This is a genomic window from Pseudosporangium ferrugineum (assembly GCF_003002065.1).
In the GTDB taxonomy this organism is placed as follows: Bacteria; Actinomycetota; Actinomycetes; order Mycobacteriales; family Micromonosporaceae; genus Actinoplanes; species Actinoplanes ferrugineus_A.
Genome location: NZ_PVZG01000003.1, coordinates 396,560 through 451,489, shown reverse-complemented (window position 1 = coordinate 451,489; position 54,930 = coordinate 396,560). Strand labels below are relative to the sequence as shown.

General features: G+C 72.7%; 55 protein-coding genes and 1 pseudogene (2 of these 56 only partly in view). 27 read left to right on the top strand and 29 right to left on the bottom strand.

Annotation, left to right across the window (positions count from 1 at the left end):
- Positions 1-407, bottom strand: partial view of a lamin tail domain-containing protein gene (locus tag CLV70_RS40345; RefSeq protein WP_245908125.1) — the beginning only. 709 nt of this gene lie to the left of the window's left edge; the window shows 407 of its 1,116 coding nt (coding positions 1-407); its start codon is at positions 405-407; its stop codon lies off the left edge, out of view.
- A 201-nt stretch (positions 408-608) separates the two neighbouring features.
- Between CLV70_RS40345 and CLV70_RS09410 the strand changes: the two genes are divergently transcribed.
- A complete protein-coding gene (locus CLV70_RS09410) occupies positions 609-1,400 on the top strand; it encodes a pentapeptide repeat-containing protein (RefSeq protein WP_106125992.1) in 792 nt (263 codons plus the stop codon).
- Here CLV70_RS09410 and CLV70_RS40940 read toward each other — a convergent pair.
- Positions 1,352-2,338: a ricin-type beta-trefoil lectin domain protein gene (locus CLV70_RS40940; RefSeq protein ID WP_106125991.1), complete on the bottom strand. Its 987-nt coding sequence runs from the start codon at positions 2,336-2,338 to the stop codon at positions 1,352-1,354. The genes CLV70_RS09410 and CLV70_RS40940 overlap by 49 nt on opposite strands.
- 116 nt (positions 2,339-2,454) lie before the next feature.
- On the opposite strand from CLV70_RS40940, the pseudogene CLV70_RS09400 reads away from it, so the two are divergent.
- Positions 2,455-3,435 (top strand): annotated as a pseudogene (locus CLV70_RS09400) (TerC/Alx family metal homeostasis membrane protein); the annotation flags it as partial.
- 208 nt (positions 3,436-3,643) lie between these two features.
- On the opposite strand, the gene CLV70_RS09395 reads toward CLV70_RS09400, so the two are convergent.
- The 3 genes from CLV70_RS09395 to CLV70_RS09385 all read right to left on the bottom strand — a co-directional run bounded on the left by CLV70_RS09395 (position 3,644) and on the right by CLV70_RS09385 (position 8,020).
- Positions 3,644-5,884: an MMPL family transporter gene (locus tag CLV70_RS09395; RefSeq protein ID WP_106125989.1), complete on the bottom strand. Its 2,241-nt coding sequence runs from the start codon at positions 5,882-5,884 to the stop codon at positions 3,644-3,646.
- Between the two features lie 124 nt (positions 5,885-6,008).
- Positions 6,009-7,094 (bottom strand): translation initiation factor 2, encoded by a 1,086-nt coding sequence (locus tag CLV70_RS09390; RefSeq protein ID WP_106125988.1) that lies wholly within the window; start codon positions 7,092-7,094, stop codon positions 6,009-6,011.
- 74 nt (positions 7,095-7,168) lie between these two features.
- On the bottom strand, positions 7,169-8,020 hold the full coding sequence (locus CLV70_RS09385) for a spermidine synthase (RefSeq protein ID WP_106125987.1): 852 nt from the start codon (positions 8,018-8,020) through the stop codon (positions 7,169-7,171).
- A 63-nt stretch (positions 8,021-8,083) separates the two neighbouring features.
- On the opposite strand from CLV70_RS09385, the gene CLV70_RS09380 reads away from it, so the two are divergent.
- Together CLV70_RS09380 and CLV70_RS09375 are read left to right on the top strand one after the other, a co-directional pair.
- Positions 8,084-9,550 (top strand): DUF1800 domain-containing protein, encoded by a 1,467-nt coding sequence (locus CLV70_RS09380; RefSeq protein WP_106125986.1) that lies wholly within the window; start codon positions 8,084-8,086, stop codon positions 9,548-9,550.
- A 2-nt stretch (positions 9,551-9,552) separates the two neighbouring features.
- Positions 9,553-10,803: a DUF1501 domain-containing protein gene (locus tag CLV70_RS09375; protein WP_106125985.1), complete on the top strand. Its 1,251-nt coding sequence runs from the start codon at positions 9,553-9,555 to the stop codon at positions 10,801-10,803.
- Between the two features lie 14 nt (positions 10,804-10,817).
- On the opposite strand, the gene CLV70_RS09370 is transcribed toward CLV70_RS09375, so the two are convergent.
- Positions 10,818-11,726: an anti-sigma factor RsbA family regulatory protein gene (locus CLV70_RS09370; RefSeq protein ID WP_158277732.1), complete on the bottom strand. Its 909-nt coding sequence runs from the start codon at positions 11,724-11,726 to the stop codon at positions 10,818-10,820.
- 179 nt (positions 11,727-11,905) lie between these two features.
- On the opposite strand from CLV70_RS09370, the gene CLV70_RS09365 reads away from it, so the two are divergent.
- A complete protein-coding gene (locus tag CLV70_RS09365) occupies positions 11,906-12,232 on the top strand; it encodes a hypothetical protein (protein ID WP_245908124.1) in 327 nt (108 codons plus the stop codon).
- Positions 12,233-12,259: 27 nt separating this feature from the next.
- On the opposite strand, the gene CLV70_RS09360 is transcribed toward CLV70_RS09365, so the two are convergent.
- Together CLV70_RS09360 and malQ are read right to left on the bottom strand one after the other, a co-directional pair.
- The gene (locus CLV70_RS09360; RefSeq protein ID WP_106125983.1) at positions 12,260-12,442 is read right to left on the bottom strand and encodes an antitoxin; all 183 of its coding nucleotides are present in this window, start codon (positions 12,440-12,442) and stop codon (positions 12,260-12,262) included.
- Complete coding sequence (gene malQ / locus CLV70_RS09355; protein WP_106125982.1) at positions 12,439-14,388, bottom strand: 4-alpha-glucanotransferase; 1,950 nt, start codon at positions 14,386-14,388, stop codon at positions 12,439-12,441. The genes CLV70_RS09360 and malQ overlap by 4 nt, the downstream gene beginning before the upstream one ends.
- 96 nt (positions 14,389-14,484) lie before the next feature.
- On the opposite strand from malQ, the gene CLV70_RS09350 reads away from it, so the two are divergent.
- Positions 14,485-14,739, top strand: coding sequence for a hypothetical protein (locus CLV70_RS09350; protein WP_106125981.1), 255 nt, complete (start codon positions 14,485-14,487; stop codon positions 14,737-14,739).
- Positions 14,740-14,768: 29 nt separating this feature from the next.
- Positions 14,769-16,007 carry a chitosanase gene (locus CLV70_RS41695; protein ID WP_106125980.1) on the top strand — a complete coding sequence of 413 codons (1,239 nt, stop codon included), beginning with the start codon at positions 14,769-14,771 and terminating at the stop codon, positions 16,005-16,007.
- Positions 16,008-16,056: 49 nt separating this feature from the next.
- Here CLV70_RS41695 and CLV70_RS09340 read toward each other — a convergent pair whose 3' ends face one another.
- The 3 genes from CLV70_RS09340 to CLV70_RS09330 form a co-directional block, all read right to left on the bottom strand.
- Positions 16,057-17,295 carry a glycoside hydrolase family 16 protein gene (locus CLV70_RS09340; protein ID WP_106125979.1) on the bottom strand — a complete coding sequence of 413 codons (1,239 nt, stop codon included), beginning with the start codon at positions 17,293-17,295 and terminating at the stop codon, positions 16,057-16,059.
- A 103-nt stretch (positions 17,296-17,398) separates the two neighbouring features.
- Complete coding sequence (locus CLV70_RS09335; protein ID WP_106125978.1) at positions 17,399-18,334, bottom strand: carbohydrate-binding protein; 936 nt, start codon at positions 18,332-18,334, stop codon at positions 17,399-17,401.
- 163 nt (positions 18,335-18,497) lie between these two features.
- Entirely contained in the window at positions 18,498-18,872 is a 375-nt protein-coding gene (locus tag CLV70_RS09330; RefSeq protein ID WP_245908123.1) for an ATP-binding protein, read from the bottom strand.
- A 62-nt stretch (positions 18,873-18,934) separates the two neighbouring features.
- Between CLV70_RS09330 and macS the strand changes: the two genes are divergently transcribed.
- Positions 18,935-20,056, top strand: coding sequence for a MacS family sensor histidine kinase (gene macS / locus CLV70_RS09325; protein WP_170148591.1), 1,122 nt, complete (start codon positions 18,935-18,937; stop codon positions 20,054-20,056).
- 25 nt (positions 20,057-20,081) lie between these two features.
- Complete coding sequence (locus CLV70_RS09320) at positions 20,082-20,711, top strand: response regulator (protein WP_211303705.1); 630 nt, start codon at positions 20,082-20,084, stop codon at positions 20,709-20,711.
- Positions 20,712-20,748: 37 nt separating this feature from the next.
- Here the strand turns inward: CLV70_RS09320 and CLV70_RS09315 are convergent, their stop codons facing one another.
- The 6 genes from CLV70_RS09315 to aroA all read right to left on the bottom strand — a co-directional run bounded on the left by CLV70_RS09315 (position 20,749) and on the right by aroA (position 26,344).
- The gene (locus tag CLV70_RS09315) at positions 20,749-21,306 is read right to left on the bottom strand and encodes a DUF5709 domain-containing protein (protein WP_106125975.1); all 558 of its coding nucleotides are present in this window, start codon (positions 21,304-21,306) and stop codon (positions 20,749-20,751) included.
- Positions 21,307-21,315: 9 nt separating this feature from the next.
- A complete protein-coding gene (locus CLV70_RS09310; RefSeq protein WP_170148590.1) occupies positions 21,316-22,086 on the bottom strand; it encodes an ATP-binding protein in 771 nt (256 codons plus the stop codon).
- Positions 22,087-22,223: 137 nt separating this feature from the next.
- Positions 22,224-23,123 carry a hypothetical protein gene (locus CLV70_RS09305; RefSeq protein ID WP_106125973.1) on the bottom strand — a complete coding sequence of 300 codons (900 nt, stop codon included), beginning with the start codon at positions 23,121-23,123 and terminating at the stop codon, positions 22,224-22,226.
- Positions 23,124-23,172: 49 nt separating this feature from the next.
- Entirely contained in the window at positions 23,173-23,976 is an 804-nt protein-coding gene (hisN, locus tag CLV70_RS09300; RefSeq protein ID WP_106125972.1) for a histidinol-phosphatase, read from the bottom strand.
- Between the two features lie 20 nt (positions 23,977-23,996).
- The gene (gene rsgA / locus CLV70_RS09295) at positions 23,997-25,049 is read right to left on the bottom strand and encodes a ribosome small subunit-dependent GTPase A (protein WP_211303703.1); all 1,053 of its coding nucleotides are present in this window, start codon (positions 25,047-25,049) and stop codon (positions 23,997-23,999) included.
- Positions 25,050-25,051: 2 nt separating this feature from the next.
- Positions 25,052-26,344 (bottom strand): 3-phosphoshikimate 1-carboxyvinyltransferase, encoded by a 1,293-nt coding sequence (gene aroA, locus CLV70_RS09290; protein ID WP_106125971.1) that lies wholly within the window; start codon positions 26,342-26,344, stop codon positions 25,052-25,054.
- A gap of 86 nt (positions 26,345-26,430) precedes the next feature.
- Here aroA and CLV70_RS09285 point away from each other — a divergent pair, with 86 nt between their 5' ends.
- From CLV70_RS09285 to rsrA, 5 genes are all read left to right on the top strand, one after another.
- A complete protein-coding gene (locus CLV70_RS09285) occupies positions 26,431-27,114 on the top strand; it encodes an SOS response-associated peptidase (protein WP_106125970.1) in 684 nt (227 codons plus the stop codon).
- A 235-nt stretch (positions 27,115-27,349) separates the two neighbouring features.
- Positions 27,350-27,745 carry a WhiB family transcriptional regulator gene (locus CLV70_RS09280; protein WP_106125969.1) on the top strand — a complete coding sequence of 132 codons (396 nt, stop codon included), beginning with the start codon at positions 27,350-27,352 and terminating at the stop codon, positions 27,743-27,745.
- Between the two features lie 62 nt (positions 27,746-27,807).
- Positions 27,808-28,359, top strand: a complete 552-nt coding sequence (locus tag CLV70_RS09275) for an alpha/beta hydrolase family protein (RefSeq protein WP_106126093.1) — start codon at positions 27,808-27,810, stop codon at positions 28,357-28,359.
- Positions 28,360-28,427: 68 nt separating this feature from the next.
- Complete coding sequence (locus CLV70_RS09270; protein ID WP_106125968.1) at positions 28,428-29,261, top strand: sigma-70 family RNA polymerase sigma factor; 834 nt, start codon at positions 28,428-28,430, stop codon at positions 29,259-29,261.
- A 5-nt stretch (positions 29,262-29,266) separates the two neighbouring features.
- Complete coding sequence (gene rsrA, locus CLV70_RS09265; RefSeq protein ID WP_106126092.1) at positions 29,267-29,545, top strand: mycothiol system anti-sigma-R factor; 279 nt, start codon at positions 29,267-29,269, stop codon at positions 29,543-29,545.
- 69 nt (positions 29,546-29,614) lie between these two features.
- Here the strand turns inward: rsrA and CLV70_RS42090 are convergent, their stop codons facing one another.
- Positions 29,615-29,689 carry a 50S ribosomal protein bL37 gene (locus CLV70_RS42090; protein ID WP_369752275.1) on the bottom strand — a complete coding sequence of 25 codons (75 nt, stop codon included), beginning with the start codon at positions 29,687-29,689 and terminating at the stop codon, positions 29,615-29,617.
- Positions 29,690-29,826: 137 nt separating this feature from the next.
- On the opposite strand from CLV70_RS42090, the gene CLV70_RS09260 reads away from it, so the two are divergent.
- The gene (locus CLV70_RS09260) at positions 29,827-30,042 is read left to right on the top strand and encodes a biotin/lipoyl-binding carrier protein (protein WP_281260435.1); all 216 of its coding nucleotides are present in this window, start codon (positions 29,827-29,829) and stop codon (positions 30,040-30,042) included.
- Positions 30,043-30,049: 7 nt separating this feature from the next.
- On the opposite strand, the gene CLV70_RS09255 is transcribed toward CLV70_RS09260, so the two are convergent.
- On the bottom strand, positions 30,050-31,675 hold the full coding sequence (locus tag CLV70_RS09255) for a tetratricopeptide repeat protein (protein WP_425440130.1): 1,626 nt from the start codon (positions 31,673-31,675) through the stop codon (positions 30,050-30,052).
- A gap of 238 nt (positions 31,676-31,913) precedes the next feature.
- On the opposite strand from CLV70_RS09255, the gene CLV70_RS09250 reads away from it, so the two are divergent.
- Positions 31,914-32,951: an SIS domain-containing protein gene (locus tag CLV70_RS09250; RefSeq protein WP_106125965.1), complete on the top strand. Its 1,038-nt coding sequence runs from the start codon at positions 31,914-31,916 to the stop codon at positions 32,949-32,951.
- Between the two features lie 38 nt (positions 32,952-32,989).
- Positions 32,990-34,537 carry a sensor histidine kinase gene (locus CLV70_RS09245; protein ID WP_106125964.1) on the top strand — a complete coding sequence of 516 codons (1,548 nt, stop codon included), beginning with the start codon at positions 32,990-32,992 and terminating at the stop codon, positions 34,535-34,537.
- A 4-nt stretch (positions 34,538-34,541) separates the two neighbouring features.
- Here the strand turns inward: CLV70_RS09245 and CLV70_RS09240 are convergent, their stop codons facing one another.
- Positions 34,542-36,008 (bottom strand): glycosyltransferase family 39 protein, encoded by a 1,467-nt coding sequence (locus CLV70_RS09240; protein ID WP_106125963.1) that lies wholly within the window; start codon positions 36,006-36,008, stop codon positions 34,542-34,544.
- Positions 36,009-36,349: 341 nt separating this feature from the next.
- Between CLV70_RS09240 and CLV70_RS09235 the strand changes: the two genes are divergently transcribed.
- The 4 genes from CLV70_RS09235 to CLV70_RS09225 are packed head-to-tail and all read left to right on the top strand — an operon-like array spanning position 36,350 to position 39,835.
- Positions 36,350-38,041, top strand: a complete 1,692-nt coding sequence (locus tag CLV70_RS09235; RefSeq protein ID WP_106125962.1) for a nitrite/sulfite reductase — start codon at positions 36,350-36,352, stop codon at positions 38,039-38,041.
- Positions 38,038-38,196, top strand: a complete 159-nt coding sequence (locus CLV70_RS40090) for an IS1 family transposase (RefSeq protein ID WP_146164000.1) — start codon at positions 38,038-38,040, stop codon at positions 38,194-38,196. Before CLV70_RS09235 ends, CLV70_RS40090 begins: the two co-directional genes overlap by 4 nt.
- Positions 38,193-38,960, top strand: coding sequence for a phosphoadenylyl-sulfate reductase (locus CLV70_RS09230; RefSeq protein WP_106125961.1), 768 nt, complete (start codon positions 38,193-38,195; stop codon positions 38,958-38,960). The genes CLV70_RS40090 and CLV70_RS09230 overlap by 4 nt, the downstream gene beginning before the upstream one ends.
- Positions 38,942-39,835, top strand: a complete 894-nt coding sequence (locus CLV70_RS09225) for a sirohydrochlorin chelatase (RefSeq protein ID WP_106125960.1) — start codon at positions 38,942-38,944, stop codon at positions 39,833-39,835. Before CLV70_RS09230 ends, CLV70_RS09225 begins: the two co-directional genes overlap by 19 nt.
- A 445-nt stretch (positions 39,836-40,280) precedes the next feature.
- Here the strand turns inward: CLV70_RS09225 and CLV70_RS09220 are convergent, their stop codons facing one another.
- Positions 40,281-40,535 (bottom strand): WhiB family transcriptional regulator, encoded by a 255-nt coding sequence (locus tag CLV70_RS09220; RefSeq protein WP_043524653.1) that lies wholly within the window; start codon positions 40,533-40,535, stop codon positions 40,281-40,283.
- A 421-nt stretch (positions 40,536-40,956) separates the two neighbouring features.
- On the bottom strand, positions 40,957-41,907 hold the full coding sequence (locus tag CLV70_RS09215) for a diacylglycerol/lipid kinase family protein (protein ID WP_106126091.1): 951 nt from the start codon (positions 41,905-41,907) through the stop codon (positions 40,957-40,959).
- Positions 41,908-41,960: 53 nt separating this feature from the next.
- Between CLV70_RS09215 and CLV70_RS09210 the strand changes: the two genes are divergently transcribed.
- Both CLV70_RS09210 and CLV70_RS09205 read left to right on the top strand, forming a co-directional pair.
- The gene (locus tag CLV70_RS09210; protein WP_245908120.1) at positions 41,961-42,350 is read left to right on the top strand and encodes a hypothetical protein; all 390 of its coding nucleotides are present in this window, start codon (positions 41,961-41,963) and stop codon (positions 42,348-42,350) included.
- A 166-nt stretch (positions 42,351-42,516) separates the two neighbouring features.
- Positions 42,517-43,212 carry a FadR/GntR family transcriptional regulator gene (locus CLV70_RS09205; protein ID WP_106125958.1) on the top strand — a complete coding sequence of 232 codons (696 nt, stop codon included), beginning with the start codon at positions 42,517-42,519 and terminating at the stop codon, positions 43,210-43,212.
- An 83-nt stretch (positions 43,213-43,295) separates the two neighbouring features.
- On the opposite strand, the gene CLV70_RS09200 is transcribed toward CLV70_RS09205, so the two are convergent.
- The 3 genes from CLV70_RS09200 to sodN all read right to left on the bottom strand — a co-directional run bounded on the left by CLV70_RS09200 (position 43,296) and on the right by sodN (position 44,716).
- On the bottom strand, positions 43,296-43,709 hold the full coding sequence (locus CLV70_RS09200) for an ATP-binding protein (protein WP_245908119.1): 414 nt from the start codon (positions 43,707-43,709) through the stop codon (positions 43,296-43,298).
- Between the two features lie 28 nt (positions 43,710-43,737).
- Complete coding sequence (locus CLV70_RS09195; RefSeq protein WP_245908139.1) at positions 43,738-44,181, bottom strand: GNAT family N-acetyltransferase; 444 nt, start codon at positions 44,179-44,181, stop codon at positions 43,738-43,740.
- A gap of 130 nt (positions 44,182-44,311) precedes the next feature.
- Entirely contained in the window at positions 44,312-44,716 is a 405-nt protein-coding gene (sodN, locus tag CLV70_RS09190; protein WP_106125956.1) for a superoxide dismutase, Ni, read from the bottom strand.
- Between the two features lie 83 nt (positions 44,717-44,799).
- Here sodN and CLV70_RS09185 point away from each other — a divergent pair, with 83 nt between their 5' ends.
- The 3 genes from CLV70_RS09185 to CLV70_RS09175 all read left to right on the top strand — a co-directional run bounded on the left by CLV70_RS09185 (position 44,800) and on the right by CLV70_RS09175 (position 47,872).
- A complete protein-coding gene (locus CLV70_RS09185; RefSeq protein WP_106126089.1) occupies positions 44,800-45,108 on the top strand; it encodes a S26 family signal peptidase in 309 nt (102 codons plus the stop codon).
- Between the two features lie 136 nt (positions 45,109-45,244).
- Positions 45,245-46,534 (top strand): NAD(P)-dependent malic enzyme, encoded by a 1,290-nt coding sequence (locus CLV70_RS09180; protein WP_425440129.1) that lies wholly within the window; start codon positions 45,245-45,247, stop codon positions 46,532-46,534.
- A 387-nt stretch (positions 46,535-46,921) separates the two neighbouring features.
- Positions 46,922-47,872: a zinc-binding dehydrogenase gene (locus CLV70_RS09175; protein WP_106125955.1), complete on the top strand. Its 951-nt coding sequence runs from the start codon at positions 46,922-46,924 to the stop codon at positions 47,870-47,872.
- 418 nt (positions 47,873-48,290) lie between these two features.
- Here CLV70_RS09175 and CLV70_RS09170 read toward each other — a convergent pair whose 3' ends face one another.
- Positions 48,291-49,226: a poly(ethylene terephthalate) hydrolase family protein gene (locus tag CLV70_RS09170; RefSeq protein WP_106126087.1), complete on the bottom strand. Its 936-nt coding sequence runs from the start codon at positions 49,224-49,226 to the stop codon at positions 48,291-48,293.
- A gap of 750 nt (positions 49,227-49,976) precedes the next feature.
- Between CLV70_RS09170 and CLV70_RS40085 the strand changes: the two genes are divergently transcribed.
- Positions 49,977-50,144, top strand: coding sequence for a hypothetical protein (locus CLV70_RS40085; protein WP_170148589.1), 168 nt, complete (start codon positions 49,977-49,979; stop codon positions 50,142-50,144).
- A 498-nt stretch (positions 50,145-50,642) separates the two neighbouring features.
- Here the strand turns inward: CLV70_RS40085 and CLV70_RS09160 are convergent, their stop codons facing one another.
- From CLV70_RS09160 to CLV70_RS09145, 3 genes are all read right to left on the bottom strand, one after another.
- Positions 50,643-51,914 carry an acetate/propionate family kinase gene (locus CLV70_RS09160; RefSeq protein WP_245908117.1) on the bottom strand — a complete coding sequence of 424 codons (1,272 nt, stop codon included), beginning with the start codon at positions 51,912-51,914 and terminating at the stop codon, positions 50,643-50,645.
- On the bottom strand, positions 51,911-53,977 hold the full coding sequence (pta, locus tag CLV70_RS09150; protein WP_106125951.1) for a phosphate acetyltransferase: 2,067 nt from the start codon (positions 53,975-53,977) through the stop codon (positions 51,911-51,913). The genes CLV70_RS09160 and pta overlap by 4 nt, the downstream gene beginning before the upstream one ends.
- A 168-nt stretch (positions 53,978-54,145) precedes the next feature.
- A protein-coding gene (locus CLV70_RS09145) for an ABC transporter ATP-binding protein (protein WP_106125950.1) crosses the window boundary here: on the bottom strand, positions 54,146-54,930 show its 3' end. Its footprint extends 1,003 nt past the window's final position; the window shows 785 of its 1,788 coding nt (coding positions 1,004-1,788); the start codon falls outside the window, past its right edge — the gene reads right to left on this strand; the stop codon is at positions 54,146-54,148.

Sequence of the window (54,930 nt, the reverse complement as noted above, 5' to 3'; positions counted from 1 at the left end):
TTGACGTTCACGGTGCCGTTCTGGGCGCTCAGCGTCATGGTCGGGACGATGCCCATCGCGACCGAGATCCGGCGGGACTCGGCGCCGCCGGCCTTCACGTAGAAGCGGAAGCCGGAGTCCAGGATCCGGCTCAGCGACCACTGGCCGCTCGCGCTCGCGGTGGTCGTGACGAAGCCGCCGCGGTTGTAGTCGGGCGAGGCGTAGAAGTCGTTGAAGACGTACGCGGACTCGTAGAGCTCGACGGTCGAGCCGGCGGGGGCGGTGCCCGAGAGGGTGATGGGCCCGTAGCCCTGGCGGCTGGCCGGCGCGGTGATCGTGGGCGCGTCGGCGGCGGCCGCGGGGGCGGCGAGGCCGAGGGTGGCGGCGCAGCCGAGGGCGGCGAAAAGGGCCGTCTTGCGTGCACGCATCAGCAGGGTCTCCTTGAGCGTTCGGGGGCGGTCACCGAAGACTAGAGATCATGACTATGCGTAGTCACCCGTCCTGTCGGTCCTGGTTATTGACCGGTCGGGTGAGCGGGATCGCCACCGAGAGTTACTTTCCGTCAGGGAGGCCGGTCACGGCACGTAACGGGCCAGGAGGGGTGAAACGGACACCGATAGGATGGTCGGATGGAGCTGCGCGCCGACTGCGGCAGGTGTGCCGGGCTGTGCTGCGTCGCCCCGGCGTTCGCCAAGTCGTCCGACTTCGCGATCGACAAACCGGCCGGGCGCGCCTGCCCCAACCTCGGCGACGACTTCCGCTGCGGCATCCACGACCGGTTGCCGCAGAAGGGCTTCCCCGGCTGCGTCGTCTTCGACTGCTTCGGTGCCGGCCAGCAGGTCACCCAGGTGACCTTCGGCGGCCGCGACTGGCGCGGCACGCCCGCCATCGCCGGCCCGATGTTCGCCGTCCTGCCGGTCATGCGGCAGCTCCACGAACTTCTCTGGTACGTGACCAGCGCGCTCGAACTCCCGGCCGCGCGACGGGTGCACCCGCGGCTCCGGCAGGCGCGCGAGGAGACGATCGCCCTGACCCGCGGCACGCCCGACGACCTGCTGGCGCTCGACGTGGACGCGTACCGGAGGAAGGTCAACCCCCTGCTGCAGAAGGCGAGCGAGCTGGCCCGCGCCGGAGCCGGCCCCCGGCGGCCCGACCACCGCGGTGCCAACCTCATCGGCCGCCGCCTGCGGGGTGCCGACCTGCGCGGGGCCAACCTGCGCGGGGCGTTGCTGATCGGCGCCGACCTGCGCGACGCCGACCTGCGGCTGGCCGACTTCACCGGCGCGGACCTGCGGGGTGCCGACGTGCGCGGGGCCGATCTGCGCGGCGCGCTGTTCCTCACCGAATCCCAGCTGAAGGCGGCGGTGACCGATCAGGACGGGCGCCGCCAGGTGCGGTCGCCGAGCGAGGCGCACGGCTGAACGATCGCGGCGACGCCGGCGACCACCCGGCCGCCGCGGACGTCGACACACGCCCCGGTCAGCAGGGTCACCAGCTTGTCGCCGTCGAAGCGGAACTGCTGGGCCGGGTTGCCGTTGCAGAACGCGATCTGCACCGGCGTACCCATCGCCTCCTTCGCGTCCGCCACGTCCATGCAGTGACCGGCCGAGCGGATCGTTCCGTCGCCGGTCACCTGCCACTGCTGCGTCAGGCCGCCGGTGCAGGGCCTGAGCGAGAGCGGCGCGCCGTCGGAGGCGGCGTTCGCGGTGAGGCAGAGCGTGGGATCGGCGGCCACGATCGTCGACGCGTACGCCGGCGGCGGTGGGTCGGCGGTGAGCAGCAGCGTCGCGCCGGCCGCCATGATCACCGCGGCCAGCGCGGCCACCGCGGCGATGGCCCTGGCCGGCCGGCGGGCGATGCCCCGGTCGGGCGCGGGCCGGCGCAGCCACAACCACCAGGCGACCGCCGTGCAGCCGAGCAGCAGCACCCCGCCCGTCGCGAGCAGCGCCCATTTCCACCGCTCGCCGGAGCCCCGCGGCAGCAGCACGGGTGCCTGCGCCGCGAAGGCGGACGTGATCCCGGCCGACGGCCCGGGCAGCGGTCCGGTCCGTACGCCGGCGCCCTTCGCGTCCGCCGGCAGGCGCAGGACCCAGCCGGGCAGCAGGGTCCCCGGATCGGTCAGCCGCAGGCCGTCGGGCTGGAGCCGGCCCTTGTTCAGCTGGAAGATCTCGTCGTTGCGGTCGCCCGAGCCGAGGAACCGCTCCGCGATCTCGAACAGGTACTCCGGCTGCCCGTCGAAGCTGTCGCGCACCACGTAGAACTTGACCGGCGCGGCCGACGGGGCGGCACCGGCCGGCGCGGGAGCCGCCAGCACCGCCAGGGCGGCGAAGGCCAGGGCGAGGAGCAGGCGGCGGACCATCGACCCTCCTTGATCGGGCTTTTTCCCGGCGAGCGTACGGCCGTGACCTCGGCCCCCGCTCACCTGCCCCCTAAGATGGATCACGCCCACCGAACCAGGACCGGGAGCGTGTCGTCATGCAGGTGCCCGGCCTCGTCTGGACGCTGACCCTCGCCGGCATCGCGGGGCTCGTGCTCTTCGACTTCTACTTCCACGTACGCCGGGCGCACATCCCGACCCTGCGCGAGGCCGGATTCTGGTCCGCGATCTACGTCGGCCTGGCGATCGTGTTCGGCTTCGGGGTGCTCATCTTCGGCGGGCGCGACATGGGCGCCGAATACTTCGCCGGCTGGGTGACGGAGAAGGCGCTCTCCGTCGACAACCTCTTCGTCTTCCTGGTGCTGCTCGGCAGCTTCAAGGTGCCCCGGGCCGACCAGCAGAAGGTGCTGCTGTTCGGCATCGTCTTCTCGCTGATCGCGCGCACCGGCTTCATCTTCCTGGGCGCCGCGCTGATCAACTCCTTCGCCTGGGTGTTCTACGTGTTCGGCCTGATCCTGCTGATCACCGCCGGCAACCTGCTGAAGAGCGAGGACGGCGACGGCCGCTCGGCCGACAACGTGATGATCCGGCTCGCCCGGCGGTTCCTGCGCACCTCGGACACGTACGACGGGGACAAGCTCTTCACGGTGCAGGACGGCAAGCGGGTCATGACCCCGATGCTGCTGGTCATGGTGGCCATCGGCGGCACCGACATCCTGTTCGCGCTGGACTCGATCCCGGCCATCTTCGGCCTCACCCAGAGCGTCTACCTGGTCTTCACCGCCACGGCGTTCTCCCTGCTCGGCCTCCGCCAGCTCTACTTCCTGCTGGACGGGCTGCTCGACCGGCTCATCTACCTCTCGTACGGGCTCGCCGCGATCCTCGCCTTCATCGGCGTGAAGCTGGTGCTGCACGCGCTGCACGAGAACAACGTGCCGTTCATCAACGGCGGCGACCGCGTCGACGTCGTCGAGATCAGCACCGGGATGTCGCTCGCGTTCATCGTCGGCGTGCTGGTCGTGACGGTGGTCGCGTCGCTGCTCAGCCCCAAGGGCCGCGCCCAGACGTACGTGGCGGCGGCGCGCCGGCACGCGGCGGAATTCCTCGACATCGAGACCGACCCGAAGTACTGCGACGAGATCTTCCACAAGCTCCTCGAGGAGGAGGCCCACCTCAAGCAGCTGCCGGAGAAGTACCGGGCCCGGATCCGCCAGGAGCAGGAGCTGATGGCGCTGCTCACCAGGGCGCACGAGGTGCATGAGGAACGGGTCCTGGCCGGCGTCTGCTTCAGACCCTGACGAGCTCGGGCGCCTCGGACTCCGGGCGGGGGCGCAGGTTCTCGCCCTCGATGTCGACCTTCGGCGTGATCCGGTCCAGCCAGCGGGGGAACGCCCACGCCCGGCGCCCCAGCAGGGTGAGGACGGCGGGGACGAGCGTCATCCGTACCAGGAAGGCGTCGATGAGCACGCCGACCGCCAGCCCGAAGCCGATGGTCTTGATCGTCGGATCCTCGATCAGCACGAAGCCGCCGAAGACCGCCGCCATGATGAGCGCCGCGGCGGTGACCACGCGGGCGCCGTGCCCCACCCCGGCGACGGTCGCGGCGGTCGCGTGCTCGCCGTGCACGAATTCCTCCCGCACCCGGGACACGATGAACACCTCGTAGTCCATGGCCAGCCCGAACAGCACGCCCATCATGATGATCGGCAGGAAGCTGACCAGCGGCCCCGGCCGATCCACCCCGAACAGCTCCGACGCCCAGCCGTGCTGGAAGACCCCGACCGTGACACCGAAGGTCGCGCCCATCGTGAGCAGAAAACCGAGGGTCGCCTTCAGGGGTACGAGCACCGACCGGAACGCCACCAGCAGCAGCAGGAACGACAGCCCGATGACCACCGCGAGGTACTCGGGCAGGGCGGCGGTCAGCTTCTGCGACACGTCCACGCCCACGGCGGTCGCGCCGGTCACCGCGATGGTGGTGTCGCTGTCGGCGTACGCGGTGGCGGAGTCCCGGATGTCGTGCACGAGGCGTGCGGTCTCCACGCTGCTCGGCCCGCTCGTCGGCGTCACGACCAGCACCTGCGTGGTGCGGGACCGGCTGGCCGGCCCGGCCCCGACCGCGGCGACGTGCGGCAGGTTGCGCAGGGTGACGGTCAGGCGTCCGCGGACGGTGGTGACCGTGTCGGCCCGGGCGCCCCGGATCACCACCAGCAACGGGCCGTTGGCGCCGGCCCCGAACGCCGAGGTGGTGAGGTCGTAGGCGTCCCGCTGTGGCGAATCGGCGGGAGCGGTCCCGTTGTCCGGCAGCGCCAGCCGCATGTCCCGGGTCGGCAGGCTCAGCGCTCCCAGCCCGAGGACCAGCACGAGCAGCACGGGAATCCGGAACCGCACCACCCACCGCGCCCAGCGGAAGCCGAACGCCCGCTCCTCGCCGTCGCCGGCGTGGCCGGCCTGGCCCGGGCGGTCGCCCTGGCCTTCGTGGTCGCCCCGGGCCGGGTCGGTGGCGGCCTTGGTGCGGCGGCGCTGGGAGCGGGGGAGGATGCGGTCGCCGGTGAAGGCCAGGACCGCGGGGAGCAGGGTCAAGGCCACGAGTACGGCGGTGAGCACCGTCCCCGCCGCCGCCAGGCCCATCGCGGCCAGGAACGGCACGCCGACGATGCTCAGCCCGGCCAGGGCGATGACGACCGTGGCCCCGGCGAACAGCACCGCCGAGCCGGCCGTCGCGGTGGCCCGGGCGACCGACTCCTCGGCGGGCAGGCCGGCGCTCAGCTGGGTCCGGTGCCGGGAACTGATGAACAACGCGTAGTCGATGCCGACGGCCAGCCCCAGCATCAGCGCCAGGATCGGCGCGGTCGACGACACGTCGACGACGGCGGTCACGAGCAGCAGGCCGCACATCCCGGCGATCACCCCGGCGAGCGCGGTCAGCAGGGTCATGCCGGCCGCGACCAGCGAACCGAACGTGACGACGAGGACGACCGCGGCCACCAGCACGCCGGCCACCTCGGTCACGCCGATCTCGGGCGGCCCCCCGGCGACGCCGCCGGGCACGACCTCGGGCCGCTGCTCGGTGCTGCTCTGGGCGAGGGCGTCGAAGGCCTCCCGGTCGGTGCTCGTCAGCTCGTCCTGCTCCGCGGCGTACTGCACGGCGACCAGGGCGATCGTCCGGCTACGGTCGAGTTGCCCGGTGCGGAACGGGTCGGAGACGGCGATCACGCCCGGCAGCGCGGAGGCCCGCTTGACGACGGCGGCGACGCCGGACCGCTGCACGCCCTCGTCGAGCGTCTGACCGAGCGGTGCGCGGACGACCAGGGTCAGCGAGGCGCCGGCCGCGCCGGGAAGGTCCTTCTTCAGGTCGTCGAGGGCCCGCTGGGACTCCGTACCCGGGATGGAGAAGGCGTCGACCGTGCTGCCGCCGAGGGTGAGGGCGCCGGTCGTGAGCAGGGCGAGGAGCAGCATCCACAGCGAGACCACCAGCTTCCGCCGCCGGAAGGAGAACCGCCCGAGCCGGTAGAGGAGGGTGGCCATGGTGAAATGTCCCGTCGTTGCGCTTGGACACATTTGTCCAGGTCAGCGTAACGACCGGACCCGCCCCCGCGAGCCGGAACGGCGGCACGGGCCGGACACCCGGCGGGCCGGGCCGGGGGTGTGATCAGCGGTTGCGGTTGCCGCGGGTGGTGGTGCCGATCTCCTGGTCCGGGTGGCGGGCCGCGGACTTGCCCCGGCCGGAGTTGGCGGCGAAGCGGGCCGCCGCGCGGCGGACCCGTTCGGCGCGGGCGGTGAGGTCGGTCGTCGGCTGCTCGGAGCGTTCGGCCTCCGGCTCCGGGGCGCCCGCCACCAGGTGCGCGACCCGGGCGGCGAGGTCGGCGGCCCGCGAGGCCAGATCGGGCTCGGCGCGCAGGGCCGCCTCCTCGGCGGCGGCGGCCAGCTGGGCGCGCTGCTCGTCGGCGGCCAGGCCGGGCCGGTAACCACCCGCCCGCGCCCCACGACCCCCGCCGGCCGGCCGCGCCGGCTCGGGAAGAGCACGCGCGGGCTCCGAAGCCGGCCGCGCGGTGGGTGAGAACGGCTCGGCGAGCGAGCGGGTGGTGGGTGGCTCGGGAAGGGCATGCGCGGGCCCGGGGGCGGGGTGTGCCGGCCGGGGGTCGGGGAGGGCGTGGGCCGGGACGGGGTGAGGGCGGACCGACGGGGTCTGGTGGGGGACCGGGAGGGCGCCGAGCACCGAGACCGTCTGGCCCTCGCCGCCCTGGTAGTTGGTGAATTCCGGGCCGATCAGCAGGCGGGAGAGCATCCGGGCCTGCGGGGTCGTCAGGCCGAGCTTCTCCGCGTTGTCCATGCGGAAGCGGGCGATCGCGTGGCGGATGACGTTCGCGAGGCGGTCCGCGCCGGCCGGCTCCGTGACGTCCCCGCCCGCCAGGACCAGGGCCGGGAACGAGCCGTCCGTGCCGGTGCAGACGAGCTGGATCTGGGTCGGGGACGCCGGGCGGCCGCGGGTGCCGGGCTGGACGCGGAGGTGCTGCGGATACAGCCAGCGGAGCTCGCCGGAGGTGATTCCCTCCGGGGACGTGTACGCGTAGCCGAGCCGCCGGTCCGTGACCAGCACCTCGGTGGTCTCGGGCAGGGTCCAGCGCGGGAGCGAGGCGGCGCGGTCGAACGCGTACTCCGCGACGGCGCAGTGGCCGTGCCACAGGATGCGTTCGCCGCCCTGGAGCGGGCCGAAGGCCTCGGGCTGGTCCAGCATCCCTCGATTAGATCGGCCTGCGGAATCCGGAACAAGACGTCTCAGTGTCAAATTGCCGCCTCGCGACGGGGCGTTCAGGACTTCGTGCTGAAGAGTCCCGCGGGCGGAGCGGGGGACGCGACCGCGTCGGCGTCCGTGGCCGGCGGGCGCCCGCCGGTGAAGCGGGCCAGGTCCGTCTCCACCCGGCCGGGGAACCAGTCGCCGGCCGCGCGCCGGCTCAGCGGGGCCACCGGCGGCGGGGTGCGGCCGGCCAGGACGACGAGGTTGCCGAAGCGGCGGCCGCGGAGCATCGCCGCGTCCGCGACGAGGCAGGCCTCCGGCAGGACCGCGCTGATCGTGGCCACCTGGGTGCGGGCGTACGTGAGCGGCGGGCCGTCCGCCACGTTGGCCAGGAGCCAGCCGCCGGGCGCCAGCACCCGGGCCACCTCCCGGACGAACTCGACCGACGCGAGGTGCGCGGGGGTGCGCGAGCCCGCGAACACGTCCACGATCACCAGGTCGTACCCGGCGTCGCGCATGCCCGTGACGGCCTCGCGCGCGTCTGCCACCCGTACGCGAAGCTTGGCCCTGGGGTCCCAGGGCAGTGCCGTGCGCACGAGGTCGACCAGCGGCCCGTCGATCTCCACCACCCGCTGCGGCGACCCCGGCCGGGTCGCCGCGACGTAGCGGGGCAGCGTGAGCGCCCCGCCGCCGAGGTGCAGCGCGCGCAGCGGCGTGCCCGGCGGCGCGATCAGGTCGATCGCCGCCGCCATCCGGCGGATGTACTCGAACTCGAGGTGGGCCGGGTCGCCGAGGTCGACGTGCGACTGCGGCGCGCCGTCCAGCAGCAGGGTCCAGCCGCCGGGGCGGTCCGGGTCCGGCACCAGCTCGGCGACGCCGGAGCCGACCGTCTCGACCCGCCGCTCGCCCCGCCTGCGCTGTGCCACGGCTGCACAGTACGTCGGTTGCGGTTCCGGAGCACGGCTGCCCGAATCCGATGATCATGCGGCGTGGCGCCGACGACAGGTGGCGTGACGGTGCCCTCCGACTTCCTGCCCGCCGACGCGTTGTCGCATCTGCTGCGCCGCGCCACGTACGGCCCGACCCCGGCCTCGCTCGCCGAGGCGCGCCGGCTCGGGGCCTCGGCGTGGCTGGAGCGGCAGCTGGCGCCGGCGTCGATCGGCGACAAGACCGCCGAGGGCCTGGTCGCGCGGCTGCCGCTGAGCGCGCTCACCGTCGACGGCGTACGCGCGAAGGCCCGCTCCGGCACCATCCGCCAGTACGGCTGGGAGCCCATGTACCAGCTGGGCGCCGCCACCCTCGCACGGGCGATCTGGAGCGAGCGCCAGCTGTTCGAGACGATGGTGGAGTTCTGGTCCAACCACCTGCACGTGGCCAACCCGGCCGGCGACGTGTGGGAGAGCCGGCCCGACTACGACCGCCGGGTGATCCGGGCGTACGCGCTCGGCCGCTTCTCCGACATGCTCAAGGCCAGCGCGCGCCACCCGGCGATGCTCACGTACCTGGACAACCGGTTCTCGACGCGGCAGGCGCCGAACGAGAACTACGGCCGGGAACTGCTCGAGTTGCACACGGTCGGGCTGGGCTACACCGAGTCGGACGTCCGGAACGCCGCCCGGCTGCTCACCGGCCTCACCGTGAACTGGGACACCGGCGCGTACCGGTACGACGCCGCGCGGCACGCCACCGGCGCGGTGAAGGTGATGGGCTTCCGGCACGCGAACAAGAGCGCCGCCGGCGGCCAGACGGCGGCCATGGCCCTGCTGGACCATCTGGCGCTGCACCCGGCCACCGCCCGGCGGATCGCCACCAAGCTGTGCGTCCGGTTCGTCGCCGACGACCCGCCCGCGTCGCTGGTCACCCGGCTGGCGAAGGTCTACCTCGACAAGCGGACCGCGATTGTGCCGGTGCTGCGGGCACTGTTCACCTCGCCGGAGTTCGCCGCGTCGGTGGGCGCCAAGACCCGGACGCCGTACGAGGACCTCGTCGCCACCGTGCGCACGCTCGGCTTCGGCCCGGAACCGTCGGGCACCCAGGCCCTCACCGCCCTGTACTGGATCAGCGACTCGGCCGGGCAGGCGCCGATGGCCTGGGCGCCGCCGAACGGCTACCCGGACGTGGCGAGCGCCTGGGCCTCGCCCTCGGGCCAGGTCATCCGGTGGAACGCGCACCTGAGCATCGCCGCCGGCTGGTACCCGACGACGCTGCAACGGCCGGGTTCGCTGCTGCGGGCGTACGCGGGCAGCACCCTCCCGGCCACGTACGGCGCCCTGATCGACGTCGTGGCGAACCGGCTGCTCGGACGCGGCGTGGCGCCGGAGCACAGCGCCGCCCTCGCGGGGTTCTTCGGCAAGACGCCCGAATCCCGCCTCAAGCCGCGGGACGCCGTCGCGGACTGGCAGTTCCCGTACCTGGTGGCCCTGCTCCTCAACTCTCCCTACTTCGCGCTGAGGTGACCGTGGAAGCGAACGAGAACTGCGGCTGCACGATCAGCCGGCGCACCCTGCTCGCGGGCGGGGCGGCCGGGGTCCTCGCGGGCCTCGCCGGGGACCTGCTGTCGACCCAGCTGGCGTTCGCGTCGCCCGGCTACCGGGGCGACGTGTTCGTGCTGCTGTCGCTGCGCGGCGGCTTCGACGGGCTGTCCGCCGTCGTGCCGCACGGCGACCCCGCGTACTACGCGGCCCGGCCGGGCATCGCCGTGCCCAAGGCGCGCCTCATCGGCGGTGATGCGACGTTCGGGCTGAACCCGGCGCTGGCGCCGCTGCTGCCGTACTGGCGCAACGGTTCGCTGGCCGCGGTCCAGGCGGTCGGCCAGCCCGCGCCGAACCGCTCGCATTTCTCGGCGATGGAGGAACTGGAACGGGCGGCGCCGGGCACCTCGGTGCGCACCGGCTGGCTGGACCGGATGATGGGCGGGCTCGGCGGCGGGGGCGTCTTCGGCGCCGTCTCGATGGGCAGCGCGATGCCGGCCCGGGTGCTCGCCGGACCGGCCGCCGACCTCGGGCTCACCAGCGTGGACCGGTTCGTGCTCAGCGGCGAGAACGAGAAGCGGCCGATGGCCGGCACGATGGCGGCGCTGTACGCGAACGCGCCCGCCGCCCTGTCCCGTACCGCCGCGATGGCCACGTCGGCGCTGGCGACGACCGCGACGTTGAAGGCGGCCGGGTACACGCCGGCGAACGGGGCCGCGTACCCGGACACCGAGCTGGGCAGGGCGCTGAGCGACGTGGCCCGGCTGGTGAAGTCGGACGTGGGCCTGATGAGCGCCTGCGTCGACTCCGGCGACTGGGACATGCACGAGAACCTCGGCACGGCCGTACCCGGGAAGCGGATGTACGAGCACCTGGCCGACCTCGCCGCCGCGCTGGCAGCCTTCGCCGCCGACCTCGGCCCGGCCGGCCTGGGCCGGGTCACGCTGGTCACGCTCAGCGAGTTCGGCCGGCGGGTGGGGCAGAACGGCTCGGGCGGGCTCGACCACGGCTACGGCAACGCCATGTTCGTGCTGGGCGGCGGCGTCAAGGGCGGCAAGGTGTACGGGCGCTGGCCCGGCCTGGCGAAGGGCAAGCTCGTCGACGGCGACCTCGCGGTGACCACCGACTACCGGGCGGTGATCGGCGAGATCCTGCGCGCCCGCTGCGGCGTCTCCGACGTGGCCGGCGTCTTCCCCGGGGTCCGGCCGGCGGCGCTGGGGCTGGTGCGTTCACGCTAGGCGGGGCCCGGCCGTCAGGCGCGGCGCAGGGCGAAGCGGGCGCGGGTGAGCCCGTCGCTCTGGTGCACCGCGAAGGCGTCGCAGAGCTGGTGGACCAGCCACAGGCCCATGCCGCCGATCGTGCCGGGCGGGGGCGGCAGGTAGCCGGCCAGCGGCGCGGGCCCGGACGGCCCGTCGTCGGTGATCTCGGCGACCACGGCCTCGGCGGTGACCCAGATGCGCAGCTCGCGACGGGTGCCGCCGTATCGGATGCCGTTCGTCGCCAGCTCGCTGACGGCCAGCACCAGGCTCTCCAGACGGTCGGCCGGCAGCCAGCCGGTGGCGAGCCGGCGGACCAGGGCGCGCAGCGGGGCCACCGGCCCGTCGATCGGCGCCACCACCACCGGCGCGCCGTCCACCGGCCACGGTGGCTCCGGCAGCGCCGTCAGGAACGTCTCCGGGCTCTCGTAGCCGGGGCTGTCACGCCAGTCGCCGTCGTGCACGCGCGGATGGGTGCGGGCCGCCGCGCCGATCAGCGCGGTGGGCAGGGTCCGGCGGTCGTACGGGCACAGCAGGTGACCGTTCAGCGAGTCGAGGCTGCGGTTCAGCGCCGACTCGAAGCGCAGCCACGAGTCGTACGGGGCGGCGTACGGAATCTGCCCGACCAGCCGGACGAACGGGCTGCCGCTCGCCGCCGCGGCCTCCAGGATCCCCGCCCAGGCCGCGATGGTCCGGACCGGGCGGACGTGCCACTCGTCGGCCGGCAGGAAGCGCACCGAATCCGCCAGGCCGGCCAGGGTGTCGCGCAGCAGCCGGGTCGCTTCGGGACCGGCGGCGACCGCCACCGTCTCGCCGCGCTCCAGCCCGTCGCGGAGGAACCCGCCGAGGGTTTCGGCATACGCGGTGTCGGCGTCGTAGAGGAACGCCGAGTGGGTGAACACCACTGAGCCACCTCCGAGCACCGCTGATCGACCACGGTAACACCCGGGCCGCTGCGGACCACGGCCCGACCAGCGGCGGAGCACCGCTGCGAGTGAATGGCGGCCCCGGAAACGTGAAACACCCCGGCGATCGGCACGGCCCGGTCCAGACTGGGCGCGATCGACGATCACGGGGGTGAAGGGTGTCGGGTACGGGTGCCAGCGCGCTGGCCGAGCTCGTGGAACGGAGCGCCGACCTCGCGGGTCCGCCGCTGAGGATTCGCCGGCAGGAGTCGGAGGACGGCCCGGCGTACTGGCGCTGGGACTGTGCCGGCTGCGGTGAGTACGGCGGCGGCCGGCACCACCGCGACGCCGTCAGCCGGGCCATGCGGCACTGCGCGGAGCACCCCGAGCACCGCTCGTCGCTGCTCCCGCCGGTGCGCTGCCGGGAACGGGACCACCGGCTCGCCGTCCACCCGATGCTGTTCGCGCTGGACGACGACCCGCCGCCCCCGCCGCTCGCGATCTGAGTCGCGAGCGGCCGGGAGGTCAGCGGCTCACCGCTGCTGGGTGTCGCCGTCGCCCGTACGCTTCTGCGCCTCGTCGACGCCCTTGTCGATGTGGTCCGAGTACTTGTGGCCGGTCCGCTTGTCGACCTCGTCGCCGATCTTCTCGAGCGCCTGGTCGACCTGCTTGTCGTGCTTGTCGGCGAACTCCTTCGCCTTGTCCAGGAAACTCATCGGGCCACGCCCTTCCTCGCGCTCAGCACTCCGGCGATCCGCGCCACCCGCGGGTCCGCCACGATCTGCTCCAGGCTAGTGCGCAGCGGCATCCGCCAGTTCGGGTACTCGTCCGTCGTACCGGGAAGGTTGGGCTGGTCGAGCTCGCCCAGCACGTCGTAGAGCGCCGCGGTGACGAGCCGGCACGGGGTGCGCGCCAGGAACTCGTGCATCGCGACGATGATCTCCTCGGGCGTGCTCCCCGGGGTGATCAGGCCCTCGTCGGTGAGGCGGGCGAGGAGCTGGGCCCGGTCCTTCTCCGCGTACGCGCGCTCCTCCTCCACCGGCTTGGCGAGCTGACCGAGCTCGTCGCGGACCCGGACCTGCTCCCCGGCGAGAAACCCGGCCGCCGTGGGCAGGTCGTGGGTGGAGATGCTGGCCAGCGCGTTGCGGGGGTAGCGCTCGGCGGGCAGGTAACCCTCGTCCGGGTCGTTCTTGTAGTCCCGGGTGAACCACAGCACCGCCGAGCCGAGCATGTTCATCCGCGCCAGCGTCTCGGTCATCACCGGCAGCACCGTGCCGAGGTCCTCGCCGATCACCACCGCGCCGGCCCGGTGCGCCTCCAGCGCCAGGATGCCGAGCATCGCGTCCGGGTCGTAGTGCACGTACGTGCCCTCGGCCGGCCCCATGCCCGGCGGCACCCACCAGAGCCGCCACAGCCCGGCGACGTGGTCCACGCGCAGGCCACCGGCGTGCCGGAAGATCCGCCGCAGCATGTCCCGGTACGCCGCGTACCCGGTCTCGATGAGCTGGTCGGGCCGCCAGGCGGCGAGCCCCCAGTCCTGGCCGAGCTGGTTGAACGCGTCCGGCGGGGCCCCCGCGTGCACCCCGGCCGCGAGCACGTCCTGCAGCAGCCAGCCGTCGGCGCCGCTCGGGTCGATGCCGACGGCCAGGTCGTGCACGACGCCGACCGGCATGCCCTGGGCCCGGGCGGTCTCGTTCGCCGCGTCGAGCTGCGCGTCGAGGAGCCGCTGCAACCAGACGTGGAACGCGACCCGGTCGCCCTTGCGTGCGGCCCGCACCTCCGGGGTGTCCGGCCGGCGGAACTCCTCCGGCCACTCCTGCCAGTTGGCGCCGTGCTTCTCGGCGAGGGCGCAGAACACGGCGAAGTCGGTGAGCCCCGGGTCGGCGTCGAGGTCGACCTCGCCGGCGAGCGGCCACAGCAGCTCGAGGGCGGCCCGCTTGGCCTGCCACACCGCGCTGTAGTCGATCAGGCCGTCGGCCGTGGGGCGGGGCCTGAGGGCGTCCACCTGCTCGCGCAGCGCCGGATCGGCCCGGCGGTAGGCGTCGGTCGCGGCGACCCGCAGATACAGCGGGTTGGCGAAGCGCCGGCTCGACGGCGAATACGGCGACGACGGTACGGGCAGCGTCGGCGTGACGGCGTGCAGCGGGTTCAGCAGGACCAGCCCGGCGCCGTGGCTGCCCTCGACGAAGGTCCGCAGGTCGCCGAGGTCGCCCATGCCCCACGACGCGTCCGAGTGCAGAGCGTAGAGCTGGAGCATCCAGCCCCACGTCTCCGGCGGCTCGGGCAGCCGGGGCGGCACCACGACGAGGGTGACGTCCTGTCCGCCCGTACGCAGCCGGTGCCAGCCCAGGGGCAGGTCGTCCGGCACCGCGGTCACCTCGCGGGAGGTGCCGTCCTCCAGCACGATCGTGCCCGCGCCGGGCAACGGCCGCTGCTCGCCCTCGCGGACCACCACCGTGCCGGGCAGCCGGTGCTGCTCGCGGGCCGTACGCACGGCGGCGAGCTCCCGCCGCACGGACTCCGGTGTCGAGGCGTCCACACCGAGCAGGCCCAGCACCCCGGCGACCGACTCCGCGGCCACGTCGCGGCGTTCGCGGTGCCAGTCCTCGTACCAGGTCGCGACCCCGTGCGCCTCGGCCAGCGCGGTCAGCTCAGCGTCCACTAACGCCCCCTTGTCGTCGGTTCCTCGTGCATACCCTGCCCTGAAACCTTCAGTCCCGGTGCGGCGGGTCTTGCGAGGGTCCGCCAGACTTGGCCCATGTCTTCTGCAGCGAAATGGTTCACCCGGATCGGCGCGGCCGTGACCGGCGCGGTTCTGACGCTCGTCGTGCCGGTGCACGCCTGGGCTGCCGCGAAGGGCGTCGACGGGATCGCGATCGAGGCGGCCAGGTCGCGGCGGCGGCGCGGCGGCTTCGGCCTCTTCCCGATCTTCGGCGGCCTGTGCTGCCTGCTGGTGGTCGGCGGCATCATCCTCGCCCTCGTCCTGATTTCGCGGAACCGCAAACGCCGCTGACACCCCCGCCCTACCGTCGAGGGGTGGGGATGCGGGCGAAGGTGGTCGCGCTGGGCGTCGGCATCGCGGCGGTGTGCACGGTGCCGCTGGCGATCACGGTGACCGCGGACGCGGCGCCCGACGTGGTGCTCTCGCGCGGCCATCCGGTGCTCGCGTCCAGCGCCAAGGACGCCGCGCGGACGGGCGTCATGGCCGTCGACGGCGACCCGGCGACCCGCTGGACGAGCGGCACCCCGGCGATCACCCAGTGGCTGCGGCTCGACCTCGGCCGGGCGCAGGCGGTTACCCGGGTGCGGCTGATCTGGGACGGGGCCTACGCGCGGGCGTACCGGATCCAGGTGTCGGCCGACGGCGCGAGCTGGACCGACCTGCACCGCGAGACGGCCGGCGACGGCGGCACCGACGACGTCAAGCGGCTCAAGGGCACCGGGCGCTACCTGCGGGTGCTGGCGACCCAGCGCGCGTGGGCGTCCGGCTATTCCTTGCGGGAGATCCAGGTGTACGGGCCGGGCCCGGCCGTCAAGGCCATCCCGGTGACGAGCGCGCCGGCCACCGTGCCCGCCGCCGCCCGCGGGCTGACCGACGCACGCAAGCGGGAGCTCGCGTTCCAGCTGGTCTCCACCGCCGAGAACTCCACCCTCGACTGGCGCGGCCAGTACGGCTACATCGAGGACATCGGCGACGGCCGGGGCTACACGGCGGGCATCGTCGGCTTCTGCTCGGGCACCTCGGACATGCTCGCGCTGGTGTCCGAGTACACCCGGCGCTCCCCGCGGAACAGGCTCGCGGGATACCTGCCGGCCCTGCGCACGGTGGACGGCTCCGATTCGCACGCCGGCCTCGACCCCGGCTTCACCACGGCCTGGAAGAGGGCCGCGGCCGACCCGGTGTTCCAGAAGACGCAGGAGGACGAGCGGGACCGGCTGTACTTCGGCCCGGCGGTGACGCTGGCGAGCTCGGACGGCCTGCGCGCGCTCGGCCAGTTCGCCTACTACGACGCCGCGGTGATGCACGGCATGTCGGGGCTGCGGCGGATCCGGGCGGCCGCGATGCGCGACGTCCGGACGCCGAAGCAGGGCGGCGACGAGACGCTGTGGCTCGACGAGTTCCTCGACGTCCGGGTCGCGGAGATGCGGACCGAGGAGGCGCACACCGACGTCACCCGCGTCGAGACCGCGCAGCGCGCCTTCCTGCGGGCCGGCAACCTGGACCTGAACGCGCCCCTGGCCTGGCGCGTCTACGGCGACCGGTTCGCGGTCCGGAAATGAGACCGGCCGGCCAGGGCTGAGCCCTCGCCGGCCGGAATCGCGCGAACCGTCAGACCCGGGTCCACTTCTGGTTGCTGCCGCCGTGGCAGTCGTAGAGGACGAGCGCGGCGCCGTTGGCGCTGTTCCAGTCCTTGATGTCGACGCACCTGTTGGCCGAGACGTTCACCAGGTCGCCCGCCGCCGAGAGGGTGAACCGCTGGACCGGGTTGCCGTTGCAGGTCACCAGCTGGATCGGGGTGTTGTTGCCGAGCGCCCCGCCGGCCGGGTCCATGCACTTGCCCATCGCCCGCAGCGTGCCGTCGGCCTGCGGGGTCCACTTCTGCGCGTCGCTACCGTTGCAGTCCCACATCTGGAGCCGCGAGCCGTCCGCCGGGTTGGCGCCCGGGATGTCGATGCAGCGCCCGCTGAAGTTCGACTTGAGCGAGTTGCCGGTGCCGGTGCCGCCGCCACCGCCGTCGTTGGTCCACGACGAGACGCGGACGTAGTCGACCAGCATCGTCTGCGGGAACTGGGTGGTGCCGTCCGGGTAGCCGGGCCACTGACCGCCGACCGCCACGTTGAGGATCATGAAGAAGTTGTGGTCGAACACCCACCGGTCGCCGCCGAGGTTCGACGGGGTGACCCGGAAGTACTCGGAGCCGTCGAGATACCAGACGATCAGGTTGGGGGACCAGTCGACCCGGTAGGTGTGGAAGGCGTCGCTCAGCGGGGCGCCGATGGTGCGGCCGCCGCCGATGCCCTCGCCGCCGGAGTAGCCGGGGCCGTGCACGGTGCCGTGGACGGTGTTGGGCTCGAAGCCGACGTTCTCCATGATGTCGATCTCGCCGGTGGTCGGCCAGTTGTTGCCGCCGAGCATCCAGAACGCCGGCCAGATGCCCTGACCGCGCGGGATCTTGATGCTGGCCTCGAAGCGGCCGTACGTCTGGCTGAACTTGTCCGCGGTCAGGATGCGGCCGGACGTGTACTGACACGTGCCGTAGTGACACTGGTAGCCGGCCGGGTTCTCGCGCCGGGCGGTGATCGCGAGGTGGCCCTGGCCGTCGTGGACGACGTTGCTGGTCGAGTTGGTGTAGTACTGCTGCTCGTTGTTGCCCCAGCCGCTGCCGCCGATGTCGAACTTCCACTTGCTCTGGTCGAGCGGCGTGCCGGCCGGAAGGTCGAACTCGTCGCGCCAGGAGATGCCGCCGATGGCGGCCTGGGCGGTGTCGTTGCGGGAGGTGGCCACGAGGCCGCTTGCGACTGTCACCGCGACGACTGCCGCGGCGAGCAGGATTCTCGCTCTGCGCATGGGGATGATCCTCCGGGGGAAGAGGTGATTTTAAGCAGTCTTTACAAATCGACTGCCTTCAGTCAAGGGAGACTGGTCCCCGGCCCCCGGATAACGCCTTTTCTTACAACTTCTTGAACAGGCTGGGCAACGCGGTGGGCTCCCAGCCCGGCAGCGAGGTGTGCGCCTCCTTCACCTCGTAGCGCTTGCCCTCGAAGGTGACGATGTCGCCGGCGGCGTAGTCGACGAACGGCTCCCAGGCCTTGGCCGCAGGCGTGGTGGGTTCCTCGGCCGGCGGCGTGCTCGGCTCCTGCGACGGCGGGGCGGAGGGGGGAGCGGACGGGGCAGCGGAGGGCGGGGACGACGGCGGCTGCTCCGCCTCCTCCGCCGCGTCCACGTTGATGCTGTCCACGGCCATCCGGGCCGGAAGCTCGGCGGTTTGCGGGTCGGTGACCGCCAGGCTCAGCACCAGGCGGAACGCCTGGCCGGTCTCGGCGCCGGGGATGCGGAGGCGGCGCTCCGTGCGGCCGTCCACCGACAGGGTGAGGGATTCCGCGGTCCAGCTCATCGCGTACGTGTGGAAGTCGCCGTCGGTGACCGGCTCGGCCAGCAGGTCGACCGCCTCGCTGCCCGGGCGGCCGGCGGCCAGGGTGATCGCCGGCCGCAGGCCCTCGCCGCCGGGGACGCGGACCCGGGCCTCGACCCGGCCCGACTCGCGGCGGAAGGTGTTCCGGCTGACCAGCCGGGCCGTGGTGGCACCGGCGCGGTCGCCCGAGCGCGCGGTGAGGAGCAGGTTGCCGTCGCCGTCCAGCCGGGCGTTGCGGGTGCTCTGGCTGAACTGGAAGCCGTTGTCGCCCCGGCTGGTGTCGAGGATCCACTTGTTCGGGTCCACGGTGCTGCCGGCGCCGCCGTCGAAGTCGTCGGCGAAGCGGTCGAGCGGGGCCGGGAAACGGTTCTGGCCGCTACCGAAACGGTTGCGCTCCGCGGCGTCGGCGCTGTCGTTGCGCGTCGGCAGCCAGACGGCGGTGGCCAGTCCGGCGGCGGCGACGGCAAGCGTCACGACGAGTCGGGGTCGCAGCCAGGCAGGCTGCTTCGGCGCGCTGTGTCGCGGCACGGGGGTCCTCCGGGGGCGGCGGATGGTGCTGGTGCGTCAGCAGAGACCTAAGAAGATCCCTGCCCGCACGTCAAGTAGTCCGGTGGGTATTTAAAAAAACATTCAGGTTTCAGTCACCCGTACGGCTGGAGATGCGTACCGCTGTCCCTTCCGATCCGGTTCTGATCTCGAATGTGTCGGTCAGTTCCCGGACGAGGTAAAGGCCCCAGCCGCCCGGCTCGCCGGGTGGTGGCCGGTCCGTGTGGAGCTCGGCCAGGCCGGCGCCCCGATCGGTGACTTCGCAGTACACCGTGCCGGTGACGCACCACACCGCGACGTGGCCGAGGCCGCCGCCGTGCCGCACCGCATTGGTGAGCAATTCGTTCACCGCGATCACGAAACCGTCCAGCCGGTCGCCGCGCAGGCCGGACTCGGCGGCCCGGGACGCGACGACATGCCGCAGCGCGGTGACCCCGCTGCGGTCGAACGCCTCGGACACGAGCAATTCAGCGATGCCTCGACAGTATGCGAAGCCTGATCATTCGGCTCCCTGAGTAGGGTCGGCGCATGGCGGAAACGAGTGGGCTGCAGGCCCCGCTGTGGCGCGCTGTCGCGGTGTATCGCATCGCCGCTCTGGTCTACGTCGCGGTGCTCGTGGTCCGCAACGTGCGGGACTACGAGCGGCCGATGCTGGTCTGGCCGGTGCTCGCGCTCACCGCGGGCTGGACGGTGTTCACCACGTACGCGTATTCCGTGCCGTCCCGCCGCAAGCCGCCGCTGCTGGCGGCCGACCTGCTCGTCACCATGGCCGTGATGGCCTCCAGCGCCTGGATCGTCGGGGCGGACGCGCTGCGGCACGGCACCCCGACCCTGGCCGTCGCCTGGCACGTCGCCCCGGTCATCGCCTGGGCGGTGGCCGGCGGGCGGCGCGGGGGCATCGCCGCGGCCCTCGCCATGGGCGCCACCGACCTGATCGTGCGCAACCACTGGGACCAGGCGGCGTACACGGGCACGGTGCTGATGCTGCTCGCCGCGCTGGCGGTCGGCTACCTCGTCGGCATCGCCGAGGTCTCCCAGCGGCGGCTGGAACGGGCCATCCAGCTCGAGGCGGCCACCCGCGAACGGGAGCGCCTCGCCCGGGACATCCACGACTCGGTGCTCCAGGTTCTCGCGCTCGTCAAGCGGCGGGGCGCCGGCCTCGACGGGGAGGCGGGGGAGCTGGCGCGGCTCGCCGGGGAGCAGGAGGCGGCGCTGCGCACCCTCGTCACGGGACGCTCCGCGGAGCCGGTGGACGAGAGGGCGGAGGTCGACCTCATGGCGCTGCTGGACCCGTACGCGTCGGCCACGGTGTCGGTCGCGGCACCCGCCGGAGCGGTCCGCCTGCCCTCGCGGACCGCGAACGAGGTGACCGCCGCGGTGGCGGCGGCGCTGGACAACGTCACCCGGCACTGCGACCCCGGCACCAAGGTGTGGGTGCTCGTCGAGGACGAGCCGGAGTCGGTGACGGTCAGCGTCCGGGACGACGGCTGCGGCATCGCCGCCGACCGGCTGGCCGAGGCCGAGTCGCAGGGCCGCCTGGGGGTGGCGCAGTCCATCCGCGGGCGCATCGCCGAGCTCGGCGGCACGGTGCGGATCACCTCCGCGCCCGGCCAGGGCACCGAGGTCGAGATGACCGTGCCCAGGTCATAGGCTGATCGGCGTGGCAGTCAGGGTGATGGTGGTGGACGACCACCCGATGTGGCGTGACGGGGTGGCCCGCGACCTCGCGGCGGCGGGCTACGAGGTGGTGGCCACCACCGGCGAGGGGCGGCAGGCCGTGCGCATCGCCGCCGCGGCCCGCCCGGACGTGGTGGTGCTCGACCTCCAGCTGCCGGACATCTCCGGGGTGGAGGTCATCAACGGGCTGCTGACCGCCGTGCCGGGCGTACGCGTGCTCATGCTCTCCGCCAGTGGCGAGCAGCAGAGCGTGCTCGACGCGGTGAAGGCGGGCGCCTCGGGTTACCTGCTGAAGTCCGCGGCGCAGGCGGAGTTCCTCGACGCGGTGGGCCGTACGGCCGCCGGCGACACCGTGTTCACGCCGGGGCTGGCCGGGCTGGTGCTGGGCGAGTTCCGGCGGCTGGCGGTCGAGCCGGCCGGCGACGACGGGATGGCGCCGAAGCTGACCGAGCGGGAGACCGAGGTGCTCCGGCTGGTCGCCAAGGGGCTGTCGTACCGGCAGATCGCGGAGCGGCTCGTGCTCAGCCACCGGACGGTGCAGAACCACGTGCAGAACACGCTGGGCAAGCTGCAGCTGCACAACCGGGTCGAGCTGACCCGCTACGCGATCGAGCAGGGGCTGGACTGAGCACCCGGCCGCCCCCGGGGAGCGGCCGGGGGTGCGGTCAGCGGTAGCGCGGCGCGTTGGTCTCGTGCATGGCGGCCTCCTCGGCGGAGGCGCCGCCACCCGCGGCTCCGGCGTCGTACGCGACGTTGTCGGGCTCGTCGTCGTAGCCGTAACCCTCGTCGGGTTCGACCAGGCGGCCCACCGGCTGCGGGGCGTCGTCGTCGAGCTGGCCGTCGTCGTACAGGGAAACGGCCGAGTTCGGGTCGGAGGTCGGGCTCTGGCCCCACACGTCCGCGTCGAGGCGGCGCTGCTCCGGGTCGTCGACCGTCTCGTCGTACGGGTCGCGGCGGGCGGGCAGCGGGTCCTCCGCGCCGACGTCCGGCTCCTCCTGGCGCAGGCGGTAGTCGAGCGATTCGCCCTCGCGCTGCTCCTCCGCGGTGTCGCCGAAGCGGTTGGAGCCGCCCGGCCCGACGCCCGGGAGCGCGGCCGGGTCGGGGCCGTCCGCCCAGCGCGGGCTGTCCACGGCGTCGTACGCGTTCGAATCGTCGTCCGCGGTCTCGGGCAGGCCGGACGCCTCGGGGTCGGAGACCTCGGTCGGGAAGTCGTCGTCTCGCATATCCGGAACTTACCCCCGGCCGGGGCCCGCCATGCCTGGGCCGGCCACATCGCCGGTCTCCTCGTCGCCGTCGAGGGACGCCCAGACCACCTTGCCGTCCGGCACCGGCAGGCAGCCCCAGCGGTTCGCCACGGAGTCGATCAGCAGCATGCCGCGACCGCCGTACGAGGTGACGGGCACGGGGCTGCCGGTGAAGCTGGGTATGTGCGACGAGCCGTCCCGGACCGCGACGGCCATCCCGCCGCCGTGCCGCCCCACCAGGACCGTCATCGAGGTGCGGGCGTGCGCCACCACGTTGTTGACCATCTCGGTGACGACGATGCAGGCGCCGCCGGCCCGGTCCGGCATCTCCCAGCGGGCGCACGCCTCGGTGACCAGTTCCCGGGAGCGCCGGGCCGCGCCCATCACCGGCTCCAGCCTGAGCGAGAGGAAGTGCTCGGGGGCCGGCTCGCCGAGCGCCGCGAACGCGTCGGCGGGCTCGGGCCAGATCGGCAGGCCGGTGCCGCGCCAGCCGCTGCCGTCGCCGTCGGCGCAGATGACCAGGTGTGCGCCGGGCCAGTCGGCGGTGGCGGCGGCGACCTCGCGCAGCACGGCGGCGGCCTCGGCCTCGCCCACGGTGAGGTCGCGGACGTCGACCACGAGCGCCTCGGGCTGGCCGGCGAGGATCTCGAGGAGGGCGGCCCGCACGGCGGGCGCCGAGCCGGCATCGAGCACCCCGGTCAGCCGGACGACCGGGTAGGTCTGTCCGCCGTCGACCAGATGTCGCACCTCGCTCGGCATGATCACTCCATTGTGCATAACGCGTACGGCTTTCGCATTGCGGAGGCGGGCGGGCTTTACCGCATTTTGCGCGATTTGGGGCATAAGCGAGGCATGGTCATGTGCTGCTCTTACCCGGTGTGCCGCCGCTCATGCACTCAGCGGGCGGCCGTGCGCAGGCGTGCCGCGTCGGGCAGGCGCCCGGAGGGTGGCCGGGCCGTCGCGTGATGGTGCTGCGGCTCGGCGTACCTGGTCAGGGCGATGACCGCCCCCAGCGTCACGACGAAGCCGACCCCGGCCAGCCACTCCCGCCCCGGATGGATGCGGTCGCCGAGCAGCAGCAGGCCGACGATCGCCGCCGGCACCGCCCCGGCGGCATCCATCGCGGCGACCGCGGCGGTGGTCGAGCCCCGCTGCATGGCCAGGCCGAGCAGGAGCTGACCCACGATCGAGTGGGCGACCAGCAGATAGAGCAGCGGGTCGGTGCAGAAGCCCGCGACCGTCTTCTCCATCGCCAGCGGGCGGGCCGCGATGGCCGCCGCCGAGAACGCCACGCCCGCCAGGGAACCGAGCACGACCGAGCCCATCGCGCCGTGCAGGCGTACGGCGAAGAAGCCCAGCACGCCGAGCGCCACGACCGCGACGGCCAGCCCGATCACCCCGGCCGTGCCGAGCTGGCGGGAGTGCGCCGGCTGGGCCGACAGGACCAGCGCGGTGATCCCGCCGAGCAGCAGGGCCAGCAGCGCCAGTTCGGCGACCGGCAGCGCCCACTTCAGCACCAGGACGCCGAGCAGGGCGGTGACCCCGAGCCCCGCCGCCACGCTGGCCTGCACGAGGAACAGCGGCAGATCCCGCCGGGCCAGGAACGCCAGGACGAAGCCCAGGACCTGACAGATGAGCCCGAACAGATACGTACGGTGACAGGCCAGTCGCACGAGCAGTTGCGGGTCGAAGGTGTGATGAACGCTGGTGCGGGCGGCGGCCACGGACTGCAACAGGTTCGCCACCCCGTACGCGGCGATCATCGCACCGAGGAAGAACCAGCCCGCGGACATCACGGAGCGAGAATAGACCAGCTTCGGAGCAGTCCGGAGGACGAACGGTCCGTCAGGCCCGGCCGCGCGCCAGCCGGGAGAGGATCTCCTGGTGGAGGTGACCGTTCGTGGCGATGGCGCTCCCGTCGCCCGGCGCGCGCTGTCCGGCCAGGTCGGTGAAGGTGCCGCCGGCCTCGGTGACGATCGGGATCAGGGCGGCCACGTCCCACAGCGACAGCTCCGGTTCGACCATGACGTCGAGGGCGCCCTCGGCCAGCAGCATGTAGCCGTAGAAGTCCCCGTACGCCCGACTCCGCCAGGTGGCGCGCATCAGGTCGAGCACGGGCTCCAGATATCCGCCCTCCTCCCAGCCCGACAGGCTCGAGTAGCAGAAACTGGCGTCCCCGAGCTTGCGGACCGCGGAGACCGAGAGCCGGGTGGCGGCGTGCTGGTGCCGGCCCGCGTACGCGCCGTGGCCCTGCGCGCCCCACCAGCGGCGGCCCAGGGCGGGAGCGGAGACCAGCCCGGCCACCGGGCGCTCGCCCTCCATGAGCGCGATGAGCGTGCCCCAGATCGGCACGCCGCGGATGAAGTTCTTGGTGCCGTCGATCGGGTCGATCACCCAGTGCCGGTTCCCCGCCCCGGCGGGCGCGGTGGAGCTGCCGAACTCCTCGCCGATCACACCGTCGCGCGGCCTGGCGCGGGCCAGCGTCGACCGGATCGCCTGCTCGACGGCGGTGTCGGCGTCGGAGACCGGGGTCAGGTCCGGCTTCGACTCGACGTGCAGGTCCAGCGCCCGGAACCGGGCCATGGAGATCGAGTCGGCGGTGTCGGCCAGCAGGTGGGCGAGCGCGAGGTCGTCGGCGTACGTAGCCATGCGGGCAAACTAGCCGATCGTCATCCGGCCTGGTCGCGGACGTCCAGCTCGCCGGCGCGGCTGCTGAGAAGCCTCCGGTACGACGCCAGCCGGCGCGCGTCCGCCTTGCCCGCGACCACCCACGCGTCCAGGGCGCACTCGGTGTCGGCCGCCGTGTGCCCGCAGTTGGGCGGGCAGTCGACCGTACCCTCCACCAGGTCCGGGAAGCCGTGCAGCAGGCTGTCGGCGCTGACGTGGGCCAGGCCGAAGCTGCGGATGCCGGGCGTGTCGACGATCCAGCCCGGGTCGCCCCTGCGCAGCACCCGGGGCAGCCGCAGGGCGACCGCGCTGGTCGAGGTGTGCCGCCCCTTGCCGACCGCGCTGACCACGCCGACCGCCCGCAGCGCGTCCGGGACGAGCCGGTTCACCAGCGTGGACTTGCCGACGCCGGAGTGACCGACCAGCACCGAGATGCGGTCGGCGAGGTGCTCGCGGAGCTCGGCGAGGTCGCTGTCCGGCTGCACCAGCACGTACGCCAGGTCCAGCTCGGCGTAGTAGTCGAGGACCGCGGCCGGCCCGGCGAGGTCGGCCTTGGTGAGGCAGAGCAGCGGGTCGACGCCGGCGTCGTACGCGGCCACCAGGCACCGGTCGATGAACCCGGTCCGCGGCGGCGGGTCGGCCAGCGCGCTGACGATGACGAGCTGATCGGCGTTGGCGACCACGACCCGCTCGAGCCGCCCCTCCGGCGTGGTGTCGTCGTCGTCCGCGGTGCGGCGCAGCACCGACGTGCGCTCGGAGATCCGCACGATGCGGGCCAGCGCCCCCGGCGCCCCGGAGACGTCGCCGACCAGCTTGACGCGGTCGCCGACGACCACCGACTTGCGGCCCAGCTCGCGGGCGCGCATCGCGGTGATGATCTCGGCCTCGCTGTCGGCGTCCTCCCGGACGCAGCCGTAGCGCCCGCGGTCGACGGTGATCACGAGCGCGTCGACGGCGTCCTCGTGCTTCGGCCGGGTCCGGGTACGCGGGCGCGACGACCGGCCCGGACGGATCCGGACGTCGTCCTCGTCGTACTCCCGTTTGCGCGCCGGCAGCGTCAGCCCCCCGTCACCAGCCCGGCCCAGAGCTCGGGGAACTCGGGCAGGGTCTTGGACGTACACGCTACGTCGGTGAGGGCGGTCCCCTCGACGGCGAGGCCGATCACCGCCGCGGCGTGGGCCATCCGGTGGTCCGCGTACGTCTCCCAGGTGGTCGCGCGCAGCGGTCCGGGGGTGATCTCCAGCCCGTCGGGGTGCTCGACCACGCCGGCGCCGGCCCGGCCCAGCTCGCGGGCGAGCGCGGCGATGCGGTCGGTCTCGTGGCCGCGGATGTGCGCCACCCCGCGCAGCGCGGACGGCGAGTCGGCGAGCGCGGCCAGCGCGGCGACGACCGGGGTGAGCTCGCTGACCTCGGACAGGTCGGCGTCGATGCCGTGCAGGGCGCCGGTGCCCCGGACGGTGAGCCCGTCCTCGTCCTGGCTGACCTCGGCCCCGAGGGCGGTGAGCAGGCCCGTCACGACCCCGGCCGGCTGCCAGCTGTCGCGCGGCCAGCCGGCCAGGGTGACCGCGCCGCCGGTGACCATGGCCGCGGCGAAGAACGGGGCCGCGCCGGACAGGTCGGGCTCGATGTCCCAGGTGCGCCCGCTCAGCGCGCCGGGCTCGACGGTCCAGACGTCGGGCACGCTCTCGTCCACGAGGGCGCCGGCGGCCCGCAGCATGTGCGTGGTCATCCGCAGGTGCGGCGCCGACGGCACGGGCGGCCCTTCGTGGCGCAGCACCAGGCCCTTGGCGAAGCGCGGCGCGGAGAGCAGCAGGCCGGACACGAACTGGCTGGAGCCCGAGGCGTCGATGACCGCCTCCCCGCCCCCGACCGTGCCGGTGCCGCGGACGACGAGGGGCAGGCCGCCGCTGGGCGACGCGTCGATGTCCACCCCGAGGGAGCGCAGCGCCTCGACGATCGGCCGCAGCGGGCGGTTGCGCGCGTGCGGGTCGCCGTCGAAGGTGACCGTGCCCTCGGCGAGCGCGGCCACCGGCGGGGCGAAGCGCATGATCGTGCCGGCCAGACCCACGTCCACGGTGGCCGGACCCCGCAGCGGTCCCGGCACGACCGTCCAGGCGTCCGCGCCGGTGGTGTCGACGGCGACGCCGAGCGCGCGCAGGCCGGCCGCCATCAGGGTGGTGTCGCGGGCACGCAACGGCCGGCGGATCTCCGACGGGCCGCCGGCGAGGGCGCTCAGGACGAGGGCGCGCGCGGTCATCGACTTCGAGCCGGGCAGCCGCACGGCCGACGCGACGGGACCCGTGGCGACGGGGGCGGTCCACGGGCGGGGTTCTGCGGTCACGGCCCCCATTCTGCCGGGTGCCCGTCCGGGCCGTCCGCTTCGGTACGCCCCGACGGGTCAGCGGGCGCACCGGCTGCGGCGTAGGGTCTGCGGACATGTGCGGGCGATACGCGACCACGAAGAGCGAGGCCGACCTCGGCGAGCTGTTCGACGCGGTCGCCGTCGCCGAGGCGCCCGCCGCCAGCTGGAACGTGGCGCCGACCGACCCCGTGCCGCTGATCCGCGTCTCGCAGCGCCGGGACGCCCGGGTCGTCGACACCGCGCGCTGGGGCCTGGTGCCGCCGTGGGCGACCGACCTCCGCGCCGGCGCTCGCATGATCAACGCCCGCGCCGAGACGGTGGCCACCTCCCCGGCCTTCGCCTCGTCCTTCCAGCGCCGGCGCTGCCTGGTCCCGGCCGACGGCTGGTACGAGTGGGTCCGCACCGGCAAGCAGCGCCAGGCGTACTACATGACCGCGCCCGGCTCCGTGCTGGCGTTCGCCGGCATCTGGACCATGTGGCGCGGCGAGACGATGACCTGCAGCGTGCTCACCACCGCGGCGCTCGGCGGGTTGCGCGCGGTGCACGACCGCATGCCGCTGATTCTGCCGCGGGAGCGATGGGAGCCCTGGCTGGCCGGCGGCGGCGAGCCGGACGAGCTCCTGCGCCCGCTGCCGGAGGCCGCCCTCGAGGCGATCGAGGTGCGCGCCGTCCGCCCCGACGTCGGCAACGTCCGCAACAACGGCCCCCAGCTGACGACCCCCGAGCCGGCCGCCGAGATGGAGGGGACCCTCTTCTGAATCCCGCAAAACGATGATCGAAAAAGGGTGTCGCTTTTGTCGCGCTGCGGCAAAACGCGGGGGTTCTTTGTCCTATATGCAGGGGTTCTTCACTCGCAACTTTGTTGCGAGATAGATAAGACCCTTGTTCTGATCTTCTTCCGTGCGATAGAAACCAGCGCCGGTGTGGTGACGGTGCGCACGGTGCGGACCAGGTCATCACGGCTTTACCGGTACCCACGGGGGAGGTGGGCTGATGACACGTGCTCGAATGCCGCGTCCACATGAAGTCGCCATCGCTAGGCGGGACCCGAGGCTTCTCGGTGCCATCGAGGAATGCAGGTCCGACGAGGCCTGGCGGACCAGGGGCGCCTGCCGCAGCGTCGATCCGGAAACCTTTTTCCCGGCTCCGAACGAGCCTTCCGAGGGCGCGGTGGCGCTCTGCGGCACCTGCGACGTCCAGGGGCCCTGCCTCGCCTGGGCGCTGCAGGTGGGTGACTGCCACGGGGTCTGGGGCGGCACCACGCCGCGGGAACGCCGCGCGATGCTGATCGCCTGGCGCGAACGCGTCCAGCCGAACGGGGACCCCGTCGACGACGGCCCGGACGAGGAAGACCGCCGCCTGCTCACCCTGGAGCCGGTCAGCCGGTAACCATAGGAGCTGTGCGCAGCTTCGAGATCGACACACCGCGCGGGCCGGCGCGGGTCCAGGTGATGGACCCCGCCGGCCCGCCCGTCAGCATGCTCGTCCTCGGCCACGGCGCCGGAGGTGACGTCGACGCCCCCGACCTGACCGCCGTACGCGACCTCGCGGCGGCCGGCGGGGCCAGGGTGGTGCTGGTGACCCAGCCCTACCGGGTGGCGGGCCGCCGCGCCCCGGCGCCCGCGGGCCACCTCGACGAGGCCTGGACCGCCGTGGTGAACGCGGTCCGCGACGACACCCTCGCGCTGATCGTCGGCGGGCGGTCCAGCGGGGCCCGGGTCGCCTGCCGGACGGCCGTGCCCCTCGGCGCCGCCGGAGTCCTGGCGCTGGCCTTCCCGCTGCACCCGCCGGGCCGGCCGGAGCGCAGCCGGGCCGGCGAACTGCCCGGCGGCCTGCCGACCTTGGTGGTCAACGGCGACCGGGACCCGTTCGGCGTGCCGGAGCCGGCCGGGACCGTCGAGGTCGCCGTACGCCCCGGAGCCGTCCATGATCTGCGCCGCGATCTGCCGGCCACCGCGGAGGTGGTGGCGGGGTGGTTGCGCCGGCACGACTGGCTGCGGTAAGTCGGAATGCGGACACGCGCGTTCCCGTTACACCACCCGGATGGCTGTACGTCGGAAGGGGAAAACAAGTGCGAGCCGGAACCGGATTCGCCGAGCGCGACGGCCTCAAGGCCGGTGCGGTGCAGAAACTCCTGCACTCGCCCGAGTGGCCGGCGGTGTCCCCGGCGCTGGTCCCCCCATCGGTGAGTGTCAGCACACCACCGGTTTTTGAATCTGCGGACGGGGCACTACCCGTATCCTCGGCGGGGCAGTCGAGGGGAGAAGCGCGGGTGACGCCAACAGAGCGGGTCGAACGAAGCGGACGCGGCGAGCGGACCGAGGAGCGCCGCGCGCGCTTCGAACGGGACGCGCTGCCGTTCGTCGACCAGTTGTACGCCGCGGGACTGCGCATGACGCGTAACCCCGCCGACGCCGAGGACCTGGTGCAGGAGACGTTCCTGAAGGCGTTCTCCGCGTTCCACCAGTTCGAGGAGGGCACCAACCTCAAGGCGTGGCTGTACCGCATCCTGACGAACACGTACATCAACTCGTACCGGCGCAAGCAGCGGCAACCCGTGCAGGCGCCCACCGAGGAGATCTCGGACTGGCAGCTCGCCTCGAGCGAGTCGCACACGTCCGCGGGCCTGCGCTCGGCCGAGACCGAGGCGCTGGACCGGCTGCCCGACAGCGACATCAAGGACGCGCTCCAGCAGCTGCCGGAGGAATTCCGTCTCGCCGTCTACCTCGCCGATGTCGAGGGTTTCTCGTACAAGGAGATCGCCGACATCATGGGCACGCCGATCGGCACCGTCATGTCCCGCCTGCACCGGGGGCGCCGCAACCTGCGCAAGCTGCTCGAGCAGTACGCCGTGGACCGCGGCATCACCCGTACCACCGGCGCGGCCGCCGCACAGGAGGCGTGAGCGACGTGAGCGACGAGGACCACAAGACCGACTGCAGCGTCGTCATCAGCGAGGTCTACCTCTACCTCGACCTCGAGTGCAGCGACGAACGCCGGCAACTGATCCAGCACCACCTCGACGACTGCTCCGACTGCCTGCGCGAGTACGGCATCGAGCACGAGGTGAAGGCGCTGGTCGCCCGCTGCTGCGGCGACGAGAGGGCGCCTCAGGAGCTGCGCGAGCGGCTCCGGATGAAGCTCAGCGAGCACGTGGTCGAGGTCGAGAGCCACGAGTACCTGCCGTAGCCGGCACGGAACGTGAGAAGGGCCCCGCGGCAACTTGCCGTGGGGCCCTTCTCACGTCGTGACTCCGGCTCAGGAGTTGGGACGCTTGCCGTGGTTGGCGGAGCTCTTCTTCCGCGCCTTCTTCTTGCGGGCCTTCTTCGCCATGCCGATCTCCCTCCGTCGTGCGCAACCCGCCGATCGTAGTCCGCCGCCGCCGGATGCTTCCGGCACGCCCCGTGTGCCGCCCGCCGGACCATGATTGGATGACGTCATCCCCGACAGCGCCGACGAGGAGGAACGCCGTGGCCGACGAGATCCGTGCCGAGATGGTGGCCAACGTGTGGAAGGTCGTGTCCGCGCCGGGCGCCGAGGTGGCCGAGGGCGACACGCTGGTGATCCTCGAGTCCATGAAGATGGAGATCCCGGTGCTCGCCGAGTCCGGCGGCAAGGTCGCCCAGCTCGCCGTCAACGAGGGCGACGTGGTCCAGGAGGGCGACCTCATCGCGGTGATCGAGTAGCGGGCGGTCAGCGGCCGGAGAGCCAGCGGCGCAGCCGGCCGGTGCGCCGGCCGCGCTGGCGCGGGACCCGTGGCAGCGGGTAGAGCTCCTCGGCCTTGACGATCGCGGCCGCGCGCTCGCGGGTCTCCCGGGCCAGGTCCGGGGTGGCGAGCGCCAGCTGCGCCACCGACCAGGCCAGCCCGGCGGTTCCCGCGGCCTCGTCGAGGCGGCGGGTCACCAGCGCCGCCACGTCCGGCCGGGCCTCCGGGTCCACCCACGCGTACGTGACCAGCGCGAACAGGGCCGCCTCGGTGATCCGGTCGAGCCCGCCGGTGGCCAGGTCCACGAGCAGCCGGCGCCGGGTCGAGCCGGCCCAGGGCTCCTCCGAGCCGTGGTGCAGCAGGCCGAGGCAGGCCCAGACCTGCGCGCACCGGGCCCACAGCGCCGGGTCGTGGGCGGCGAGCGCCCGGCCCACCTCGTCGTCCGGGGCCGCCGGCGGGTCGGCGATCAACGCCAGCAGTTCGGCGGGCTCCACCAGCACCAGGCTCACCGCGGCGTCGTAGGCGGCCGGCGGGTGCGGCCACAGCGGGTGGGCGACCCGCCGGAGCCGCTCCACCGCCGCCGCGGTCGGCGCGCCCGCCACGAACGGCTCCCGGCGCGGGTCGGGCGGCGCGTCGGGGGCCGCCGGCACCCGGCTCAGCCACGGCTGGTCGGCGCAGCACTCGGCCAGGTCGGCGTGCTCGTGCGTGTCGTCGGGGTGGTCGCGCTGGAAGTCGGCCAGCCGCACCAGGTGGGTCAGGTCGCCGTCGGCGCGGTAGTGCAGGCGGTGGCCGGTGTGCACCGCGCAGTCGTCCTCGGGGTCCTTGAGCAGCGCCCGGTCGATCCAGGCCAGGGCGTCGTCCATCCGGCCGTGGTCGGCCAGGGTGCCCGCGATGTCGGCGTAGATGGAGAGGTCGTCGGGGTCGTACATCACCGCGCGGCGCAGGGCGGCCAGGGACTCCGGGATGCGGTCGGCGCTGCGGTACGCGTACCCGAGCCAGATCTCCGCCAGTTTCGAGGGCCGCAGCCGCGCTCCCTGGGCCGCCCACTCGACCGCCTGCGTGGCCTCGCCGAGCCGGCGCGCCAGCGCCGAGCCGGCACCGAGCAGCATGGCGTGCTCGGGATGGGCCGCGACCGCGTGCCGGACCAGCGTCAGGTACGGCCGCAGCGCCGCCCGCCCCACCTCGGGCGCCGGATCGCCGACCGCGGTGCACAGCTGCATGACGATCCGGGCGAGGAGGCCGGGGTCCATGCGGGCGCCGAGCTCCGGGTCGCTGACCCACGGCACTCCTGCCCAATCGACCCCCGGAGTGTGCCCACTCGCCGCGACCAGAAGGGGCAAACCGTCCTCGGGGCGGCCCGCGGCGGCGAGCAGGTGGGCCCGGGCGACGACCGTGCCGACGAACGCGTGCTGCTCGAGCGGGAAGAGCTCGAGGCCGCCGTCCGCGCGCGTGGCCAGGCGGCTGAGCAGCTCGTGGATCTCCGGCAGGGTCGGCGCGTGCGCGATCGCGCCGGCCAGGTGGTCGGCGGCATGGTGCACCTCGCCCCGCTCGAGGGCGGCCCTGGCCTGCTCAAGGTCGCGATCGGCGGAGCGCCGGGAGTCGTCCATGGCCACGCCTTCCTCACCGCGGCGGGATCCGGTGACCCCGCGCGCGAGATGGTGGCACGCAGTGTGCCACCGCGAGCCTAGGCGACGATGCTCGATATGTCAGGCCTGTCGGCCTGCGCGGTCGTGCTCAATACGTTGCGATACGGCGCTCAAACGTGCAAGACTGCGCACCCTACGAGCGTGAGTGCGCACCAGGGGAGAAGCAGTGACACAGCGAGGCTCAGAGGCACAGCGAGGCCACGGCATGGCGGCCGACATCGCCGAACAGCCCGCCGGATACGCCCGGCTGCTCGAGGGCGCCCCCGCGGCGGCCATCGCCGAGGTGGCCGCCCGGATCGCCGAGCAGCGCCCCCGGCACGTCGTCTTCGTCGGCCGGGGCACCTCCGACCACGCCGCGCTCTACGGGGCGTACCTCACGGAGATCCGGCTGGGCATCCCGGTCGGGCTCGCCTCGCCCAGCGCGATCACGCTCTACGGCGCCCGGCCCGACCTGGCCGGCGCGCTCGTCGTCGGGGTCAGCCAGAGCGGCGGCTCACCCGACCTCACCGAGGTGCTCAAAGTCGCCCGGGAGAGTGGTGCCCACACCCTCGCGGTGACCAACAACCCCGCCTCCACGCTGGCGAGCGCCGCCGAGCTGTCCATCGACGTGTCCGCCGGGCACGAGCGGGCCGTGGCGGCGACGAAGACGTACACCGCGGAGCTGCTGTCGTTGCTGCTGCTCGTCGAGGGCATCCGCGGCGGCGGCGACGGACGGCCGGCCGCCGACGAGCGGGCCGCGCTGGCCGAGCTGCCCCAGCTCGCCGAGGAGACGCTGGGCGGGCACGGCGCCGACGAGCTGGCGCAGCGCTACCGGTTCGCGTCGCGGATGGTCACCACCGGCCGCGGGTACGCGTACCCGACCGCCCGCGAGACCGCCCTCAAGCTGATGGAGACGTCCTACCTGCCGGCCCTCGCGTTCTCCGGCGCGGACCTGCTGCACGGCCCGCTCGCGATGACCGACCCGGACGTGCCGGTGCTGGCGGTCGTGGGCAGCGGCCCCGGCGGCGGCTCGATGGCCGACGTGGTCACCCGCCTCGGCGAGCGCCGCGCGGACGTGGTCACCATCGGCGCCCACGACATCGCCGGAGCCTCCGGACGGCTGGCGGTCCCCGAGGTCGACGAGCGGTACGCGCCCCTGCTCGACATCCTCCCGCTGCAGAAGCTGGCCCTGGCCCTCGCGCTGGCCCGGGGCGAGGACCCGGACGCACCCCGCGGCCTGAAGAAGGTCACCGCAACACTCTGATAACCCGCGGCGGTGCACGGGCGTGGCAATCTAGGTCCGTGTCCACGCTGCGCGATCTTGCCGAAGAGCACACCGCCCTCGGTCCGGCCGACATCGACCACCTCACCCGGCTCGCCGGCGACTGGCAGCTGCTGTCCGACCTGTCCTTCGCCGACCTGCTGCTCTGGGTTCCCGTGCGGACCGACTCCGGCAAGGCGCCGGCGTTCCTGTGCGTCGCCCAGGTGCGCCCGACGACCGCGCCGACGGCGTACCAGGACGACCAGGTGGGCAAGATCGTCGGGGGTCCCGAGGTCGCCCACCTGGACATCGCGTACGCCCAGGGCCGCATCTGGCGCGAGGGCGACCCGGTCTGGTACGGCGACACCCCGGCCCGCCACGAGGCCATCCCCGTACGCCTGCGCGGCGAGGACGAGAACATCGAGGTCATCGGGGTCATCGGCCGCGACACCAACCTGTCCACCGCCCGTACGCCCAGCCAGCTCGAGCTCAACTACCTCACCACCGCCGACGACCTGGCCCAGATGGTCAACGACGGCACCTTCCCGCCGCCGCGGCACCCGGGCGAGACCACGTCGGCGCCGCGCGTCGGCGACGGCCTGATCCGCCTCGACGCGAGCGGCAAGGTGACCTACGCGAGCCCCAACGCGCAGTCGGCGTACCGGCGGCTCGGGTTCAACGCCCACCTGGTCGGCGAGGAGCTGTCGGTGCTGTCCAGCCGGCTCGCCGCAGACCCGCTGGAGGGCACGGACGCCGCCGAACGCATCCTCACGTCGCTGCGCGGCGAGGCGCCGCCCCGCAAGGAGGTGGAGGCACGCGGTGCCACGGTGCTGATGCGCGCGCTGCCGCTGATGCCCGCCGGGGTGCCGATCGGCGCGCTGGTGCTGGTCCGCGACGTCACCGAGGTGCGCCGCCGGGACCGGGCGCTGATGACCAAGGACGCGACGATCCGCGAGATCCACCACCGGGTCAAGAACAACCTCCAGACCGTCGCGGCGCTGCTGCGGCTCCAGGCCCGGCGGGTCGACGCGCCCGAGGCCCGGATGGCCCTGCAGGAATCCGTACGCCGGGTCGCCTCGATCGCCCTGGTGCACGAGACGCTCTCCATGTCCAGCGACGAGGCGGTCGAGTTCGACGGCATCGTGGACCGGGTCGCGACCGCCGCCACCGAGGTCGCCGCCACCGAGATCACCGTGAAGATGCGCCGCGAGGGCACCTTCGGCGTACTGCCCGCGGAGATCGCCACCTCGCTGGTCATGGTGCTCAACGAGCTGCTCATCAACGCGGTCGAGCACGGCTTCCCGGCGCCCGCCGAGGACGCCGAGGAGGCCCAGCCGTCGCTGAGCCCGCCGGAGCCGTCCGGCGAGGTGGTCGTGGCGGCCCACCGCTTCCGCAAGCAGCTGCACGTGACCGTCGCGGACAACGGTCAGGGCCTGCCGGAGGGCTTCAAGGCGGACGCGAGCGGGCGCCTCGGCCTGCAGATCGTCCGCGCCCTGGCCACCGGCGAGCTGCGCGGCAGCATCGAGCTGCGCAACCGCGCGGGCGGCGGCACCGAGGCCGTCCTGGTGGTCCCGCTCGGCAAGCGCTGACGCGTCAGCGGCGCTCGTAGAGGGCGATCGTGCCCAGCGGCAGCAGCCAGTAGCCGGTGCGGCGGTACTCGGCGGCGAACTTGGCGCGCAGCGTGTCGCCCGCGTCGGCCATCGGGTCGCCGGCGCGGCGGGCGCCCACGTACCAGACCCGGGCGGTGGTGAAGCAGGTCAGCTCCGGGCATTCGGTGGCGCCCAGGGTGCCGGCCTCGGCCGCGGAGCGGCGCAGCAGCACGTCGGTGGGCCGGGCGCGGTGGCGCAGCTCGTATTCGAGGCCGGCGCGCAGCGACCACGTGCCCACGCGGCCGTAGACGACGCCGTCGCCCGGTCGCTGGCCGGCCGAGACGATCGCCGCCGCCTTCCGGAAGTCCATGCCGCCGCGCGCCGCCGGGCCGCGTACCGCCTGGTGGGCCTCGAAGGCGGTCGCGACGATCAGGACCAGGGCGGCGACCGTACGCCCCGGCAGGCCGTGCAGCGCCACGGCGGCCAGCAGGGCCAGCGGGACGATGACCACGAGGACGTAGCGCGGCACCCACAGCGGCGAGGTCACGAACGACACCGCGATGAGCAGGACCGGCGGCAGCGTGGCCAGGGCGGCCAGCTCGGCGAGCACGGCCCGCCGGGGATGGCGGGCGGCGAGGGCCAGGCCGACGATCAGCAGGCCGGCCATGGGCGCGCCGAAGATCACGCCGGGGGCGATCAGGACCCGGTGCAGATCCATCGGGTCGATCCACTCCAGCTGGGTGCCGCGCTGGCTCAGGCCCAGCCGGATCAGCGGCGAGACCAGCAGCAACGCGGCCAGCACCGCGGCCGGCCAGCCGAGGAGGACCCGCCGGTCGCGCCCGGCCCGCAGGCGGACGGCCACCGCGACGGCGTGGCCGCTCAGCACCAGCAGGCCGAGCATGTGGGTGGCGCCGAGCAGGGTCAGGGCCAGCCCGTACGCGGTCCAGCGCCGCCACGTCGGCCGGCCCAGCGTCACGTACAGCAGCAGCGTGCTGAGAACCGCGAAGAAGAAGGCGATCCCGTACGCGCGAGCCTCCGCCGCGTACCGGGACAGCTGGGGTACGGCGGTGACGATCAGCGCCCCGGTCAGGCCCACCGCCGGGGCGAACAGCCGCCGCCCCAGTTCGCCGACGAGCCCGACGCCCAGGACCACGGCGACCAGCGACGGCAGCCGCATCATCGCCACGGAGTCGCCCACGGCCGCCGTCCAGAAGTGCAGGAACAGGTAGTACGGCGCGATGACCCCGTCCATCGTCCCGGCGAGCTGCGCGATCTGCCCCGGCGTACGCGTCGCCGCCGACCAGGTCGCGTGCTCGTCCCAGCCCAGCGCCGGGCGGGCCAGGCCCACCGCCCCGACCGCGAGCATCACGAGCGCCGGCAGCACCGACGGGTACAGAACGGGCCAGACCGCCCGGGAACGGGGTGTTCCGGTAGCGGCCGGCCGGGCCTCGAGGATCGTCGCCGCGGTCACGACGAACTGTTCTACCAAGCGCTGTCGACCTGGAGATGCCGGAGGCGCTAAGCCCAGGTAAACGCGTGGGCGCGGACACACTCCCGAAATCTGGACCGCACTGGCCGAGAATGCCCCCGCGTGAGAGGCTTACCGGCATGACCGCTGCAGTTGACCGCCGCTTCGTGGCTCGGCGCCACGTCGACTACGGCCGTGTCCGCAGCGCGATGTGTCCGGCTTCCTGACGCCGCCCGACTGATTTTCTCGGGCGCGCCCGACGCGCCGGCTCCCTCCAGACACTGAGGTCGCGAGTCCTGCCGTGTGCGTCGCAGCGTGCCCACGAATCCCGGAGGACCGCCGACATGGCGCCCAGCAACACCCCGGCAGCATCTCCCGCCCGCCCCCGCAAGGTGCGCGGTGAGGGTCAGTGGGCGCTCGGACACCGCGAGCCGCTGAACCCCAACGAGCGGATCAAAAAGGACGACAACCCGCTCAACGTACGGGCCCGGATCGAGAACATCTACGCCCACACCGGCTTCGCGGGCATCGACCCGCAGGACCTGCGCGGACGTTTTCGCTGGTGGGGGCTCTACACCCAGCGCAAGGCGGGCATCGACGGCGGCCGTACGGCCGTGCTCGAGCCGCACGAGCTGGAGGACGAGTACTTCATGCTCCGGGTCCGCATCGACGGCGGCGGGCTCAACCTCGCCCAGCTGCGCACCATCGCGGAGATCTCCACCGAGTTCGGGCGCGACTCCGCCGACATCACCGACCGGCAGAACATCCAGCTGCACTGGATCCGCGTCGAGGACATGCCGGAGATCTGGCGCCGGCTCGAGGCGGTCGGCCTGGAGACCACCGAGGCGTGCGGCGACTGCCCGCGCGTCGTGCTCGGCAGCCCGGTGGCCGGGGTGTCCACCGAGGAGGTCATCGACCCCACCCCCGCCATCGACACGATCGTCGAGCGGTACCTCGGCGACCCCCGCTACTCCAACCTGCCGCGCAAGTTCAAGACCTCGATCTCGTGGCTGGCCGACACGCCGCACGAGGTGAACGACATCGCGCTGCTCGGGGTCGTGCACCCGCAGCACGGTCCCGGCTTCGACCTGTGGGTCGGCGGCGGGCTCTCCACCAACCCGCGGCTCGCCGAGCGGCTGGGCGTGTGGGTGCCGCTGGAGGAGATCCCGGACGTCTGGGAGGGCGTCGTCGGCATCTTCCGCGACTACGGCTACCGCCGGCTGCGCAGCCGCGCCCGGCTGAAGTTCCTGCTCGCCGACTGGGGTGTGGCGAAGTTCCGGGAGATCCTCGAGAAGGAGTACCTCGGCCGGGCGCTCGTCGACGGGCCGCCGCCGGCGCTGCCGGAGAAGCCGATCGACCACATCGGCGTGCACAAGCAGGTCGACGGGCGCAACTACGTCGGCGCCGCCCCGGTCGTCGGGCGCTCCTCCGGTACGCAGCTCGCCCGGCTGGCCGACCTGGTGGCTCGGCACGGGTCAGACCGGGTGCGCCTCACGCCGTACCAGAAGCTGTTGGTCCTTGATATTGCCGACGACCAGGTGGAACCGCTCGTCGAGGGCCTGCGCGCGATCGGGCTGGAGGCCCGGCCCTCGGCCTGGCGGCGCGGCACCATGGCGTGCACCGGCATCGAGTACTGCAAGCTCGCGATCGTCGAGACCAAGGCGCGCGGCGAGGAGCTGGTGGCCCGCCTCGAGGACCGGATCAGGGACTTCGACGCCGACATCTCGATCCACATCAACGGCTGCCCGAACGCCTGCGCCCGCACCCAGGTCGCCGACATCGGGCTCAAGGGCCAGCTGATGCTGAACGCCCACGGCGAGCAGGTCGAGGGCTTCCAGATCCACCTCGGCGGCGGGCTGGGGATGGCGCAGGGTCAGCGGGCCGGTTTCGGCCGCAAGCTGCGGGGCCTGAAGGCCACCGCCGAAGAGCTTCCCGAGTACGTCGAGAGGCTCGCTCGTCGATACCTGGAGGGGCGCACCGACGGCGAGGCGTTCGCCGACTGGGTCGTCCGGGCCGACGAGGAACTCCTGAAATGAGTGACGCCAGAAGTACCCCGCTGTACTGCCCCTACTGCGGCGAGGAGGACCTCTACCCCCACGAGGCCTCGCACGGTGCCTGGGAGTGCCACTCCTGCGCCCGTGTCTTCACGGTCAAGTTCAACGGGCTGCTTGCCAAGGGAGTGAACCGATGACTGTCGTGACCGCTGCCAACCTGGGCCTGGTGAGCCTCGGGTTCGGGTCCGCCGCCCCGGCGGACCCGGCGCGCCGTACCCCTGCCGAGCTCGCCGATCTCGCCGCCGAGGGCGCCGCGCTGCTGAAGGACGCGCCGGCCGAGGACATCGCGCGCTGGGCCGCCTCGACGTTCGGCGAGCGGTTCTGCGTGACCAGCTCGATGGCCGACGCCGTCGTCGCGCACCTGTTCTCGCGCGTCGCTCCCGGTGTCGACGTCGTCTTCCTCGACACCGGGCTGCACTTCCCGGAGACCCTGCGCGTCCGCGACCTCGTCGCCAGGACCATGAACGTCAACGTGCGCTCGATCCGGCCGCGGATGACCGTCGGCCAGCAGGACGGCGAGTTCGGGCCGAGGCTGTTCGCCCGCAGCCCCGACGAGTGCTGCTTCCTGCGCAAGGTCGAGCCCCTCGAGCGCGCCCTGTCCGACTACGACTCCTGGGCCACCGGCCTGCGCCGCGACGAGTCCCCGACCCGCGCGAACACCCCGGTGGTGGCCTTCGACGCGAAGAAGGGCAAGGTCAAGGTCAACCCGATCGCGGCCTGGACGCAGGCGGACGTGGACCGCTACATCGCCCGCTGGAACGTCCCGGTCAACGAACTCTTCAAGAAGGGGTACGGCTCGATCGGCTGCTGGCCGTGCACCCGGCGGACGAAGGCGGGCGAGGACCCGCGTGCGGGCCGCTGGGCGATGTTCGAGAAGACCGAATGCGGCCTGCACGTCTAGGGGTCGTCCTGGTCGCCCACGGCAGCCGCGACCCCCGGGCCGGCCGCGCCACCGAGGCCCTCGCCGCGGCCGTCCGGGCGGACCACCCGGAATGGGACGTCCGAGCGTCGTACCTCGACCACAGCGTCCCGCGCCCCCGGTCGGCGCTGGCGGCGCTGGCGGCGGAGGGGCACGAGCGGGCGGTGCTGGTGCCGTTGCTGCTGACGGCCGCGTACCACGGCCGGGTCGACGTGCCGGGGGAGATCACCGCGGCGCGGGCCGACGGGGTGCGGCTGGGCGTCGAGCTGGCGGACGTGCTCGGGCCGGTGGACGGCGTCGTGCCGGAGTTGCTGCTGGACGGGCTGATGGGCCGGTTGGCCGCGGCTTCGTCTGCCGCTTCTTCCGGCGGGGTGGCTTGTCCGGGCGGGGCCTCTCTTCCGGACGGGGTGGCTCGTCCGGGCGGGGCCTCTCTTCCGGACGGGGTGGCTCGTCCGGGCGGGGTCGCTTTTCCGGGCGGGGTCGTTCGCGGGTTGGATGCGCTTGTCCTGGCTGCGGCCGGGACGCGTAGTGCGGCCGCGCGAGGGACCGTCGAGCTGGCTGCGGCGGCTCTGAGCGCGCGCTCCGGGCTGCCGTGCCGCGTGGCGTACGCCTCGGCCGCGCCGCCCGTGTCCGGGGACGTCGTGGGTGATCTCCGGGCCTCGGGGTATGAGCGGGTCGGGCTGGTCTCGTATTTCCTCGCACCGGGGCTGCTGTGGGACACCACGGCCGGGTCCGCGCGGGAGGCCGGGGTGCGGGTGGTCGCCGAGCCTCTCGCCGACGCGCCCGAGCTGGTGGCGCTGGTCGCCGCGCGGGTCGTGGCCGCCGCCGGGCGACGGCCGGCCGCTGCCGCCGCCTGATGGCGCTGGCGGGCCGCTGCCGCTGCCGCTGCCGCTGCTTGATGGATGCCGTCCGGTCGCTGTTGCTGCCTGATGGCGCTGGCGGGCCGCTGCCGCTGCTTGGTGGTGCCGTCCGGTCGTTGTGGCCGGCCTGGTCCGCTCGATCCGGTGTCCGGGGATGCCGATGGGATCTCTGTGACGCTGTGTGGTGTCGACGGTCACGTGTGGACGGGCCGGGTCCTGGCGAATGACGTCGCTCTCTCCACATCGGAGAGTAAGTGCGTGAAGACTAATGGTGTCAACGATGGTGACGATTTCGAGATCATTTCGCGAAGCTCGGTGATGTCATTCATGCCCTGTGTCACCATTGCCCGGCGTAATCGCTCCGGAACTTTGGATCACTCCGGACAGCACGACGCCCCGGCACCGTCATGGGCCCGGGGCGTGAATGCTGTGAGGGGATTGTTCAGGCGGTGGGAGCGCCGACCCGAAGGCCGCCGCGACGCTTCACGGCGCGCCGCTCGTCCTCGCTCATACCGCCCCATACGCCGGCGTCCTGACCCGACTCGAGGGCCCACTGAAGGCACGACTCGGTCACGGGGCACCGGCGGCACACGGCCTTGGCCTGCTCGACCTGCAGGAGCGCGGGGCCGGACGTCCCGATCGGGAAGAACAGCTCCGGGTCCTCGTCGCGGCAGATCGCATCGTGGCGCCAGTCCATGGCGGCAACACTCCTTGTTTCGGATGGGGTAATGAAATGGTGCGGACTTACTGACTTGCATTTATCTGCATCCGCCGTGATGACCGACGGACTGCGTTCGTCCGATCACCAGTGCGTGAGCAAGCTTTGTTCAGGAGGCCGTTCCGCGCCTTCTGGATTAGGAACGCGGGCGAGCGGCATCCGGTTACTTCTTATCGCTTGTGAATGCTTTCACGAACTCCCGCGATGTCAAGGGTAGCGCTCGGAATTTCTCCGAGCGGGTGAGCTAGCTCACGACCCTTTTGTCCGGTTCTGAGGCTTCCCCCGGGACCGACGCAGGAACGCTCCCATCAATGTAGTACGGTACGCGCCGCGTTGCCGACCTTTTGACGCTGTTTTTGTAACGGATCGTGAGGGGTGCTCCCAGACGCCTACCCGATCCTCAGCAGATCACACGTAGCGCCTCGGGAACGGACAAGAAGTGCACCTTCTGGCGCTCCCCCAGGTAGTCCCCGTCGAGCTGGAACGGCTGAGGCCGCGACGCGATGACGGTGATCTCTGCCTGATCATGCAGCCGGAGCACGTTGCGGCCATGTGGTTCGGCACGCCGGGACGTCATCTGAGTAACTGTGCGTGTTGTGCTCGCCACGCCTAGGCTACGAACGGCCAGTACGTCAAGTCCACGGTCGAACGACGCCTGGGGGTTGGGGTTGATCGGGCGGTCCCCGATATACGTCCACGGAGCGGTGTTCTGGAGGATGACGGTGCCCAGTCCGGTCTCCGGTTCCTCGCCCGGCCGCTCGATCGACAACGGCGGTGCCTTGCGGTCCTCGCCGGAGAGAACCTGGCCGATCAATGACCGGACATAAAGCGCGGGAGTGGACGTACGGCCGCGAAGTCGTGCTTGTTCCACCCGGCGGGTCACTGCGGCATCCAGCCCCAGCCCGGCCGTGAAAGTGAAGTAGCGGTCGTCCGCCCGGCCGAGGCCGATCACCCGGTGCCGTCCCGAACGCAGGCCGTCCAGGATCACCCCGGTGCCCTCCACCCAGTCGCGCGGCAGCCCCAGCGCGCGGGCGAAGACGTTCGTGGAGCCGCCGGGCACCACCGCGAGCGCGGGCAGCCGGAAAGCCGGCGACGTGCCGCTGGAGGACAGGCCGGGGGTCGCCGTCATCAGACCGTTGACGGCCTCGTTGATCGTGCCGTCGCCGCCGAGGGTCACGACCACGTCGACGCCGCTCTCGGCCGCCGTACGGGCCAGCGCGGTCGCGTGACCCCGCCGCAACGTGTACTCCACCGTCAGGTCGACCTCGCTGCGCAGGGCCCGGACCAGCACGTCCCGGCTGCGCTCACTGGTCGTGGTGGCCTTGGGGTTAACCACCAGTAACGCTCGCATGCGCGGCACTGTACCTCCCGGAACCACCCCGAGCAGGCCGGTATCGTACAGCGGTGACCCCTGCGGATGTGCGATCTCCGACAACTCTGGCCTGGGCGGTGCGCCTCCTCTTCGCCGAGTGCGCGGGGCTCGCGGTGCTCACGGCGTACCTGATGGTCCTGGTCGTGACGGCGGAACCCGGCAGCCTGCCGGTGGCGATCTCCCTCACAGTGATGGCCGCCATCGGCGTCTTCGCCGTTTTCCTGGTGGCGCGGGCGCTGGGACGGCGTTCGGCGCGGGCCCGCGGACCGGCGATCGTCGTCCAGCTGTTCGTCATCGCGTCCGGCGGCTTCCTGCTGCAGACGGGTCCCGCGTGGGCCGGCGCGGCGATGATGGCGCTCGGAGTCGGGGTGGCGGTGCTCTGTCTGCTTCCGGCGTCGACGCGGGCGCTCGGGCTCGACTGACGGTTGGTTCTACTCGTTCCCGGAGCGCCGGTTACCTAATCTGTGGGCCCGGTGCCCCCGGTGCGCTCCCGCATGTGCGACGGACCGCTCCCGGCCTGGTCATCAGCCCTTCCCCCCGGCGGGGAAAGGCCTACCCTGAGTGGGCGGATCACAAGGGGGTGAGCGAGTGACCGGATCGACGGTGCGCCCGCCGGCGTATCAACTACTGGCCGACGAGCTGCGCGACGAGATCACGTCCGGGCGGCTGCGGCCCGGCGTGCGACTGCCACCGGAGCCCGAGCTCTGCGTGCGCTCGGGGGTTAGCCGCAGCACCGTACGGGAGGCGCTCCGGCTCCTCGCCAGCCAGCACCTGATCGTCACTACCCGAGGGGTCACGGGCGGCAGCTTCGTCGCCCACCCCGACGCCGAGCAGCTTTCCGAGGCGCTCTCCACCGGGCTCACCCTGCTCACGAACTCCGCCGAGGTCGGCCTGGCGGATCTGCTCGAGTTGCGGCACGCCGTGGAGATCCCGGCCGCGGGCCTGGCCGCACAGCGCCGCACGGACGCCCACCTGGTCGAGATGCGCGGCGCCATGTTCGACCCCGACCTGGACGAACTCGGCACGATGCTGTCGGCCCACGCGGCCTTCCACGCGGCGGTGGTGTCGGCCACGTGCAACCCGCTGTTCGAGCTGGTCACCCGGCCGCTGTACCACGTGACGTACGGCGAGGAGGTGGTCGAGGCGCTGCCGGACGGATACTGGACCCGGATCGACGCCGACCACCGGGAGCTGCTGACGTGCATCCGGAACAGGGACGCGGCAGCGGCGATGGATGTGGGGCGCCGGCATCTGGAGTACATCACCGGGGCGACCCAGCGCTGAGCGCTGTCGGCTCCGGCGGCGCGGGTTCTTGCCGTTGCCGTGCTCCTGGGGCTTTTGCCCGATTCCAAGTTCCCGGGGTGGGTTCAGTTCTCTGTGCGGCGGGTGAGGAGACGGATCGTGGCGTGCCGGCCGTTGGCCTCGGCCGACGCGGACGTGGTCAGGGCCGTCAGCACCTTCCACGCGAACGAGGACTCCGACGGCAGCCGCGCCCCGCGGACAGTGGCGACCGTCACCTCGACCGTGAGCGCGTCGTCGGTCACCGCGAAGCGACACTCGAGGTCGGCCCCGCGCGTGGCGATGGCCAGGAGCATCGCGCAGGCCTCGTCGACGGCGATGCGCAGGTCCTCGATCTCGTCGAGGGCGAAGTGCAGCCGCGCCGCGAGACCGGCCGTCGCCGTCCGCAGCACTCCCAGGTAGCCACCGTCGGCGGGCACGGTGAGCAACACGACGTCGTCACCGAACGCCGGTTCCGAATGCGTTGTCTGAAGCTGAGTCACCGACCCCATCCTCCCGATGGTCGAGACTCTATCGCCTGTTGGGCGATGCGCGCTCGGCGAGTTGTCCCAGGGCGGCCCCGGTCAGCCGGTAGGGAAGCCAGTTCTCCGTGACAGAGGCCCCGATCGAGGCATAGAAGTCGGCCGCGGGGTTCCAGTCGAGCATCACCCACTCGAGTCTCCGGTACCCCCGATCGACGCAGATGCGGGCGAGCTCGGCGAGCAGGGCCGCGCCTGCTCCGGTGCCGCGGTGGCCCGGGCGGACGTACAGGTCCTCGAGGTAGACGCCGTGGACGCCTTCCCAGGTCGAGAAGTTGAGGAACCACAGCGCCGCGCCGTAAGGAGCGTCGTTCCCGTCGACGGCCACGTGCCCGTACAGGGTGGGGCGGTCGTCGAAGAGGGCGGCCCGGAGCTGCTCCTCGGTCAGGTGGCACGCCTCGGCCGCACGCTCGAACTCGGCCAGTTCGTGCACCATTGCCACGATGGCCGGCACGTCACCGCGACGTGCCGGCCGAATCCGAGGGGGCATCCCGGCCCGGGCCTGCTTGGCCAGGCGCCCCTCTGCGTGGCTCACGCCCGCCCGATCTCCGGGGGGATTCTGAGGCTCACGCCTGCTTGGTCTCCCAGAAGATCTTGGAGATCTCCTCGATCTTGGCGAGCAGCTGCTCACCGACGGCCGGATCCATGGAGCCCTTGGCCCCGGAGGCGCCGGCGAGCTTGGTGGCCTCGTTGAACAGCTGGTTGAGGTTCGGGTACTTCTCGAAGTGCGGGGCCTTGAAGTAGTCCGTCCAGAGCACCCACAGGTGGTGCTTGACCAGGTCGGCCCGCTGCTCCTTGATGAGGATGGCGCGAGTGCGGAACTCGGGGTCGGTGTTCGCCTGGTACTTCTCGGCGATGGCCTTCACCGACTCCGCCTCGATGCGAGCCTGGGCGGGGTCGTAGACCCCACAGGGCAGGTCGCAGTGCGCGCTGACAACAGTGCGCGGCGTGAAGATACGCGGAAGTCGCATCGGGACCCCTCCATGAGTTTGCGATGATCCGGTCTGACACTACCCCTTACATCTGCACCGACACTCCACGCGGGATTGATGCCATGACATTGCAACTGCCGCTCTTCGCCGTACTGGTGCAAGGGCCCTCGATGGCACCCACCCTGCGCTCCGGAGACGCCCTGGTGGTGCACCGGACGCGGCGCGTCCGGGAAGGCGACGTCGTGGTCGCGCGCTTCCGCTCGCGGCCCGATCTGCTGGTCGTGAAACGCGCGGTCCGGGCCCAGGACCAGGGCTGGTGGGTACGCGGCGACAACGACTTCGTGACCGACGATTCCCGAGCGTACGGGGTGGCGGATGTCATCGGACGTGTCATGTTCCGGTACTGGCCTCGCCCCGGTCGGCTAAGTTAATGTCCGGTAGCCGCAGCACACCGAAGTCTTGCGGTTGCTTCACCGGGTGACCCCCGCATCGCACGTCGGTCCGCGCAGACTCGCGCATCAGGGCCGGCTGGCACACCGACGTTCCGATGCGTGTCTGGAGTCCCCGTTGTCCTTCTTCAGTTTTGAGATCGACCCCGCGCTGGCCGCCGACCCCGTCTTCGACCTGCACAAGCGGGGCAAGATGGCGGTCGCCTCCACCGTCCCGCTGTCCAGCCGTGACGATCTGTCCCTCGCGTACACGCCGGGCGTGGCCCGCGTCTGCGAGGCGATCGCCGAGGACGAGAAGCTGCACTACGACTACACGTGGACGGGCAACACCGTCGCGGTGGTCACCGACGGCTCGGCGGTCCTCGGCCTGGGCAACATCGGCCCCAAGGCCGCGATGCCGGTGATGGAGGGCAAGGCGGTGCTGTTCAAGCAGTTCGGCGGCGTCGACGCGGTGCCCATCTGCCTGGACACGCAGGACGTCGAGGGCATCATCGCGGTGGTCAAGGCGCTCGGCCCGTCGTTCGGCGGCATCAACCTCGAGGACATCAGCGCCCCGCGGTGCTTCGAGATCGAACGGCGCCTGGACGAGGCCCTGGACATCCCCGTCTTCCACGACGACCAGCACGGCACCGCGATCGTCGTGCTCGCCGCGCTGCGCAACGCCGTCGCCCTGCTCGGCCGCCGCCTCGCCGACCTGCGCATCGTCGTCAGCGGCGCCGGTGCCGCGGGCGTGGCCATCACCGACACGCTGATCGCCGCCGGGGTGCAGGGCGCCAACATGATCATCTGCGACTCGCAGGGCATCATCCACGCCGACCGCCCCGGGCTCACCGGCGCCAAGACGAGGCTCGCGGAGGGAACGAACTACTCCGGCCGCACGGGAGGAATCACCGAGGCCCTGATCGGCGCCGACGTCCTCATCGGCGTCTCGGGCGGGTCCATCCCGGAGAGTGCCCTGTCCGGCATGGCCCAGGACGGCATCATCTTCGCCCTGGCCAACCCCACCCCCGAGGTCCCGCCCGCGATCGCCCACAAGTTCGCCGCGATCGTCGCCACCGGCCGCAGCGACTACCCCAACCAGATCAACAACGTGCTCGCGTTCCCGGGCATCTTCCGCGGCGCCCTGGACGCCCGCGCCACCCGCATCACGGAACGGATGAAGGTGGCGGCGGCCGAGGCCATCGCCGAGGTCGTGTCCGACGACCTGCGCCCGGACCAGATCGTGCCGTCGCCCCTCGACCCCCGGGTCGCCCCGGCGGTGGCAGCAGCGGTGGCCCGGGCCGCGGAGCGCGACGGGGTCGCACGGCTGACCCCGGTCGAGACCTCGGCGATCCCGGTCATTCCGGCACCGGCAGGCCCGTCGGTGGCGGTCACGCTGCCCTCGAGCGGCATTTCGTCTCATCCCTGACCCTTTTTCGGTGGTTGTGCGCGGGGTAGTCCTTCTCGGTGATCTTCAGATGCCCGGCCGCCGGTCCCTGTCGGGGCCGGCGGTCGGCTTTTGTCGGGGCTGGCGGCTGGCTCTTGCCGGGGCTGGCTGCCGGCTCTTGTTGGGCTGGCGGCTGGCTCTTGTTGGAGCTGGGCGCCGGCTCTTGTCGGGTCCACGGCTGGCTTTCGGCTGGGTCTTGCGGATCGATTCTTCCGGAGCCGGCCGGTGGCTGGCCGGTTCTCCACATCGGCCGTGCCGTGGATGCCCGTGCGCAGGTGAAGGCCCATCCGCTTATCCACAACACCGGTTATCCCCAGGCCGATGCGTGGTGGGTGGCGTGCTCCGGAGCCGGTGACTAGCGTTCCTGGCATGCGCGCCGCCTACGCCAGTGCCACGAAACCGGACGAACCGCTCGCCGCCCTCACCGTCGGCGATCAGCCCGAGCCGTCGCCGCCCGACGGCTGGGTGACGGTCGACATCCGCGCCAGTTCCCTCAACCACCACGAGATCTGGTCGCTGCGCGGGGTGGGCCTGCCCGCCGACCGGCTACCGATGATCCTCGGCTGCGACGCGTCCGGAGTGGATGCGCAGGGCAACGAGGTGGTCATCTACCCGGTCATCGAGGACCCGCAGGATCCCCGCGGCTTCTCGCTGCTGTCCGAGCGCTGGCCGGGCACGCTGGCCGAGCGCGTGGCCGTGCCGGCGAAGAACCTCGTGCCCAAGCCGGCCGGCATCTCGTTCCTGGACGCGGCTTGTCTGCCGACTGCGTGGCTCACGGCGTACCACATGCTCACCGCCCGGGGTCGCGTCTCCGACGCGGAGGCGGTGCTGGTCCAGGGCGCAGGCGGGGGAGTCGCAACCGCCGCCGCCGTGCTCGCGGTCGCCCTCGGCAAGCGTGTGTACGCGACCAGCCGAGACGCCGGCAAGCGCGACAGAATCGCCGAGCTCGGCGCGACCGCGGTCGAACCCGGCGCCCGTCTCCCCGAGCGCGTGGGCGTCGTCATCGAGTCGGTCGGCGCGCCCACCTTCGAGCACTCCCTGAAGTGCGCCGCCCCCGGTGCCCGCGTCGTCGTTTGCGGCGCGACAGGCGGCCCGTTCCCCAAGGTCGATCTCCGCCGAGTCTTCATGATGCAACTGGAGATCCTGGGCAGCACGATGGGAACGGCCGACGAACTCGCGGCACTGCTCGACCTGTGCGTAGCGAAAGATATCCGCCCGATCATCGACTCGACGTACGGCTTCTCCGCGATCTCGGACGCGTTCGCCCGGCTCAACTCGGGGGAGGTGTTCGGCAAGGTAGCGATCGACCACCTGCACTGAACCAGGATCGCCGGGGCGCCGGCCGCACCATCCCGGTCGGCTTGCACCAGCCGCGTTCTCCCGGCTGGTTTGCGTCACGCGTGCGCTCGGAACCGGCTTGCGCCATGCGTGCGCTTACGGCCCGTTCGCGCTGGTCGCGTTCCCAGTCGGCTTGCGTCACGCGTGCGCTCCCGGTCGGCTGGCGTCACGCGTGCGGTAGGGTCGGCTTGCGTCACGGGTGCGGTTAGGGTTGGCCTGCGTTAGGCGTACGCTCCCGGTCCGCTTGCGCCACCCGTGCGCACACGGCCTGCTCGCGCTGGCAGCGTTCTCCCTCGTGGCGTGCGTTACGCATGTGTTCAGGGCGGGCTCGTGCCGGACGCGCCCATGCGGTCCACGGCCGTCGTGGCGGGCCGGGTCAGCCGGTGAGTCGTCCGCGGTCTCAGAGCTGGTCGTCCAGGTTCTTGGTGTCCGCGAGCCGCTTCTTGGCCGCCGCATCTCCGTAGAGGCTCCACCGCCAGAAGTCCGTTGTCGCCGTGGCTACCAGGGACAGGTCGGCGTCGCCCGTGGTCACGTGGCCACCTTGCGGCAGGGTGAGCATTGCCTTGGGCCAGGGCACGGCGTCGAAGGCGGCGAGGCCGTCGGCGTACTGCACGGTGCGGTCCAGCTTGCCGTGCACGAACAGCACGGGGGTCTTCGGGCCGGCGAACGGGGTTGGCAGGACCTGGCGTCCGGCCAGCACCACCGCGGCGGTCAGACGGTCGTCGCGGTTGCCGGAGAGCATCCCGATCGTGGTGATGCCGCCACCCGAGTGTCCCGCCGCCGCGACGTGGGCCGTGTCGAGGCGGTGCTCCAGCGGGTCGCCGTCCTTGGTGTTCAGAGCGAGAACCTTGGTGAGCACGTACGAGGCGTCGGCCGGCTGGTTGATCACGTCCAGCACGTTGAAGTCGGCAACCCCGGAGGACGTGTGCGGGTAGGCGGCGCCCGCCACGACGAAACCGGCGCGGGCCCAGCGGGACAGCAGGCTGGCGTAGTCGCTCGGCTGACCGGTCAAGCCATGGCTGAAGACGATCACCGGAAAGGGCCCGTCGCCGCCGGTCGGATACCAGACGGTGGTGGGCAGCGGCCGGTCCTTGCCCCGGCTGAGCTTCATTTTCCGTACGGTCACAGCAAACGTCCCGCCCGGCGCCTTCCCGGCGGCGGCCTTCGACGAGGGCGCCGACCCCCGAGCCACCCCACCGGAAGGGGCCGAACTGGCAACGCCCGGCGCAGCGACACTCGCCGGCGCCGAACCCGTGCCGCCAGGAACACCGCCGGCCTCATCACCCCCCGACGAGCAGGAGCCGAGCGCGCCCGCGACGGCCAAAGCGGTGATCATCAGTACGGCGCCCCGGAATCCCATCCGAACCATTGTGCCCGCGCCCCCGCCCACCATCCGAAGATCGAGAACCGCCCCACGCCAGGTCTGCCCTGCCGCGCGCTCTGCCCCGCGCGTTCTGCCCCGGGCTGCCCCGGGCTGCCCCGGGGGCTCTGCCCCCCGTGTCCTGCCCCGCGTGTTGCTCCCGCGTGTCCTGCCCCGGGCGCTCTGCTCCCGCGTGTCCTGCTCCGCGTGTCCTGCTCCGCGTGTCCTGCTCCGCGTCCTGCCCCGGGCGTCCTGCCCCGCGCGTCGTACCCCGGGCGTCCTGCCCGCGCGTCCTGCCCCGCGTGCTCTGTGCCGGGCGCGCTTCGCGCCGTGAACACGTGGCGTCCTTGCGTTTGGCGCGCGGGGACTGGCCACCCGCGCCCAGGTGCGCTGCGAACGCCTGTTCCGGGCTGCTCCTGTCCCCGGCTGTGTTCCTGTGCCGTGCAGGCCCGACCTGGCTGGCGCAGAGCACGAGTGACCTTGCCGACTCCTGGCCATGCCTCGAGCCGGGTCGCCGGGTGTGCCGGTTCCGATCTCGTTGATCACGGACAGGTGCGGTCTCGATCCCGGGCGTCATGCTGGGGCGGCGAAGGGGGCACGGAGGGGCAATCTCGGCGCCTTCAACACTCCCACGGACGGGTGAATTTCGGGAGGATGCCGCGTACGCCCTGGTAGAGGGCGGGTGGGCCTGGATCCGGGGCGGGCGGCTTCGCTATGGTCGTCCGCATGTCTGACAACAGCGTCGACCCAGCCGGTAACACCGAGGCGTTCCGTGCCTTCACGCAGAACGCCCCGGAGGAGCCCGCCGCGGGCTCGAAGACCCCGCTGATCATCGCCGGTGCCGTGGTCGCGGTCGTCCTGATCGCGCTCATCGCCTGGCTCGCCGTCGGCTGACCGGCTCCTCGCCGTCCGCCAACGGCAGGTCCGTCCGCAGCCGCAGATCCGCCGGTCGATCCGTCGGCCGTCGGCTCACCCTGAGGGTGTCCCGCGAGGGGCACCCTCAGTCATGCGCCCTCCAGCCGGCCCCGAGCGGTTCGGTCCCCGGGCGGCGTGGTCCGCGGGCGGCGTGGTCCGCGGGCGGCGTGGTCCGCGGGCGGTGTGGTTCTCGGGCGGTGTGGTTCTCGGGCGGTGTGGTTCTCGGGCGGTGTGGTTCTCGGGCGGTGTGGTTCTCGGGCGGTGCGGTTCTCGGGCGGTGTGGTCCGCGGGCGGTGCGGTTCCCAGGCGGTGTGGTCCGCGAGTGGTGCGGTTCTCGGGCGGCGTGGTCCCAGGGTGGTGCGGCCTCCGGGCGGTGCGGTTCCAGGGCGGCGCGGGCGTGTCGAGGAGGCGGTGGTCAGGCGCCTTCGGCCGCCGCTCGAGTTGGGCGATGCCGGCGGCGGCTTCTCGGCGTGGCTCTCAGGTGGCTGCGGCGAGTGCGGCCTTGGCCTGTTCGGCGATCTCCAGTTCCTCGTCCGTCGGGATCACGCAGACCTTCACCCGGGCCCCGTCCGGCGAGATGATGCGTTCGCTGCGGTCCTTGGCCTCGTTGCGGGCGGTGTCGATCTCGATGCCGAGGGGGGCCAGGCCTTTCAGGGCGGCCTCGCGCACCAGCGGGGAGTTTTCGCCGATGCCCGCCGTGAAGGTCACCGCGTCGACCCGGCCGAGGACCGCGAGGTACGTGCCGACGTACTCCTTCAGGCGGCGGCAGTAGACGTCGAAGGCGAGGGTGGCTGCCGGGTCGCCCTCGGTGTAGCGGCGTTCGACCTCTCGCATGTCGTTGGCGCCGCTCAGGCCCTGGAGGCCGGCGTGGCGGGTCAGGGAGGTCTCGATCTCCTCGATGGGCAGGCCGGCCACGCGGTGCAGGTGGAAGATCACCGTGGGGTCGATGTCGCCGCTGCGGGTGCCCATCACCAGGCCTGACTGGGGTGACATGCCCATGGAGGTGGCTACGCTGCGGCCGCCCTCGACGGCGCAGGCGCTGGCGCCGTTGCCCAGGTGCAGGGTGATCACGTTGGCGCGGTCGGCGGGGAGGTCGAGCAGCGCCGCGGTGCGCCGGGCGACGTAGGCGTGGGACGTGCCGTGGAAGCCGTAGCGCCGGATCTGCCAGCGTTCGGCGAGGGCGGCGTCGATCGCGTACGTGACGCCGTCCGGCGGGATGGTCTGGTGGAACGCCGTGTCGAAGACGGCGACCTGCGGCACGTCGGGCAGAAGCTTGCGGGCGACGGCGATGCCGCTGAGCGCCGGCGGATTGTGCAGCGGTGCGAGCGGCACCAGGTCCTCGATCGTCGCGACCATGTCGTCGTCGATGACCGTCGCCGAGCCGAAGCGGCTGCCGCCGTGCACGACCCGGTGGCCGACGGCGCCGAGGCCGGAGATGTCGACGGACTCCATCACGCGTTGCAGTGCCTCGGTGTGGTCGGCCGCGTCACCGCCGGCCTCACCGATCCGCTCGATCAACCCTTTGGCGAGCGTGACCGCCGCCCCAGACCCGGCGGCGGCGGGCGAGGAAGCTCCGGGCCCGGCGGCGGGAGAGGAGGACGCGCCGGCGGCGGGGGAGGAGGAGGAAGCCGCGGACCCGGCGGCGGGAGAAGAGGCTGCGGCGGAGGAGGAAGAGGCTCCGGCGGGATCGTCGTCGAAGAGGCGGTACTTGACCGATGATGAGCCGCAGTTGAGGACCAGGATCTTCATGAGCGTGCCTGGATCGCCGTGATGGCCACTGTGTTCACGATGTCCTTCACTGTCGCGCCTCGGGAGAGGTCGTTGACGGGGCGGCGCAGGCCCTGCATCACCGGGCCGACGGCGACCGCGTTGGCCGAGCGCTGGACCGCCTTGTACGTGTTGTTGCCCGTGTTCAGGTCGGGGAAGACGAAGACCGTGGCCTTGCCCGCCACCGCGCTGTCCGGCAGTTTCGTGGCGGCGACCGCCGGGTCGATGGCCGCGTCGTACTGGATCGGGCCCTCCACCGGCAGGTCGGGGCGGCGTTCGCGGACCAGGGCGGTGGCCGCCGCGACCTTCTCGACGTCGGCGCCCGCCCCGGAGCTGCCGGTCGAGTAGGAGAGCATCGCCACCCGGGGTTCTATGCCGAAGGCCGCCGCCGTCTGGGCTGACGAGAGCGCGATGTCGGCGAGGTGTTCCGCGTCCGGGTCGGGGTTGACGGCGCAGTCGCCGTACACGAGGACGCGGTCCGCGAGCAGCATGAAGAAGACGCTCGACGCGACCGAGACGCCGGGCACCGTCTTGATGATCTCGAAGGCGGGACGGATCGTCGCGGCGGTGGTGTGGGTCGCCCCGGAGACCATGCCGTCGGCCAGGCCGGAGGCGACCATCATCGTGCCGAAGTAGTTGACGTCGCGGACCACGTCGTACGCCAGGTCGAGGGTGACCGCCCGATGTTTGCGCAGCTCGGCGTAGCGTTCGGCGAAGTCGTCGCGCCAGGGGCTCGTGGCCGGATCGACCAGCCGGGCGGCACCGATCTCCACTCCGAGCTCGCGGGCCCGGCGGTTGATCTCGGACGGGTCGCCGAGCAGGGTGAGGTCGGCGACACCGCGCCGCAGCAGGGTTTCGGTGGCGCGCAGGATGCGTTCGTCGGTGCCCTCGGGGAGCACCAGGTGGCGGCGGTCGGCCCGGGCCCGGTCGATCAGGTCGTTCTCGAACATCAGCGGGGTGACCCGGCTGGAGCGGGTGACGTCGAGGAGGCGGTCGAGCTCGGCGGTGTCGACGTGCTTCTCGAAGGCGCCGAGCGCCGCCTCCACCTTGCGCGGCGTGCCGGGGCTGAGCTGCGCCTGGATGCGGCCGGCGGCGCTGATCGTGTGGTAGCTGTCGGACTTCACGACCAGCATCGCGAGGCCGGTGTTCAGCCGCTCGATGACGCGCACGGCGCGCGGGTCGGGGAACTCGCCGATGGTCAGCACCAGGCCGGCCAGGGTGACGTTGCCCGCGGCGTGTGCGGCGCTGGCCGCGACGAGCAGGTCGGCGCGGTCGCCGGGAGTGATCACCAGCGCGCCGTCGGTGAGGTGGTCGAGCACGGCGGGCACGTGCGCGGCCCCGACCACGTAGTCGAGAACATCGCGGTCCAGCGCGGCCTCGCTGCCGGTCACCACGGTCGCGTCCAGCGCCTCGGCGACCTCGGCGACGGTCGGCGCCGCGACGGCGGGCACCTCGGGGATGGTCCAGACCGGCACGGGCAGGCCGTCCGGGGTGGGAACCCCGTCGGGCACCCGGTTGGCGATCACGGCCAGCACGGTGGCATTGAGATCGACGAGCGAATGGTACGCCGAGCGCACCGCGGCCCCGAGATCCGTACGCCGGCCCTGCCCGCTGACCACCGGCACCACGACGCTGCCGAACTCGGTGGCGAGGCGGGCGTTGAAGGCCAGCTCGCGGGGCAGCTCGTCGTGGACCTCGTCCTGCCCGTCGGTGAAGTCGCTGCCGACCACGACCACGGACGCGCACTGCCGCTCGACGGCCCGGTAGCGCTCGACGATGCGGGAGATCAGCTCCTCCCGCCGCCCGTCGGCGACGAGCGCGGCGGCCTCGTTCATGGTGACGCCGTAGGACTCGTCGTAGCCGGCGGCCAGGGGGTATCGGCTGGCCAGCAACGTGAGCAGCGGATCCTTGCCCGGCCCGGGCACCAGCGGCCGGAAGACCCCGATGCGGGCCACCTGCCGCGACAGGAGCTCGATCAGCCCGAGTGCGACCGTTCCTTTGCCGACTCCGGGGCCGAGCCCGGCGACGTAGACGCTGCTTGCCACATGCCTCAACCTACCGGCCCGACCGTGATCATGCCGGGGGTCTCGCGACCCTGTGGACAAGGCCGGAAGACCCGAGTCCCCGCCGCCGCACGAGCCGAGCCGGACCGCGAAAGAGGCAGGGGAGGGAGGGTGCCGAAGCGGCGGGCGGGGACGGCGTGGCCGGCCGGCTCAGCGGTAGGCCGAGGCTTGGAGGGTGAACATCTCGGCGTAGATGCCGTCGTGGGCCATCAGGGCGTCGTGGGTGCCGGATTCCGCGATGCGGCCGTCCGAGATCACGAGGATCAGGTCGGCCATGCGTACGGTGGAGAAGCGGTGGGACACCAGCACGGTGATCGCGCCGGTGCGGTGGCCGAGGTCGCGGGCGGAGGCGGCGTAGCGCTCGAAGAGGGCGTGTTCGGTCAGCGGGTCGAGGGCCGCCGTCGGCTCGTCCAGCAGGAGGAGCAGGGGTTCCTCGCGCATCATGGCGCGGCTCAGGGCTACGCGCTGCCACTGGCCGCCGGAGAGCTCCTCGCCGTCCTCGTAGGACTTGCCGAGGTGGGAGTCGAGGCCCTCGGGGAGGCGGTCGATCACCGCCTGCGCGTCGGCCCGGTGCACGGCCGCGGGGACCGCCGCCGGGTCGAGGAGGCTGGGCAGGTCGCCGGCGCCGATGCTCTCCCGGGCCGGGGCCTCGAGTTTGAGGAAGTCCTGGAAGCCAGCCGTGATCCGTTCCCGCCAGGCGGCCGGGTCGATGCGGCGCAGGTCGACGCCGTCGACGGTGATCTCGCCCGCGGTCGGCCGGTAGAACCGGGCCAGGAGTTTGACCAGCGTGGACTTGCCCGCCCCGTTGTCGCCGACGATGGCCACGGTCGCGCCCGCCGGGATGTGCAGGGTCACGTCACGCAGGACGTCGGTGTCCGTGCCGGGGTAGCGGAACGCCACCCCGTCGAAGCGGAGGCCGTCGGTGAGCGTCGCCG

Excerpts from the sequence above, each read along its gene's own strand:
- CLV70_RS09410 (WP_106125992.1), top strand. The coding sequence starts at position 609 with ATGGAGCTGCGCGCCGACTGCGGCAGGTGTGCCGGGCTGTGCTGCGTC.
- CLV70_RS40940 (WP_106125991.1), bottom strand. The coding sequence starts at position 2,338 with ATGGTCCGCCGCCTGCTCCTCGCCCTGGCCTTCGCCGCCCTGGCGGTG.
- CLV70_RS09395 (WP_106125989.1), bottom strand. The coding sequence starts at position 5,884 with ATGGCCACCCTCCTCTACCGGCTCGGGCGGTTCTCCTTCCGGCGGCGG.
- CLV70_RS09390 (WP_106125988.1), bottom strand. The coding sequence starts at position 7,094 with ATGCTGGACCAGCCCGAGGCCTTCGGCCCGCTCCAGGGCGGCGAACGC.
- CLV70_RS09360 (WP_106125983.1), bottom strand. The coding sequence starts at position 12,442 with ATGAGTTTCCTGGACAAGGCGAAGGAGTTCGCCGACAAGCACGACAAG.
- CLV70_RS09350 (WP_106125981.1), top strand. The coding sequence starts at position 14,485 with ATGTCTTCTGCAGCGAAATGGTTCACCCGGATCGGCGCGGCCGTGACC.
- CLV70_RS41695 (WP_106125980.1), top strand. The coding sequence starts at position 14,769 with ATGCGGGCGAAGGTGGTCGCGCTGGGCGTCGGCATCGCGGCGGTGTGC.
- CLV70_RS09340 (WP_106125979.1), bottom strand. The coding sequence starts at position 17,295 with ATGCGCAGAGCGAGAATCCTGCTCGCCGCGGCAGTCGTCGCGGTGACA.
- macS (WP_170148591.1), top strand. The coding sequence starts at position 18,935 with ATGGCGGAAACGAGTGGGCTGCAGGCCCCGCTGTGGCGCGCTGTCGCG.
- CLV70_RS09320 (WP_211303705.1), top strand. The coding sequence starts at position 20,082 with ATGGTGGTGGACGACCACCCGATGTGGCGTGACGGGGTGGCCCGCGAC.
- CLV70_RS09315 (WP_106125975.1), bottom strand. The coding sequence starts at position 21,306 with ATGCGAGACGACGACTTCCCGACCGAGGTCTCCGACCCCGAGGCGTCC.
- CLV70_RS09310 (WP_170148590.1), bottom strand. The coding sequence starts at position 22,086 with ATGCCGAGCGAGGTGCGACATCTGGTCGACGGCGGACAGACCTACCCG.
- hisN (WP_106125972.1), bottom strand. The coding sequence starts at position 23,976 with ATGGCTACGTACGCCGACGACCTCGCGCTCGCCCACCTGCTGGCCGAC.
- aroA (WP_106125971.1), bottom strand. The coding sequence starts at position 26,344 with ATGGGGGCCGTGACCGCAGAACCCCGCCCGTGGACCGCCCCCGTCGCC.
- CLV70_RS09285 (WP_106125970.1), top strand. The coding sequence starts at position 26,431 with ATGTGCGGGCGATACGCGACCACGAAGAGCGAGGCCGACCTCGGCGAG.
- CLV70_RS09280 (WP_106125969.1), top strand. The coding sequence starts at position 27,350 with ATGACACGTGCTCGAATGCCGCGTCCACATGAAGTCGCCATCGCTAGG.
- CLV70_RS09275 (WP_106126093.1), top strand. The coding sequence starts at position 27,808 with ATGGACCCCGCCGGCCCGCCCGTCAGCATGCTCGTCCTCGGCCACGGC.
- CLV70_RS09250 (WP_106125965.1), top strand. The coding sequence starts at position 31,914 with ATGGCGGCCGACATCGCCGAACAGCCCGCCGGATACGCCCGGCTGCTC.
- CLV70_RS09235 (WP_106125962.1), top strand. The coding sequence starts at position 36,350 with ATGGCGCCCAGCAACACCCCGGCAGCATCTCCCGCCCGCCCCCGCAAG.
- CLV70_RS40090 (WP_146164000.1), top strand. The coding sequence starts at position 38,038 with ATGAGTGACGCCAGAAGTACCCCGCTGTACTGCCCCTACTGCGGCGAG.
- CLV70_RS09230 (WP_106125961.1), top strand. The coding sequence starts at position 38,193 with ATGACTGTCGTGACCGCTGCCAACCTGGGCCTGGTGAGCCTCGGGTTC.
- CLV70_RS09225 (WP_106125960.1), top strand. The coding sequence starts at position 38,942 with ATGCGGCCTGCACGTCTAGGGGTCGTCCTGGTCGCCCACGGCAGCCGC.
- CLV70_RS09220 (WP_043524653.1), bottom strand. The coding sequence starts at position 40,535 with ATGGACTGGCGCCACGATGCGATCTGCCGCGACGAGGACCCGGAGCTG.
- CLV70_RS09215 (WP_106126091.1), bottom strand. The coding sequence starts at position 41,907 with ATGCGAGCGTTACTGGTGGTTAACCCCAAGGCCACCACGACCAGTGAG.
- CLV70_RS09195 (WP_245908139.1), bottom strand. The coding sequence starts at position 44,181 with ATGGTGCACGAACTGGCCGAGTTCGAGCGTGCGGCCGAGGCGTGCCAC.
- sodN (WP_106125956.1), bottom strand. The coding sequence starts at position 44,716 with ATGCGACTTCCGCGTATCTTCACGCCGCGCACTGTTGTCAGCGCGCAC.
- CLV70_RS09185 (WP_106126089.1), top strand. The coding sequence starts at position 44,800 with ATGACATTGCAACTGCCGCTCTTCGCCGTACTGGTGCAAGGGCCCTCG.
- CLV70_RS09175 (WP_106125955.1), top strand. The coding sequence starts at position 46,922 with ATGCGCGCCGCCTACGCCAGTGCCACGAAACCGGACGAACCGCTCGCC.
- CLV70_RS09170 (WP_106126087.1), bottom strand. The coding sequence starts at position 49,226 with ATGATCACCGCTTTGGCCGTCGCGGGCGCGCTCGGCTCCTGCTCGTCG.
- CLV70_RS40085 (WP_170148589.1), top strand. The coding sequence starts at position 49,977 with ATGTCTGACAACAGCGTCGACCCAGCCGGTAACACCGAGGCGTTCCGT.
- CLV70_RS09160 (WP_245908117.1), bottom strand. The coding sequence starts at position 51,914 with ATGAAGATCCTGGTCCTCAACTGCGGCTCATCATCGGTCAAGTACCGC.